This is a genomic window from Paenibacillus sp. FSL P4-0081 (assembly GCF_000758565.1).
GTDB lineage: Bacteria > Bacillota > Bacilli > Paenibacillales > Paenibacillaceae > Paenibacillus_AQ > Paenibacillus_AQ phytohabitans.
Window position 1 is genome coordinate 3171932 of sequence record NZ_CP009280.1, and the last position, 57671, is coordinate 3229602.

59 protein-coding genes and 1 other annotated feature (3 of these 60 only partly in view) are annotated in these 57671 nt (G+C 49.9%); of the genes, 42 read left to right on the forward strand and 17 right to left on the reverse strand.

Features of this window, described 5'->3' with window-relative positions; genetic code table 11:
* On the forward strand, positions 1–6 hold the 3' end of the coding sequence (locus P40081_RS13045; protein WP_042135956.1) for a sensor histidine kinase. 1746 nt of this gene lie to the left of the window's left edge; 6 of the gene's 1752 nt are visible here — the last part of the coding sequence; its start codon lies off the left edge, out of view; its stop codon occupies positions 4–6.
* On the forward strand, positions 1–688 hold the 3' portion of the coding sequence (locus tag P40081_RS13050) for a response regulator transcription factor (protein ID WP_042135958.1). 20 nt of this gene lie to the left of the window's left edge; 688 of the gene's 708 nt are visible here — the last part of the coding sequence; the start codon falls outside the window, past its left edge; it ends in the stop codon at positions 686–688. The genes P40081_RS13045 and P40081_RS13050 overlap by 26 nt, the downstream gene beginning before the upstream one ends.
* 46 nt (positions 689–734) lie before the next feature.
* On the opposite strand, the gene P40081_RS13055 is transcribed toward P40081_RS13050, so the two are convergent.
* Entirely contained in the window at positions 735–1574 is an 840-nt protein-coding gene (locus tag P40081_RS13055) for a YheC/YheD family protein (RefSeq protein WP_042135960.1), read from the reverse strand.
* Between the two features lie 73 nt (positions 1575–1647).
* On the opposite strand from P40081_RS13055, the gene sbnA reads away from it, so the two are divergent.
* The 7 genes from sbnA (at position 1648) to hflC (ending at position 10944) form a co-directional block, all read left to right on the forward strand.
* Entirely contained in the window at positions 1648–3954 is a 2307-nt protein-coding gene (sbnA, locus tag P40081_RS39915) for a 2,3-diaminopropionate biosynthesis protein SbnA (protein WP_331281718.1), read from the forward strand.
* 20 nt (positions 3955–3974) lie between these two features.
* Positions 3975–4940 (forward strand): ornithine cyclodeaminase, encoded by a 966-nt coding sequence (locus tag P40081_RS13070; RefSeq protein WP_042135962.1) that lies wholly within the window; start codon positions 3975–3977, stop codon positions 4938–4940.
* Between the two features lie 74 nt (positions 4941–5014).
* Positions 5015–6526: a spore germination protein gene (locus tag P40081_RS13075; RefSeq protein WP_042135963.1), complete on the forward strand. Its 1512-nt coding sequence runs from the start codon at positions 5015–5017 to the stop codon at positions 6524–6526.
* Between the two features lie 23 nt (positions 6527–6549).
* Positions 6550–7812 carry a Ger(x)C family spore germination protein gene (locus tag P40081_RS13080; RefSeq protein ID WP_042135965.1) on the forward strand — a complete coding sequence of 421 codons (1263 nt, stop codon included), beginning with the start codon at positions 6550–6552 and terminating at the stop codon, positions 7810–7812.
* Positions 7809–8915 carry a GerAB/ArcD/ProY family transporter gene (locus P40081_RS13085; RefSeq protein ID WP_042135966.1) on the forward strand — a complete coding sequence of 369 codons (1107 nt, stop codon included), beginning with the start codon at positions 7809–7811 and terminating at the stop codon, positions 8913–8915. The genes P40081_RS13080 and P40081_RS13085 overlap by 4 nt, the downstream gene beginning before the upstream one ends.
* A gap of 143 nt (positions 8916–9058) precedes the next feature.
* Positions 9059–10081, forward strand: coding sequence for an FtsH protease activity modulator HflK (gene hflK, locus P40081_RS13090; RefSeq protein ID WP_081970485.1), 1023 nt, complete (start codon positions 9059–9061; stop codon positions 10079–10081).
* Positions 10078–10944, forward strand: a complete 867-nt coding sequence (hflC, locus tag P40081_RS13095) for a protease modulator HflC (RefSeq protein WP_042135968.1) — start codon at positions 10078–10080, stop codon at positions 10942–10944. The genes hflK and hflC overlap by 4 nt, the downstream gene beginning before the upstream one ends.
* Positions 10945–11039: 95 nt before the next feature.
* Here the strand turns inward: hflC and P40081_RS40030 are convergent, their stop codons facing one another.
* On the reverse strand, positions 11040–11714 hold the full coding sequence (locus P40081_RS40030; RefSeq protein WP_052421807.1) for an excalibur calcium-binding domain-containing protein: 675 nt from the start codon (positions 11712–11714) through the stop codon (positions 11040–11042).
* Positions 11715–11998: 284 nt separating this feature from the next.
* Between P40081_RS40030 and P40081_RS13105 the strand changes: the two genes are divergently transcribed.
* On the forward strand, positions 11999–13018 hold the full coding sequence (locus P40081_RS13105) for a GGDEF domain-containing protein (protein ID WP_197074354.1): 1020 nt from the start codon (positions 11999–12001) through the stop codon (positions 13016–13018).
* A 21-nt stretch (positions 13019–13039) separates the two neighbouring features.
* Here P40081_RS13105 and P40081_RS13110 read toward each other — a convergent pair whose 3' ends face one another.
* Entirely contained in the window at positions 13040–13591 is a 552-nt protein-coding gene (locus P40081_RS13110; protein WP_042135972.1) for a dihydrofolate reductase family protein, read from the reverse strand.
* Positions 13592–13805: 214 nt separating this feature from the next.
* Here P40081_RS13110 and P40081_RS13115 point away from each other — a divergent pair, with 214 nt between their 5' ends.
* From P40081_RS13115 to rhaM, 9 genes are all read left to right on the forward strand, one after another.
* On the forward strand, positions 13806–14114 hold the full coding sequence (locus P40081_RS13115; RefSeq protein ID WP_269323273.1) for a PadR family transcriptional regulator: 309 nt from the start codon (positions 13806–13808) through the stop codon (positions 14112–14114).
* Positions 14111–14458, forward strand: coding sequence for a DUF1048 domain-containing protein (locus P40081_RS13120; RefSeq protein WP_042135976.1), 348 nt, complete (start codon positions 14111–14113; stop codon positions 14456–14458). Before P40081_RS13115 ends, P40081_RS13120 begins: the two co-directional genes overlap by 4 nt.
* Positions 14459–14470: 12 nt before the next feature.
* Complete coding sequence (locus tag P40081_RS13125) at positions 14471–14812, forward strand: DUF1048 domain-containing protein (RefSeq protein WP_042135978.1); 342 nt, start codon at positions 14471–14473, stop codon at positions 14810–14812.
* A gap of 24 nt (positions 14813–14836) precedes the next feature.
* Positions 14837–15595 (forward strand): ABC transporter ATP-binding protein, encoded by a 759-nt coding sequence (locus tag P40081_RS13130; protein ID WP_042135980.1) that lies wholly within the window; start codon positions 14837–14839, stop codon positions 15593–15595.
* 1 nt (position 15596) lies between these two features.
* Positions 15597–16367: an ABC transporter permease gene (locus tag P40081_RS13135; RefSeq protein WP_042135981.1), complete on the forward strand. Its 771-nt coding sequence runs from the start codon at positions 15597–15599 to the stop codon at positions 16365–16367.
* A gap of 621 nt (positions 16368–16988) precedes the next feature.
* The gene (locus P40081_RS13140) at positions 16989–18215 is read left to right on the forward strand and encodes an MFS transporter (RefSeq protein WP_039308881.1); all 1227 of its coding nucleotides are present in this window, start codon (positions 16989–16991) and stop codon (positions 18213–18215) included.
* Position 18216: 1 nt separating this feature from the next.
* Complete coding sequence (locus tag P40081_RS13145; RefSeq protein ID WP_042135983.1) at positions 18217–19521, forward strand: alkaline phosphatase family protein; 1305 nt, start codon at positions 18217–18219, stop codon at positions 19519–19521.
* Between the two features lie 86 nt (positions 19522–19607).
* On the forward strand, positions 19608–20696 hold the full coding sequence (locus P40081_RS13150; protein ID WP_042135985.1) for a rhamnogalacturonan acetylesterase: 1089 nt from the start codon (positions 19608–19610) through the stop codon (positions 20694–20696).
* Positions 20697–20820: 124 nt separating this feature from the next.
* Complete coding sequence (gene rhaM, locus P40081_RS13155; RefSeq protein ID WP_039308886.1) at positions 20821–21135, forward strand: L-rhamnose mutarotase; 315 nt, start codon at positions 20821–20823, stop codon at positions 21133–21135.
* Positions 21136–21236: 101 nt separating this feature from the next.
* On the opposite strand, the gene P40081_RS13160 is transcribed toward rhaM, so the two are convergent.
* Complete coding sequence (locus tag P40081_RS13160) at positions 21237–21905, reverse strand: O-methyltransferase (RefSeq protein WP_042135987.1); 669 nt, start codon at positions 21903–21905, stop codon at positions 21237–21239.
* Between the two features lie 126 nt (positions 21906–22031).
* Between P40081_RS13160 and P40081_RS13165 the strand changes: the two genes are divergently transcribed.
* The 5 genes from P40081_RS13165 to P40081_RS13185 all read left to right on the forward strand — a co-directional run bounded on the left by P40081_RS13165 (position 22032) and on the right by P40081_RS13185 (position 25445).
* Positions 22032–22913 (forward strand): LysR family transcriptional regulator, encoded by an 882-nt coding sequence (locus P40081_RS13165; RefSeq protein ID WP_042135989.1) that lies wholly within the window; start codon positions 22032–22034, stop codon positions 22911–22913.
* A gap of 108 nt (positions 22914–23021) precedes the next feature.
* Entirely contained in the window at positions 23022–23510 is a 489-nt protein-coding gene (locus P40081_RS13170) for a DUF2975 domain-containing protein (protein WP_039308893.1), read from the forward strand.
* A 10-nt stretch (positions 23511–23520) separates the two neighbouring features.
* Positions 23521–23736 (forward strand): helix-turn-helix domain-containing protein, encoded by a 216-nt coding sequence (locus P40081_RS13175; RefSeq protein WP_042135991.1) that lies wholly within the window; start codon positions 23521–23523, stop codon positions 23734–23736.
* 30 nt (positions 23737–23766) lie between these two features.
* Complete coding sequence (locus P40081_RS13180; protein ID WP_076246759.1) at positions 23767–24531, forward strand: DUF817 domain-containing protein; 765 nt, start codon at positions 23767–23769, stop codon at positions 24529–24531.
* A gap of 92 nt (positions 24532–24623) precedes the next feature.
* Positions 24624–25445: a methyl-accepting chemotaxis protein gene (locus tag P40081_RS13185; RefSeq protein ID WP_042135993.1), complete on the forward strand. Its 822-nt coding sequence runs from the start codon at positions 24624–24626 to the stop codon at positions 25443–25445.
* Between the two features lie 59 nt (positions 25446–25504).
* Here P40081_RS13185 and P40081_RS13190 read toward each other — a convergent pair whose 3' ends face one another.
* On the reverse strand, positions 25505–25999 hold the full coding sequence (locus tag P40081_RS13190; RefSeq protein ID WP_042135995.1) for a MarR family winged helix-turn-helix transcriptional regulator: 495 nt from the start codon (positions 25997–25999) through the stop codon (positions 25505–25507).
* Between the two features lie 128 nt (positions 26000–26127).
* A complete protein-coding gene (locus P40081_RS13195; protein WP_042135997.1) occupies positions 26128–27255 on the reverse strand; it encodes a saccharopine dehydrogenase family protein in 1128 nt (375 codons plus the stop codon).
* Positions 27256–27383: 128 nt separating this feature from the next.
* On the opposite strand from P40081_RS13195, the gene P40081_RS13200 reads away from it, so the two are divergent.
* Positions 27384–28445 carry a helix-turn-helix transcriptional regulator gene (locus P40081_RS13200; RefSeq protein ID WP_052421808.1) on the forward strand — a complete coding sequence of 354 codons (1062 nt, stop codon included), beginning with the start codon at positions 27384–27386 and terminating at the stop codon, positions 28443–28445.
* A gap of 510 nt (positions 28446–28955) precedes the next feature.
* Here the strand turns inward: P40081_RS13200 and P40081_RS13205 are convergent.
* The gene (locus P40081_RS13205) at positions 28956–29498 is read right to left on the reverse strand and encodes an NADPH-dependent FMN reductase (RefSeq protein ID WP_042135999.1); all 543 of its coding nucleotides are present in this window, start codon (positions 29496–29498) and stop codon (positions 28956–28958) included.
* A 456-nt stretch (positions 29499–29954) separates the two neighbouring features.
* Here P40081_RS13205 and P40081_RS13210 point away from each other — a divergent pair, with 456 nt between their 5' ends.
* From P40081_RS13210 to P40081_RS13220, 3 genes are all read left to right on the forward strand, one after another.
* Complete coding sequence (locus P40081_RS13210; RefSeq protein WP_042136001.1) at positions 29955–31001, forward strand: aromatic ring-hydroxylating oxygenase subunit alpha; 1047 nt, start codon at positions 29955–29957, stop codon at positions 30999–31001.
* A 305-nt stretch (positions 31002–31306) separates the two neighbouring features.
* Positions 31307–32311, forward strand: coding sequence for a phosphotransferase enzyme family protein (locus tag P40081_RS13215; RefSeq protein WP_042141049.1), 1005 nt, complete (start codon positions 31307–31309; stop codon positions 32309–32311).
* A gap of 239 nt (positions 32312–32550) precedes the next feature.
* A complete protein-coding gene (locus P40081_RS13220) occupies positions 32551–34425 on the forward strand; it encodes an LTA synthase family protein (protein ID WP_042136002.1) in 1875 nt (624 codons plus the stop codon).
* A gap of 65 nt (positions 34426–34490) precedes the next feature.
* On the opposite strand, the gene P40081_RS13225 is transcribed toward P40081_RS13220, so the two are convergent.
* Both P40081_RS13225 and P40081_RS13230 read right to left on the reverse strand, forming a co-directional pair.
* Entirely contained in the window at positions 34491–35096 is a 606-nt protein-coding gene (locus P40081_RS13225; protein ID WP_042136004.1) for a histidine phosphatase family protein, read from the reverse strand.
* 175 nt (positions 35097–35271) lie between these two features.
* On the reverse strand, positions 35272–36237 hold the full coding sequence (locus P40081_RS13230) for a quinone oxidoreductase family protein (protein WP_042136006.1): 966 nt from the start codon (positions 36235–36237) through the stop codon (positions 35272–35274).
* A 138-nt stretch (positions 36238–36375) separates the two neighbouring features.
* Here P40081_RS13230 and P40081_RS13235 point away from each other — a divergent pair, with 138 nt between their 5' ends.
* Positions 36376–36855, forward strand: coding sequence for a MarR family winged helix-turn-helix transcriptional regulator (locus P40081_RS13235; protein ID WP_231575348.1), 480 nt, complete (start codon positions 36376–36378; stop codon positions 36853–36855).
* 135 nt (positions 36856–36990) lie between these two features.
* Here the strand turns inward: P40081_RS13235 and P40081_RS13240 are convergent, their stop codons facing one another.
* The 5 genes from P40081_RS13240 to P40081_RS37535 form a co-directional block, all read right to left on the reverse strand.
* On the reverse strand, positions 36991–37614 hold the full coding sequence (locus P40081_RS13240) for a lysophospholipid acyltransferase family protein (RefSeq protein ID WP_197074355.1): 624 nt from the start codon (positions 37612–37614) through the stop codon (positions 36991–36993).
* A 113-nt stretch (positions 37615–37727) separates the two neighbouring features.
* The gene (locus tag P40081_RS13245; RefSeq protein ID WP_042136007.1) at positions 37728–38522 is read right to left on the reverse strand and encodes an ABC transporter permease; all 795 of its coding nucleotides are present in this window, start codon (positions 38520–38522) and stop codon (positions 37728–37730) included.
* A gap of 1 nt (position 38523) precedes the next feature.
* Positions 38524–39321 carry an ABC transporter permease gene (locus P40081_RS13250; protein ID WP_042136009.1) on the reverse strand — a complete coding sequence of 266 codons (798 nt, stop codon included), beginning with the start codon at positions 39319–39321 and terminating at the stop codon, positions 38524–38526.
* Positions 39318–40304 (reverse strand): ABC transporter ATP-binding protein, encoded by a 987-nt coding sequence (locus P40081_RS13255; RefSeq protein WP_042136012.1) that lies wholly within the window; start codon positions 40302–40304, stop codon positions 39318–39320. Before P40081_RS13255 ends, P40081_RS13250 begins: the two co-directional genes overlap by 4 nt.
* Positions 40305–40441: 137 nt before the next feature.
* Positions 40442–41470, reverse strand: a complete 1029-nt coding sequence (locus tag P40081_RS37535; RefSeq protein WP_052421809.1) for an ArsR/SmtB family transcription factor — start codon at positions 41468–41470, stop codon at positions 40442–40444.
* A 205-nt stretch (positions 41471–41675) separates the two neighbouring features.
* Between P40081_RS37535 and P40081_RS13265 the strand changes: the two genes are divergently transcribed.
* The 3 genes from P40081_RS13265 (at position 41676) to P40081_RS13275 (ending at position 43823) form a co-directional block, all read left to right on the forward strand.
* Positions 41676–42446 (forward strand): hypothetical protein, encoded by a 771-nt coding sequence (locus P40081_RS13265; protein WP_042136014.1) that lies wholly within the window; start codon positions 41676–41678, stop codon positions 42444–42446.
* A 125-nt stretch (positions 42447–42571) separates the two neighbouring features.
* Complete coding sequence (locus P40081_RS13270) at positions 42572–42916, forward strand: ArsR/SmtB family transcription factor (RefSeq protein WP_042136016.1); 345 nt, start codon at positions 42572–42574, stop codon at positions 42914–42916.
* A gap of 43 nt (positions 42917–42959) precedes the next feature.
* Positions 42960–43823, forward strand: a complete 864-nt coding sequence (locus P40081_RS13275; RefSeq protein ID WP_042136018.1) for an aldo/keto reductase — start codon at positions 42960–42962, stop codon at positions 43821–43823.
* Between the two features lie 112 nt (positions 43824–43935).
* On the opposite strand, the gene P40081_RS13280 is transcribed toward P40081_RS13275, so the two are convergent.
* Positions 43936–44379: a MarR family winged helix-turn-helix transcriptional regulator gene (locus P40081_RS13280; protein ID WP_042136020.1), complete on the reverse strand. Its 444-nt coding sequence runs from the start codon at positions 44377–44379 to the stop codon at positions 43936–43938.
* 108 nt (positions 44380–44487) lie between these two features.
* Here P40081_RS13280 and P40081_RS13285 point away from each other — a divergent pair, with 108 nt between their 5' ends.
* The 7 genes from P40081_RS13285 (at position 44488) to P40081_RS13315 (ending at position 53045) form a co-directional block, all read left to right on the forward strand.
* On the forward strand, positions 44488–45459 hold the full coding sequence (locus tag P40081_RS13285) for an aldo/keto reductase (RefSeq protein WP_042136022.1): 972 nt from the start codon (positions 44488–44490) through the stop codon (positions 45457–45459).
* Positions 45460–45639: 180 nt separating this feature from the next.
* A complete protein-coding gene (locus P40081_RS13290) occupies positions 45640–46302 on the forward strand; it encodes a TetR/AcrR family transcriptional regulator (protein ID WP_042136024.1) in 663 nt (220 codons plus the stop codon).
* Positions 46286–47593, forward strand: a complete 1308-nt coding sequence (locus tag P40081_RS13295) for an MFS transporter (protein ID WP_042136026.1) — start codon at positions 46286–46288, stop codon at positions 47591–47593. The genes P40081_RS13290 and P40081_RS13295 overlap by 17 nt, the downstream gene beginning before the upstream one ends.
* On the forward strand, positions 47578–49896 hold the full coding sequence (locus P40081_RS13300; RefSeq protein ID WP_042136027.1) for an ABC transporter permease: 2319 nt from the start codon (positions 47578–47580) through the stop codon (positions 49894–49896). Before P40081_RS13295 ends, P40081_RS13300 begins: the two co-directional genes overlap by 16 nt.
* 9 nt (positions 49897–49905) lie before the next feature.
* Complete coding sequence (locus tag P40081_RS13305; protein WP_197074392.1) at positions 49906–50664, forward strand: ABC transporter ATP-binding protein; 759 nt, start codon at positions 49906–49908, stop codon at positions 50662–50664.
* A 76-nt stretch (positions 50665–50740) separates the two neighbouring features.
* Positions 50741–51454 carry an ABC transporter ATP-binding protein gene (locus P40081_RS13310; RefSeq protein ID WP_039308926.1) on the forward strand — a complete coding sequence of 238 codons (714 nt, stop codon included), beginning with the start codon at positions 50741–50743 and terminating at the stop codon, positions 51452–51454.
* The gene (locus P40081_RS13315) at positions 51447–53045 is read left to right on the forward strand and encodes a hypothetical protein (RefSeq protein ID WP_042136031.1); all 1599 of its coding nucleotides are present in this window, start codon (positions 51447–51449) and stop codon (positions 53043–53045) included. The genes P40081_RS13310 and P40081_RS13315 overlap by 8 nt, the downstream gene beginning before the upstream one ends.
* Positions 53046–53158: 113 nt before the next feature.
* On the opposite strand, the gene P40081_RS13320 is transcribed toward P40081_RS13315, so the two are convergent.
* Positions 53159–53980, reverse strand: coding sequence for a class I SAM-dependent methyltransferase (locus P40081_RS13320; RefSeq protein ID WP_042136033.1), 822 nt, complete (start codon positions 53978–53980; stop codon positions 53159–53161).
* A gap of 95 nt (positions 53981–54075) precedes the next feature.
* A complete protein-coding gene (locus tag P40081_RS13325; protein WP_042136036.1) occupies positions 54076–55074 on the reverse strand; it encodes a tryptophan--tRNA ligase in 999 nt (332 codons plus the stop codon).
* Between the two features lie 44 nt (positions 55075–55118).
* Positions 55119–55377: a binding site (T-box leader), on the reverse strand.
* Between the two features lie 85 nt (positions 55378–55462).
* Between P40081_RS13325 and P40081_RS13330 the strand changes: the two genes are divergently transcribed.
* The 3 genes from P40081_RS13330 to P40081_RS13340 all read left to right on the forward strand — a co-directional run.
* Positions 55463–56728: a serine hydrolase domain-containing protein gene (locus P40081_RS13330; protein ID WP_042136038.1), complete on the forward strand. Its 1266-nt coding sequence runs from the start codon at positions 55463–55465 to the stop codon at positions 56726–56728.
* A gap of 31 nt (positions 56729–56759) precedes the next feature.
* Positions 56760–57524: an effector binding domain-containing protein gene (locus P40081_RS13335; protein ID WP_081969939.1), complete on the forward strand. Its 765-nt coding sequence runs from the start codon at positions 56760–56762 to the stop codon at positions 57522–57524.
* A gap of 139 nt (positions 57525–57663) precedes the next feature.
* Positions 57664–57671: the beginning of a GNAT family N-acetyltransferase gene (locus P40081_RS13340; protein ID WP_042136040.1), read on the forward strand. The gene runs 478 nt beyond the window's last position; the window shows 8 of its 486 coding nt (coding positions 1–8); the start codon lies at positions 57664–57666; its stop codon lies beyond the right edge, outside the window.

The window sequence follows — 57671 nt, forward strand, 5'->3', positions numbered from 1 at the left end:
CGATGAGCCGATCATCCTTGGAGGACTGGTCAAGGTGATTGGCGCAGCCGCGCCGGTCGGAACTGAAATCCGGGAGGCCGGCGACGCCTTCGAGGCTCTTGGGATCATGAAGGAATACATGCCGGATGTTACGGTAACCGATCTGCATATGCCGGAGAAAAACGGGTTTGAAATGATGGAGGAGGCCAAGGAGAACGGTTTATGTGAGCGCTTCATTATTCTTACGGGATATGATGATTTTGAATACGCCCGCCGGGCGCTCCGTTACGGCGTGGTGGACTACCTGCTGAAGCCAGTGGACAAGGAGGAGGTGTCCCGTCTGCTGAGTCAAGTGAACCGGGATCTTCCCTCTATGGACAGCACGGACTGTCCTCCTCATGCCAAACGGATTCTTGCGTATACCCGAATGAATTATATGAACGACCTTTCCCTCGATCATCTGGCCGACCTGATGAAGCTTCATCCCAACTACATCAGCAACCTCTTCAAGAAGGTGACCGGCGATACGTTTGTGAATTATCTGAATGCCACCCGGATCAAAGAAGCGCAAAAGCTGCTTAGTGCCCACCGTGATCTGCCAGTTAGCGAGATCGGGCGCCGGGTCGGGTATGAGAATAAGCATTACTTCAATAAAGTATTCAAGAAATATACCGGCAGTACACCGGGTGCCTACCGGGAGGCGCATTGAAGCCTTAGCCCGGAGGGGCGGCGAGCAGAATGCGGGATTCATGCTATCATCTCATCCCGCGTTTTGCCTTCATGCACTTCAGATTATAGGTGCGGCCGTAGGCTTTGGCGTATCTGATCATTTGGTCAAGCATACGGGTGTCCTTCAGTTTGGTGAACGGGCAGGGATCGGGGGCGGTATTCACTTCCAGAATCCATGGGCTAAGCCGCCGGTCTAAGGCGAAATCTACGCCGATTTCATTCAGCGCCGGATAGGCAGAGCTTAACTGAATGGCAGACTTCACGCCAAGTTCGTTCATTTGCGTAATCAGAGCGCTGTGCTTCTTCAGGCTGGTGTGAACGCCAAGCAGTTCCTCGACCGGATATATGGTCCCGCCCTGACTTCCATTCGTAACCACCTTCTGCGGATGCGCGACGCGTCCTGCCGCTCCTGTAGCTTCCCACTTTCCCTGAGGATTGCGCTGCACCATTACGCGGATATCAAACGGCCGCCCGCCGTATGTCAGAAGACGGATACCCTTCTGTACTAAATAGGATTTCCCTCCGGTCTCCTCCATGATTGCTTGATATGCCTTGTCATAATCAGCGAATGTGCTCACCCGTGTACCTGCCTGATAGCGGTAGGTGCATTTTTGCGTCACGACAGAATCTCTCCCGCCAGAGCTGCCCCGGCTTGCAGGTGTCCTCTGTTCAACCCGGATAACCCCCTCGCCAAGTGAGCCGCAGCAGGGCTTAATATATACCATCTGGTATTTCTGCAGCATTGCATGCAGAACACTCCGGCTCATTCTTCGTGTGTCCGGGATATGCCTCTTTAATTCCGGCTTCTCCGCCAGTACTCTTGTCTTCGTCAGTTTACTGGAAATCCGGCTGATCTGCTTCTTCATCGCAACCCTCCGTCCGGTAGCTTCTTATAGGCCATAGTACGGCAGAGAGCGGGCTTTTGATTGGGCAGACGTGATGGGCAGAACACACCGGGAGATTGCTACATATGTTATTGAAGGTGTGAATCCAAGAGGCTGCGGCATGCAGCCGGAGCAGGAGGCATCCATGATGCTGATGGACAATTGGCGGGATAAAGTACTTGAAGTCATCGGGCAGTTTCCCTGGTACAAGGGGCTTATTAGCAGCAGTGAGACTATGAATTACAGTCTGCAGAACCTTCCCCTGATGACCTCGGACATTCTTGAAACCCATTATTATAGCAGCTCACCCGATGCTTCGCTCGCCGTATACCGGACATCGGGTACAAGTACAGGCCGGCGTAAGGCTATAGTCTACTCAGAAGAAGATGACGCCCATTATATCAATATCAAAACCAAGCTGTTCGGTGAGTTGATTGCAGGAAGCGGATGTACTAGGGCGCTGGCCGATATGGGAACCGGACATGCTGCGAATACGGCGCTGGCCATTTTCGAACGGCTGGGACTTGTCAACAGCTCAATCCCCTTCGAGCTGCCGATAGAGCAGCATATCGGGCGGATTCAGGCATTTAAGCCCGACCTGCTGTATACGATGCCCTCTATTCTGGACCATATCGTATATGCTGCTGAAGATCCGCGTTCGCTCGGAATCCGCAAGATCATTCTGGTTGGTGAGATCGCTACAGTGGAGTGGCAGCGGAATATGGCCCGGCTGTTCGGCCTTGAGCCGCAGGACATTACCGATACGTACGGGTCTATTGAAATCGGCACAATCGCGTACTATTCGCATGATCTGGGCCGGTATATCTTTGCTGACGGAATTGTTGCGGAAGTCATCGGAACTGAGGCATTAGGGGAAGGGCTGGACCCTCTGGGAGTTGGCGAAGGCATCCTGGTGCTTACCTCAGCTGTCCGCAGGCTGCTGCCCGCTATCCGTTTTGTTACCTATGATGTCGTAAGGGATTTCAGGACAGTGAAGATAGACGGGACGGAGAAGCAGAGCTTCGGATCTATCGTCAAACGGGTGGGCCGCGAGCTGAAGCACGGGGAGAAGATCAGTATCTACGATATTGAACAGGTGGTCTACCGTCATCTCCAGGATGCAATGATCCGGGTCCAGGTCAGCAATAATGCTTTAACTGTGTATATCCAGAGCAGATCTGCGGTTCCATCCGCAGTTCCGGCGATCAGGGAAGAAATCAGGGAATGCATTCCGGAAATCGGTCTGATGATCCGCAATCATCTGCTTGACGATATTGACGTCATTCTGGCAGCAGAGGACGGGAAGCTCCAGACCGGACAGGTGAAGAACAAGAAGCTGTATTATCAGAAGGATGGAGTCAATGACAGGGCAGAGCTGAACCTGGACACCGGTATCTTGTCGGCCATCGGCAAGACGCCATTGATCAGGCTGGACCATCTGTTTCCGCGAGGCGGGTTCAGCGTATACGCGAAGATGGAGCTGATGAACCCGGGAGGAAGCGCGAAAGACCGTCCGGCACTGTGGATGATCCGGGAGGCTTGGAAGGAAGGGCTCATCGGGCCGGGTACAGTCATCATTGAATCAAGTTCGGGAAATATGGCGATCAGCCTGGCTATGATCTGCAAATATCTGGGAATGAGCTTCATCAGTGTTGTGGATTCCAGGACGACAGAGATGAATCTTCAGATTCTGAGGGCCCTGGACGCAACCATCGATTATGTTGCCTGTCCCGATCCCGAAACAGGGGAATTTTTGCCGGCCAGACTGAAGCGAGTGCAGCAGCTGCTCGCGGAGGTGCCGGGCAGCTACTGGCCGAACCAGTATGCGAACCCCAATAATTATCTGTCCCATTATCATACAACCATGAAAGAGATCGTGACTGAGCTTGGACAGGTGGATTATCTGTTCTGTGCTGTCAGTACATGCGGGACGATCCGCGGGCTTGCAGAATACGTGAAGGACAACGGGCTGCAGACCCGGATTGTGGCTGTTGATGCGGCGGGCAGCGCAATTTTTGGCGGCAATCAGGAGAAACGGCGGTTCCCTGGACTTGGTGCCGGCATTGTGCCGCCTTTTTGCAGAACAGATCTGATTGACCATATTGTGCATGTTACCGATTCCGATATGGTTCAGGGCTGCCGCGCGCTTGCGCGGAAGGAATCGGTTCTGGCCGGAGCGTCCTCCGGGGCAGTTCTTGCGGCCATCCGGCAGATGAAGCAGCAGCTCACTCCCGGAGCTGTCTGCGCCGCTATTCTGCATGATAAGGGTGAACGTTATCTCGATACGGTATTCTCGGATTCCTGGGTTCAGAGCCAGTTCGGACAGCAGCTGCCGCCAGCAGATGAAGAGTTCCTAACTTGAACGCATAAGGAGGAGACAGGTTGCTGTACTTAAATGACCAGGATCTGCGGGCAGTGGGCCTGAATTGGGCTGCTCTTGCAGAATCAGCAGAAGCTGCGGTGCACCTCATCCATTCCGGTGATTATGTGCAGCCGGTAAAGCCCTACCTGAGGTACAAGAATCCCCGTAACCGGATCATTGCCATGCCGGCTTATGCCGGGGGGAATGTCAATACAGCCGGGATCAAATGGATTTCCAGCTTCCCTGACAATATCAGGTCGGGTCTCCCGCGTGCGCATAGTATCATCGTATTAAATGACCAGGGTACGGGCCAGCCCACAGCTATTCTGAACTCGCCGCTTCCCAGCATCGTCAGAACGGCTTCTGTCAGCGGGCTGATGATCCGTCATGTGCTGGAGTGCCGTTCAATGGAGCGGATTCAGCTTGGCATTATCGGCTGGGGGCCTATCGGGCAACATCATTGTCAGATGGCTATGGCTCTGTTCGGTGACCGGATTGAACGGGTCCGTATCTACGATATACGGGGAGCAGACTTGTCAGGAATTCCATCTCCATACATGGAGCGTATGGAAGTGGCAGAGACGTGGGCGGATGTCTACTTGTATTCTAATATTCTCATCACCTGTACAGTGTCCGATCAGCGGTATATTGATATTCCCCCCGCCAAAGGCATGCTGCTGCTGAATGTTTCACTGCGTGATTACAAGCCGGAGGCGCTGGCTTCACTGAAAGCGATCATCGTAGACGACTGGGAGGAAGTATGCCGGGAGAATACGGATATCGAGCAGCTTCACCTGGAACAGGGGCTGACCCGTTCCGGAACACAGACGCTTGCCGATGTCGTCTGCCGCCGCAGTCTCAGTACATTCGCCGCCGATGATCCAATCCTCTTCTGTCCGATGGGCATGGCTGTTTTTGATATCGCTGTGGCGGTGCATTATGTTAAAAAGGCGAGAGAAATGGGGATTGGGACTGAGCTGGCTTAAACGGTGAATGTCCTGGATCTATGCATAATTTCGTCCCCTCCAGCAAATACCAACAGGAGGGGGATGGATGCCGCATGGAACAACAACAAACAGCCAAAGAGCATAATGAGCCAGAGAGATTATATCCGGATCTTGCGTTCAACGTAGAACGGATGGAGCTGGAGTTTCTGGGCTGCTCCGATATTATGTACCGGAATTGCAGCATTGACGGGACCAACCGGGCAACACTGATCTATGTGGACGGGATGTGCGATACGCATGCCGTGGATGAATTTGTGCTGCAGCCGCTGCTGGAGCATTTCCGCAGAAGCACTAAGGTCAATGAAGGCAGAGAGGCAGAGCTGAAGGAGGTCTTTATTCCGACGCTGCAAATCCGCATAGTCTATGATACGAAGGAAGTCATCAAGGCCGTACTGCGCGGGGAGACGGTCATTTTCACAGAGGGCAACGCTTTTGCGATGGTGGCCAGTCTGATCAAGATGGAGAAACGTTCGATTGAGGAGGCTACCTCGGAGAAGGTCGTCCGTGGCCCGCGGGATGCATTCATGGAAACGCTGCGGACCAATACCTCGCTCCTCCGGCGGCGTATCCGCTCCTCCAAGCTGAAGCTGGAAAGTATGACACTCGGCAGTATCACGGAAACGGATATTGTAATCGGCTATATGGAGGGGATCGTCAAGGAGAGCCTGATCAAGGAAGTGAGAGCCCGTCTGCAAAAAATCCAAATTGACGGGGTCATTCATTCCAGCAATATCGAAGAATACATTGAGGATAACGTATTCTCGCCTTTTCCGCAGATTCAGAATACCGAGCGGCCCGACGTGGCGGTCTCCAGCCTGCTGGAAGGCAAGGTTATTATTATTACGGACAACACGCCGTTTGTGCTCATCGTTCCAATGACCTATTGGTCCGGGCTGCAGGCTGTAGATGATTATACCGACAGATTTATGTATGCCACCTTTGTGCGCTGGATCAGATATACCTTCGTCCATACTTCACTTTTATTGCCTTCCCTTTACGTGGCATTGACCACTTACCATCTGCAGGTTGTACCTACACCGCTCGTGGTCAGTATTGCCTTTGCCAGAGAAGGCGTTCCACTTCCGGCAGTGTTTGAGGCTCTGATTATGGAGTTTATCTTCGAGGGTCTGCGTGAAGCGGGAATCAGGCTGCCCCAGCAGGTAGGGCCTGCGGTGAGTATTGCCGGAGCCCTTGTTATTGGACAAGCGGTAGTAGCTGCGGGAATCATATCTACACCCATGGTAATCATTGTATCTCTGACGGGGATCGCTTCTTTTGCTTTTCCGCTGTATAACCTGGGAGCTGCCTACCGGATGCTCCGGTTTCCTCTGCTCATTGCCGCCGGAATTCTCGGCTTCTATGGAATTGTATTGTTTCTGATTATGCTTTCGGTGCATATGGTGACGCTGAAGCCGTTTGGGATACCTTATATGGCGCCTTATGCGCCGCTGTCCATGGAGAATCTGAATGATGTGCTTGTACGTGCACCCAAATATAAGATGCGCAGGCTGATGCCATGGCTGACCAATGGCAAGACTGAGCGGTTCCCCAAACGCACCAAATAACCGGCAGGAAGGGACGGGGGCATATGTTCAGGAAAATAAGCTCTGTATTCCTCGTCTTATCCCTGATTCTGACCGGCTGCTGGGACCGTCAGGAATTGAACGACCAGGCAATTGTCCTGGGCTGGGGCATGGACTTGATGGAGAACGGAGAATATCTGGCTACGGCCAATCTTGTGCTGCCGCTGGTATCCAAATCAGGCGGTCAGGAAAGCGGAGGACAGAGCAGCACATCCGGGTTCATGACCGAAAGTGCCTTCGGCAAGAACAACAGGGATGCCGAACAGAATATGCAGAGAAAGCTTTCGCGGGTACTGTTTCCGGGACACCGGCGGAATATCTTCATCGGGGAGAAGCTGGCGGAGAAGGGGGTCTTCTCCATCATGGACGAGTATGGCCGAAGCCCGATGGTCCGCCCGCGGTCGAATATTTTTGTTGTCAAGGGCGGGACTGCGCAGGAGGCGATGAGCATTGCTTATCAGCTTGAAGCCAATCCGGCAATTGCCGTGCAGAAGATTCAGGAGAAAAGCGGGGCACCCATCAGCCGCTCACTGCTGGACTTCTTCATCATGGCCAATGGCACCGGTTGCGGCGTCATGCCTGCACTCTCGATTGGAACTCCGGAAGTAAATACGGACAAGAAGACACCGGAGGACAGCCCGCCGCAGACGACCTTAAGTTTATACGGGGCGGCTGTTTTTAATGAGAAGCTGAAGCTGGCGGGATATCTGAATTATGATGAATTCTGGGTCAGACTCTGGATTACGAACCGGCTGGCCTTCCGGAATTTCACTACAATTATCAACTCTATTGATGCTGACAAGCCGGGGGGAGCGGCAGCGGATGCCCTCTCTGGAGCAACCAGAGGCAAGACCGTGAGCATTAATGTGGACACCTTCAAGAGTCAAATTACGCCGGTTATGACCGGAGCTCTGCCCAAATTCCGGATTCTGCTGGAGGGAAAAGGGTTCATTGAAGAGAATAATTCACCGCTGAATCTCTCGAGGCCGGACAATGTGCAAAAGGTCGAAGCCCGGATGAATCAATACCTTGAAGCGAGGATTAAGAAAGTCTTAACCAAAGTGCAGAAGGATTTCAAATGCGATATCTTCGGTTTCGGAGATACGATTCATCACCGCCATCCTTATCAGTGGAAGAAGCTTGCTGCGGATTGGGACACGATCTTTCCGGATATTGATATGGACGTTACCGTTAAGCTGAACCTCACCGGAACAGGCCTGACAGGACAATCGCTGCTTCCAACGAGAGACGGCGGTGAAGGGAAATGAAGATCAACAACCGGCAGCTGTTCTGGATGATTATGATGCTGGAAATCGGGATCAACCTGCTGATTTCGATGACAGCAACGATTCTTTATGCCAAGCAGGACGCCTGGATTTCCTACATTCTGGCTGGAGGCGCGGGTCTGGCCATTACCTATATTGCGTCCAAGCTCAGCTCCCGGTATCCCCGGCAGACCTTGATAGAGTACAGTGTGACTATTCTGGGAAAATGGGGCGGCAAGCTGATTGTCATTCCGTTCATTCTCCAATGGTTCTGGGTGATCAGTCTCATTCTGCGCGATGAATTCTTGTTCATACGCTTGAGTGTCCTCTATAAAACACCTGCCTGGGTAGTCATCGGAACGATGCTGGGCGTAGTTATATACACGGTCTATCATGGAGGCATTGAAGCCATCGGCAGAGTCAGTGAGCTGTGGGGGCCGATTCTGATGATTATTCTTGCGCTCACCTTTGCGCTCACCATCAATAATCTCAATGCGCCGATGCTGCTGCCCGTATATGCAGATACCGGACCGGGACCAATCCTGCAAGGGGCCCTGGCACCGGTCTCGCTGCTGGGCGAATCCGTTCTGCTCATGATGCTGTTTCCCTTTGTGGAGCATCCCGGCAAAGGAACCCGAAAAGCGGTGCTGCTGGGAGTGGCCTTATCCTCGGTAATGCTGCTGTTTGGCGTATTGTGGGTCATTATGACCTTCGGTCCGGCTGTAAGCGGAAGGCTGCAATTTCCTTTTTTTGAGATGGTCAAGCTGGTCTATCTGATGGAGTTTATTCAGAATATGGATATATTTGTGATGGCGGTGTGGCTGGTCTGCATATTTGTCAAGCTGTCCATCTATATGTTCATTACCAGCTATGGCGTGGCCCAGTGGACCGGCAAGACCGGCAGCTGGAAAAAAATATCCCTGATCGTAGCCGCAGTCTCGTTTATCCTCACCATGCTGGTGATCATTCTGAATCCTCCGGCCGGGCTGCTGCTGAAAGGGGTATGGATCCGTTATGTGCTGCCTGTGAATATGATCGGAATTCCGCTATTCCTGTGGCTGGTTTCTGCTGTAAAAGCAAACTTTCATACAGATATCCGGCGCTAGTCTTACTGCGAAGAAGAGAAACGCAGTAAAATCCAATAAGATTGAACAAAGTCGCGAAATTTGCGACTTTTTTGTTTTATTTACGTATATGTATCTCTATATAGACTTAAATATGTAAAAAGGAGCGATGCATCTTGAATTTCATGAATGGGGATGGGAATAATCCGATCCCGGGACGCAAGCTTCCCGAGCTGAAACCGGGAATGTACAAGAAGATTGGACTAGGGGTAGCCGCTGCCGCTGTGTTGATTTATATTGGCGCAACTTCATTCTATACCGTGCAGGAGCAGGAACGTGCAGCTATCCTGACCTTCGGCAAATACACCAACGAGTCCTCGGCAGGACTTCATTTCAAATGGCCTTATCCAATACAGGAAGTGATAACGGTGCCTGCGGAGCTGACCCAGCGGATACATATCGGGTACCGCCAGGAGGCAGATGGAGCTGTAGCCGTTGAAGATGAGGCGATGATGATTACAGGCGATGAGAACATCGTATCTGCCGATGCTGTAGTACAGTGGAAGATCAGCAATGTCCGCAATTATCTGTATAACATTGATGACCCGGACAAATTTCTGCGTAACTCGGCCAGCTCCTCCATCCGTGCGGTCATTGGTTCCGAGAAGCTGGATTATGCCATTACAGACGGAAAGACGGTTATTCAGGATAAGGTGCGGGTGCTGCTCGTCGATCTGCAGAAGAAATACAACACCGGTATTCAGATCATTGACATCAAATTCCAGGATATTGAGCCGCCGAGCGGTCAGGTAGAAGAAGCCTTCCGCGAGGTTACCAATGCCCGTGAAGAGAAGAACACGAAGATTAACAACGCCAAGAAATATGAGAACGATATCATCCCTAAGGCACGCGGTGAAGCGCAGGCGCTGATTGAGAGAGCCGAGGGCGAGAAGAAATCACGTATCCTGAATGCGCAAGGCGATGTAGCCCAGTTTAACGCCATATTTGCCGAATACAGCAACAATAAGAGCGTAACCGAAAGCCGGTTGATTCTGGAGACACTGGAGACTATATTACCTAGCGCCAAAATCTTCATTACCAACTCGGATAGCGATACTGTGAATTATCTGCCGCTGAATGAGCTGATGCGCAGCACTCCGGTTAGCCCGGCAGCTTCGGCCACGCCGCAAGGAGGAGATGCAGAGTGACAAGAAACCAGATTATCGGACTGATATCAACTATTGTTCTAGCTATTCTGCTTGCAGGCTCTATGTATGTAGTGAAGGAGGGTGAATACAAGGTAGTCCTGCGCTTCGGTGAAGCGATGCGTACCGTTGAGGAGCCTGGACTGAGGCTGAAAATCCCTTTTATCGAGAATGTCTCAGCTCTCCCCAAGTATCAGATGACGTACGAAAGCTCACCCACCAGCATTCTGACGAAGGACCAGAAGCCGATTGTGGTTGATAACTATACCGTCTGGAGAATTACCAATGCCTCGCAATTCCTGAGAACCGTACAATCGGTAGGCGGCGGGATTCAGCGTATTGATGAAGCGGTATATAACTCCGTGCGGCGCAAGCTGTCGGAAGTCAATTATGAGAATATTATCAGTGAAGACACCGGACGGGGCAATATTAACGATGAGATCACCAATGATGTCATTGCCGCCTTAACCCGTGATAATTACGGGATTGAAGTGATTGACGTACGGATCAAACGTACGGATCTGCCGGAGGAGAACAAACAAAGTGTGTACAACCGGATGATATCGGACCGCCAGTCCATTGCCGCGCGTTATCTGTCCGAAGGTGACGAGGAATCCAAGAAAATAACCTCCAAGGCCGACCGCTCCTCAAGAGAGCTGATGGCCCAGGCCGAAGCCGATTCTAAGAAAATCATTGCTGAAGGAGAAGGGGAAGCCGCCAGAATCTATAACCAGGCCTATGGAAAGTCTCCCGAGTTCTATAGCTTCTATCGTACGCTGGAGAGTTATGTGACCACGCTGAAGAATGAGCCGGTTATTATGATACCGATTGACTCGCCATATGCCAAAATATTGATGGGGCAATAACCTCATCTGATCTATTGGCGGGATGTAAATATGAGAGACCCATGCGGTTTGCGCATGGGCCTCTTTGATATGCTGCTGAGTGTATTCACCTATTTTTATTCACAGCCTACGCCGTCACCATCCCGATCCAGTTTGCGCGAGTACCCTGGTTCTCCGGCACGGATGGGGTCAGCTCCTGCCGCCCGAACAGAATCACAATTCTTGTAATATACATCCTGGACAGGTGCTTTAGTGGCCGCAGGTTTGTTGGTAGCCTTGGGCTTGGTTGTGGTGACGGGTTTGTTGGTGGCCTTGGGCTTGGTTGTGGTGACGGGTTTGTTGGTGGCTTTGGGTTTGGTTGTGGTAACGGGTTTCTTAGTTGGAACAGGTTTCTGTGTGGGAATGGAGGCAAGTGTATTTCTTGAGACACCCGGCTCCTCTGTTACAACAGACTTCGTAGTGGCCGCAGGAGCTGGTGAAGGTGAGGGGGCTGCGGCGCTTAAAGTCTGATCTTCGGTTTTGGGAATAATAACGATTGCAATAATGAAACAAAGGAGCAGCTGAATACCTGCGTACTTTGAAACCTTCTTCCGGTTACGGTTATCCTCATTCCCCCACCAGATCACTTTTTGAGGGAAGATCATTCCGAATAACCAGACAGGGATGGCGGCGAGGGCAAGGAAAAGGAAATTGAAGGCGATTACTACAAGAAAAGGGAAGGATAATAGCAGGAGGATTTCAAACAAAATAACAATTGCACTAATGATGAGAGCTTTTTTTGAACGTGACATAATAAACCCCTTTAATGTATTAGTTGACTCCAATTAGTTTAACAATTAAAGGAAGTTTTTTCTATATAAAACGACCCCATCTTTCGACAAAAATGCAAACGATTTTGGGGGTTATTTTGATAGAGAATTACACGAATGTACATGCTATACTGATGGGGTGTCTTCAACTATCCCTATAGAATCAAAGGGGATATCACTTATTTTGTAAGGGGTATGTTATGCTTGTTAATTTGCTCATCAATTTTTCATTGCTTACTACGTTTATCTTTTTCGGGGATATGATATTGGCCCTCTTAAAAGGAAAGCGGGCGTTCTCCAAGCTTCAATTACATGCTTTATACGGAATCGGGTTTGGACTGTTTGGCATTGTTCAGCTGTATTTTGCTTTTCCTTTAGGCGATGGCACCATTATAGACTTCCGGCAAGTCTCAATCCTGGCATCCACATATCTTGGCGGGCCTGTTACCGGGATGATTTCGACAAGTTTAATTGCTTTGTTCCGGCTTTTTTTCCTTGGTCAAATTAATGAAGCGACCCTGTTGGGTGTTGTAAATATCGTGATTACTTTTCTGGTGGGCGTTTTTGCTTTTTCGCTTAAAATCCCCGCATTTTACCGGTGGCTGGCTGCAGCTTGCGGTATGGTCATACTCTCCACCTGTATACTGCTTCCGCTGGTAGGCTGGACTAACATAGGCACGATTCTTTTATTTGACATGATCTGTTTCATGGCATGCCTGTTTAATTATCTGCTCATTAACCACCTGGAGAAATCCCATGACGCATTAGAAATGTTTAAAGAGGCGGCAGAGCGGGATTTTCTTACGGGACTCCATAATCCCCGGTCCTTTAATCTGATTTTCAAAAAAACGGCGGAAATAAGCGCGCTCCAGAATGAACCGTTCTCTCTGCTGTTAATAGATATCGATCATTTCAAGGTTGTTAATGATACATACGGGCATGCGGCCGGAGATGTGGTCCTGTCCAAACTCGCTGATATTCTCCAGTCCGGTATCCGTATACGCGATTATTGTGCGCGCAAAGGAGGGGAAGAGTTCGCGGTTCTGCTTCTGCGGTGTACGGCGGATAAGGGCATGACGGTTGCCGAGAAGCTGCGTTCCTCGGTTCAAGACAGCATCTTTGTACTCCCTGACCAGTCCCAGCTAAGGATAACGATTTCTGTAGGGGTTTCTTCTTTTCCGGAATCTGCCCCGGCAGAAATGCTGGAGAAAGCCGACGAAGCTCTATATGAGGCTAAAGGAAAAGGCAGAAACCAGGTATGCTATGCTGAAGCGCGTCTTACATAAACTCGGTGATCAGTCAGGCGGTTAACGGACGGGCGTATAGTGGAGCACCACGACGCCGGAGCCGAAGGTTGTGGTTCCGCTCAGCTTCAGATCCAGCCGGTCACGGATTTCCCCCAATAACTTAGGACCGTGTCCGGCAACAATTGGCTGTACCAGGAAGTGATATTCATCCACCAAGTCTAGCCCTGCCAGAGTGGAGCCCAGGCCGGGACCGCCGTTAACGATCAGGCTCTTTCCTTCTGCCGTAAGCTGCTGCACTTCCTCTAATACGGTCCCCGTTAGCAAAAAAGAGTTCTGCCACGACAAGTGATCCAGCGTCCGCGAGAAGACATACTTGGGTTTCCGGTCGAGCTTATGTGCAAAGTCGACCATAAATTGGGGTCCTTCACCGCTAATAGCAATGGCTGGCCAAGCGCCTTCCATCAGCTGGTAGATTTTACGTCCCATAAGCAGGCCATCGGCCTGGTCCATCAAATCCGCCGTATACTGGTGGAGCTCCTCATCCGCTATCACCTGCGTGTGGTCGCAGCAACCGTCCAGTGTCACATTCATCTGCAGAATTACACGTCCCATATGCAGCCTCCTTATGTTACATTTTAGCCCGCTAAATACAGCTTTAGTTTAACGGACGAGGGGGGATTAAACAAATCCGCCCTTTAGCATAATTATCAGATTAACAGCTATTGACAATCTGCTACTATGTGTTACTATGTAGTGGTAGTAAGTAATACTGAATACCAGTCATACAGAGTAGTGAGGAGGAATTGTGCTGGATAATCTGACAGAAATGCTCAAGGGCGTACTTGAGGGCTGTGTCCTTGAAATTATAAGCCGCAACGAAACCTACGGTTACGAAATCACAAGGCAGCTGAATGCCCTCGGCTTCACCGATGTTGTAGAGGGAACGGTGTACACCATCCTGATCCGGCTTGAGAAAAGCCAGCTGGTCGATACCACTAAGAAACCTTCGGATATGGGGCCGCCGCGAAAGTTCTTCGCGCTGAATGATGCGGGGCGTGAGGAGCTGCAGAAGTTTTGGGGGAAATGGGAGTTTGTATCATCCAAAATGAACGAGTTAAAGGAGAGAAATCAATGAATTTTTGGGATAAGATCACCGGCAGAGATATGACCAAAGAATTCCAGGCTTTTGAGTTGCGGGTAAAAAAGCTCCCGCCTGATTATCAGACGGCCTGGGAAAAAATTAAAGCCGAGCTTTGGCCGCATTCTGATTTCACCGGCCGTAACCTCATGCCCATTCTTGACGGTGTGCTTGGCCTGCTGGAAGAAACGGCGGCGGACGGCCAGAATGCCCGGGAGGTATTAGGTGATGATATCCGGGGCTTCTGTTCAGCGCTGGCGGGTGAAGAAGGGGCAAAGTCTTACCGCGACAAGTGGCGCCAGCAGCTTAATGATAATATTGCCCGGAAATTAGGGAAGTAGGAGGAGGATACAATGAAAATACGGGATATGATCGAGGGGAAAAAAGAGTGGCGGGCGCATGTTGCGCGTGTCAAAGCACTGCCGCAGGATTACCAGATTGTCTATAAAGAGCTGCAAAAATATCTGTTTAAGGTCGGTCCTGTGGAGCTGACGGAGGGGAATGGCTTGCTCTCGGGGATTGTCGATCTTTTTGAGGAGGGCGCTGCACTGGGGAAAGGGGTGCTCGAAGTGACGGGCAATGACGTAGCGGCGTTCTGCGACGACCTCATCAAAGATTCCAAAACCTACGCTGATCTCTATCAGGAATCTGTGGACCAGGAAGTAGCCAAGGCCATGAAAAAGGCAACGGACTAAACAAAGTGAACGGGGGAAGCAGAAATGGGCAATGCCATTGAAGTGAAAGGTCTGCGAAAGTCCTTCAATAATATAGAAGTTCTGAAGGGCGTCGACTTTGAGGTGCGGAGCGGCGAAATTTACGCTCTGCTCGGTTCCAACGGTGCGGGGAAGACAACAATTGTCAGAACCCTAACTACGCTGCTGAAACAGGATGGGGGAAGTGCAACCGTAAACGGCTTTGATGTCGCATCGAAGCCTGATCATGTACGCCAGTCGATCAGCCTGACCGGACAATTTGCTGCCGTGGATGAGATATTGACCGGGCGGGAGAATCTGATCATGATCGCCAGGCTCCGGCACCTGAACCATCCGCTTCAGCTAGCAGACGATCTATTGAAGCGGTTCGGCCTGACTGAAGCCGGGAGCCGCAGAGTATCAACCTATTCAGGCGGGATGCGCCGGAGGCTCGACATCGCCATGAGCCTTGTGGGAGAACCGCAGCTTATCTTCCTCGACGAGCCGACCACCGGACTTGACCCCGAAGGGCGGATCGAAGTCTGGAAGACAGTCAAAGAGCTTGCCGCTAAGGGCACGACTGTATTTCTGACCACGCAGTATTTGGAGGAGGCCGAACAGCTGGCCGATCAAATCGCTATTCTGCATGAGGGCAGGATTATTGCGAGCGGCACACTCACGGAGCTGAAGAAGCTGTTTCCGCCTGACAAGGTGGAGTACGTGGAGAAACAACCCACATTAGAAGAGATATTCCTTGCCATCACCGGTAATATGGAGGGAAAGTAAAATGGAAATGACAGCGAGACACTTCTTCAGTGATATGAGCGTTATGCTTGGACGTTCCATGCGCCATATTATCCGCAGCCTGGATACCATCATCACAGTCACCATCACTCCGATTGCCATGCTGCTGCTGTTCGTTTATGTGTTCGGCGGGGCCATTCAGACCGGCACGGACAACTATGTGAATTACCTGCTGCCCGGCATCCTGCTGATTGCAATTGCCAGCGGCATCTCCTATACGGCCTACCGGCTGTTCATGGATATGCAGAGCGGCATCTTCGAACGGTTCCACTCGATGCCGATTGCGCGCTCGGCGGCGCTCTGGGGGCATGTGCTGACCTCACTCGTGTCCAATGCGATTTCGGTTGCCGTCATCATTCTTGTAGCGCTCCTTATGGGCTTCCGCTCTCCGGCTGGCGTATTATCATGGCTTGCCGTGGCCGGTATACTCGCACTGTTCACGCTGGCCCTGACTTGGATCGCGGCGATTGCCGGACTGTCCGCCAAATCGGTAGACGGCGCAGGCGCCTTTTCCTACCCGCTAATCTTCCTTCCCTTCATCAGCTCCGCATTTGTGCCTACTGAAACTATGCCGCGGGCTGTCCGCGCCTTTGCCGAGAACCAGCCGGTGACCTCCATAGTGGAGACTATCCGCGCCCTGCTGGCGGGGCAGCCTGCCGGACATGACATCTGGACTGCACTTGCCTGGTGCCTGGGGATACTGGTTGCCGCATATCTGTTTGCGATGCGCGTATACAAACGGAAGGCGGCGTGAACGGCTGCCCGGTTTCTGATATTAAAAGCATGGCGCCTTCCCGGACCTTCCGGGACAGGTGCCATTTTTATGTGCGGGCTAGGTATTGTCCCGGCGTTTCAATTGCTGGTGTTCTTCGGCGCCTTAGCTGCGGTTTTACCAATTCATCTGCTTTCTGTGGCTGATTTCTGATGACTTGTCATGAAATCCTGCACAGAATACAACATTTCCCCTCACATATCGCCCCAAATCCGGAATTGTTGTATGAAATGCAGGATTTTACCTTTTTCAAGCGGCTTAGCCGAATTATTCTTGTATTTTATACAACAATCCTCCCGGACACCTAACTATCAATGATCCAAAGTTGTAAAACGTACAACATTTATCTCTACAGTGTTTACTGAAAAGTCTCCATCCTGCTGCAGCGCCCTCTGCCCGTATATTCCGTGAATCTAGTGAGCTTAATCTATATTTTTCACCCTATCCATTGGTAATTCAGGTTATAATGACCATGTATATTGCAGGATATTGGGAAGGCTATAGCCACTAAGCCAGAGATTCTGTGATTTTACATCCCATTAACATGCTTCATATGTTCGCGTGATATAACTGAAACAATCGGTTATTGGAGGAGAAGATTAGATGAAGCTGAGTAAAGAGGAGAAATCATGGATTCTGTATGACTGCGGTAATTCTGCCTACTCGATGGCGGTGACTACGGCGCTTTTGCCCATTATCTTCGGCATGTTCACAACTGTGGGCAGCAGTATGGATTTGGGCTATTTCAATTCCATTGCCAGTATTCTGGTGGCGGTGCTCAGTCCGATCCTGGGGACGATTGCCGATTACAAGGACAGGAAGAAGCGCTTCTTTATCTTCTTCGCAGCGGTAGGCGTGCTTGCTACGGCTTCCCTGGCCTTCGTGTCACCGGATAGCGGACAATGGCAGCTGCTGATTGCTTTTTACATTCTGTCAGCGGTCGGGTTTGCCGGGGCTAATATCTTCTATGATTCCTTCCTGGTTGATATTACAGATGATGAGCGGATGGATAAGGTATCCACAAGAGGGTTTGCCTTCGGTTACATCTTCAGCTGTATTCCGTTCGGAATCAGTCTGCTGCTGATCTTCATGATGGGGATGGATAAGGCCATCGGCTATCAGATTGGATTCATCATCACTGCACTATGGTGGGGGCTGCTCACTGTGCCTATGATCAGAGATGTGAAGCAGCGCTACTATATTGAGCCTGAACCTAATCCGGTTGCAAACAGCTTCAAAAGAATGGCGAACACCTTCATGAATATCCGCCAGCACAAAATTGTATTTGTATTCCTGATTGCTTATTTCTTCTATATCGACGGGGTAGATACCATTATTAAAATGGTGGTGCCGTATGCGACGTCGGTGCTGGGCGGGGATTCGCTGGACACTTTCACACTGCTGGGCATTCTGCTCATCATCCAGATCATTGCCTTTCCGTGTGCGATTCTCTACGGTAATCTGGCCAAAACCCACTCTGCCCGCAAGCTGATTATCTTCGGGATTTTCACTTATATCATTTCCTGTATTGCGGCTTTCTTCATCACCTCAGTGTGGCATATCTTTATTCTCGGCGCGCTCATCGGTTCGGCCCAGGGCGGCATCCAGGCGCTCAGCCGCTCGTATTTCGCCAAAATCATTCCGAAGGAGAATTCCAATGAATTCTTCGGCTTCTATAATATCTTCGGCAAGTTCGCGGCAATTCTCGGCCCGGCGCTGATGTCACTGACTACGACGTTAACGGGCGAGGCCCGCTTTAGCATTTTATCCATCATTCCGCTGTTTCTGATCGGATTCTTCATCTTCATCACACTACCTAAGGGGAACTGACATGGAACCGACAACGCCTCGCACGCCATTAGCTAAACATCTCATCGTCATTTCCTACGATGCCTTCTCGGAGGACAACTGGGAACTGGCCAGCCGGCTGCCCAATTTATCCAGACTGATTAAGCAAGGTGCCCACAGCAACCGCTTGCGGAGCGTATATCCCACACTCACCTATGTGGTTCATACCACCATCGCTACCGGTGTTCATCCGGACAAGCACGGTATTCACCACAACAATCCGCTGCAGCCGTTCGTGAAGGAGGAGGATCAGCGCTGGTTCTGGTTCCGTGAGGCGGTCAAGGTACCGACAATTTATGATGCTGCACGTAAGGCAGGGCTCAGTACCGCCGGACTCCTCTGGCCGGTTTCGGGCAAGTCCTCGATCCGGTATAATATCCCGGAAATCAGGGCGCTGAAAGGTGAGAATCAGGCACTTAAGGTGCTGAGAAGCGGCAGTCCCGCCTACTGCATCCGGATGGAGCTGAAATATGGCCGGATCAGGCAAGGGATTACCCAGCCTTATCTGGATGACTTTACAACGAAGTGTGCGATAGACACGATTAAGCGCAACAAGCCTAATCTGCTCATGATGCATCTGATTGACCTGGATGATGCCAAACATCTGTATGGGACAGACAGCGATGAGGTGAAAGAAGTCATCCTGCGCATGGATAACCGGCTGGGTGAGATCCTGCAGGCTGTGGAAGATACCGGGATCAGGCAGGATACGTTAATTATGGTGCTCGGAGACCACGGCCAGTTCAATGTGCGCTACAAAGTGCATTTGAACAAGCTTTTGCAGGCAAAGGGTCTGATCTATGAAGAGGGCGGCGTAATGAAATGGCGGGCATACTTCCAGTGCGGCGGAGGTTCAGCGTACCTGCATGTCCGGCCGGGAGACGAAGAAGCAGAGCGGCTCGCGCTCACGGCTATTGAAGAATGTAGGCAGAATGACATGTCAGGGGTTGAAAGCGTATACCACAGAGAGACATTAGACCGTCTTCATGCAAGCCATTCCACAAGAGTAATGCTTGAAGCGCGGCGCGGCTATTCCTTTGATGAGAGTCTGGAGGAGCAGCTGGTTGTCGATTTGCAGGCACATGGAATTCGTTATGCTACGCATGGTTATTCTCCTGACAAAAGCGGCTACCGGTGCAATTTTGTCGTCTCCGGCGGTACGATTAAACAGGGCTATTCTATCGGCGACATCGAAATGGTCGATATTGCGCCAACACTGGGAAGAATTCTGGGGATCGATTTCGGGCACGGGGACGGGAGAGTGCTGGAGGAGATTGTCCGGGAATAAAAAAGTGCAAAACCGGCAAAAGAGTCCGATTGTCTTCTATACCCGGATGAATTAGTGTAGACGGGAAAAGAAAGGTGGATGCCCGTATGATATTTAACTATTCGTTTGTACCCGCATTGGATAGCCTGTATGACATGGAACAGGGTTATGGCTTTGCCGCTGCGCCGGCAGGCTCGAAGAATGAGGAGCTCAAGGATTCATGGCCCGGAGATTATTTCTCTCCTGCGGTGCCGACACTGCTGATGGATGTGCCGAATGGCAATTACACCGTAACGCTGGAGATCGGTTCACCGGACACCTCCGCCGTTACTACCGTAAGAGAAGGACTCGGCCGGCTCAGACTGCTTGAGCTGAAGACCGGGCCCGGTGAGATCACCACCCGCAGCTTTGCTGTGCATGTCGAGGATGGTGTGCTCAAGCTGGCTTTCGGCGGTGCTGCACCAAGTGTGAGGCAGGTGACGGTTAACCGGGTAAGCTCCATCCCTACTCTATTTCTTGCAGGAGATTCTACCGTAACGGATCAGGCCTCGGGGCAATTCCCTTATACAGGCTGGGGCCAAATGATCGGATTGTACCTGGATGAAGACATTGCTGTGGCGAATCATGCACGTTCCGGCAGAAGCGCCAGAACCTTTATTGAGGAGAGCCGTCTGCTGCGGATAGCCAAAAGACTGCGCAAGGGCGACTTCCTGCTTGTACAATTTGCCCACAACGATGAGAAGGAAACAGAAGAAGGTGCGGGTCCGTTCACAACCTATCAGCACTATCTGAAGCAATATATTGATCTTACGCGCTCAGCCGGCGCGTATCCTGTGCTTGTAGCGCCCATGCACCGGCGGTTCTTCGAGGAGGATGGGGCCATCCGGAATACCCACGGGGATTATATTGAAGCTATGAGGCAGCTGGCCGTCCGGGAAGCTGTACCCTTTGTGGATCTCGCTTCACTCAGCAAAGTATATTTTGAGGAGCTTGGTGAGGCTCGTTCCAAGCAAGTATTTCTGTGGGCGGAACCGGGCCAATATGCTAACCTTCCTGAGGGAGCAAAGGATAACACGCATTTCTCGGAAGCCGGGGCCATAGAAATGGCCAGACTGGTAGCGAAGGGGCTACAGCAGACAGAGGCGGACAAGCTCAAGCGGCATCTGATCAGCGATATAGGGGATTCCTTGATTTAAGTCAGATATTCGAGTTTATTTGTGTTTATTTATATTCAATAAAGTTCACTTGTGCTTTATAATGTTCAATATAATAGTTCATTTAAGTTATAACTACACCCCTATATGTCTGGAGAGCTGAACAGTGATTAGAAAAGCGAGTGTTATGCATGTTTATCCCGATGCTTATGAGGAGTACAAACGCCGTCATGATGAGCTTTGGCCGGAGATGGCTGAAGAGCTGAAGAACCATGGCGCACATAATTATTCTATTTTTCTGGATGAAGAAACGGGCAGCCTGTTTGCTTACGTAGAGATTGAAGACGAAGAGCGGTGGGATCAGATGTCGCAGACGGAGATTTGCCGGAAGTGGTGGGTGTATATGGAGCCGTTAATGGAGACTAACCCTGACCACAGCCCGGTGTCCAAGAATTTGAAAGATGTATTCTACTTAAAATAACCGATAGCCAAGAGTGCCCTGTGATATTGCGGGGCACTTTTATATTGTATAGCTAGCAAAGGGGTCATGAAGTGCACCGCCGTTCGATCCGGGGAGGACATTCAAATAACAATGCCAAGCACGAAGCCGTCGTATCCCTTGCTGCCTACCGTCTGCAGTGCAGTAGCCTCGATTCGCGGCTCGGCGGAGAGCAGATCCATAAACTGACGGACGCCCTGTACGCGGTCATCTGGACTGTCTGCCTGAATGACTTCACCATCACGCACCACGTTATCGGCCACAATGACTGCTCCCGGCCGGGCCAGCTTCAATGCCCATTTCAGATAATGGGGATTGTTCGGTTTATCGGCGTCAATAAAGATGAAGTCAAAAGGGCCATGACCCCGGGCTTCAAGTGTCGCCAGCGTCTCAAGTGCCGGCCCCTCAATCACCTCCGTTTTATCCGCTAACCCTGCCATTCTCAGATTATCCTCAGCGACGACTACATGTTCATGCTCGAACTCGAGCGAAACCAGTCTTCCTGCTTCCGGCAACGCCCTGGCCAGCCAAATGGTGCTGTAGCCGCCCAGCGTGCCGATCTCCAGAATATTAACGGCACCTTTCATTTTAGCCAGAAGATACAGCAGCTTCCCCTGGTTCGGAGCAACATCAATCGCCGGTAATCCTGCACCTTCATTAGCGCCCAGAACGGCGTCCAGCACCGGATCTGCCGCCAGCAGCTTGTCATTGAAATACGCGTCAACCTTACTCCATTTGTTCTGTTCTTTCATGTGAATCCCTCCGTTTGGTTAAGTGTTGTATTGGATCTGTTTTAAATATAAGGTAAAATAATTCATAAAACTAATATATGTTTTTGTAGTTTGCATATAATTTGATTATGAATCGAGGCGATCTGCATGAACCTGCATGCACTAAGACTATTTTATTATGTTGCCGAGACGGGCAGCGTCACGAAAGCGGCTGCACGGCTCAATATCAGCCAGCCGGCGGTTACCAGCCAAATCAAGAAGTTCGAGAAGGATTTGGGGTTGCCTTTGTTTAACCCCAGCGGCCGCGGTATTTCACTTACTTCCTTTGGAACAGAACTGGCGAAGCAGGCAGGGAATCTCTTCACCTATGAGGAACAAATGGATGAATTTGTAGAAGACTACCGCCAGGGCAAAAAAGGGAAGCTGCGTATCGCCGCTACTTATCTGCCGGCTAATTTCCTGGTTCCCGGCTGGGCTGCCAGATTCAAAGCGGGACATCCAGGGATTGAGATCGAGATTACAACAATGAACTCCCAGCAGGCCTTTGAGCAATTGCAGCGGCATGAAGCAGACGTTGCCTTCTATGGGGGGGGAGCCAAGGAGAAACCGGAGGATGTCGAATGGCTGGAGCTTTTCGAGGATGAGCTGTGGTTCGTGGTAGCCCCTTCCCATCCCTATGCAGACCGTACGGTTTCACTGCCGGAGATGATGCGGGAGCCGTTCATTATGCGGGAGGAGGGCAGCTCAACAAGAGAGCGCCTTGTCTCGTTATGTACGACTTATGGCCTGAAGCCGCCAGAGGTCGCACTGCAATTCAGCGGACTGGGTGAAGCCATCCGTTCAGTAATCGCGGGGTATGGTGCAAACTTCATCTCCTCTCTCGCAGTGCACGAATATGTGGAGTGGAAGCAGCTCTCCCGTGTGCATGTGGAGGGGATTCACCTAAGCAACCATATTGCTGTCTGCACGCGTAAGAATGAATCCCTGCCTGCCGCGCTGCAGCAGTTTATTGATATCTGCCGCCAATGAGTAACAGATAAACAATAATTAAATATCATTTTTCGATCTAAATATATTGATAAACGATAAATTATGTGGTAAATTAAACTCACAATTCTGAAGTGAGGTGCTTTTACAATGAAACGCAAACCAGGGTCGACCACTTTTTTGAAGGCAGTGATTGTGCTGTTTGGATTGGCTGCACTTGCTCTATGTGTATTTGTAGTGCCGGAGATCGCGGGGTTTGCAGCAGAGCTGTATCCGGATATGGCTTACATACAGGCTCTCGTGATGATCGATCTGTACGGGGCGGCACTGCCTTTTTACATCGCACTCTATCAGGCCTTTAAGCTATTAGGTTACATCGACCAGAACAAGGCATTCTCGGATACCTCTGTACAGGTGCTGAAGAATATCAAGAACTGTGCAGTCGCCATCAGCGGTATGTTTGTTATAGGCATGCCCCTGTTCTATCTGATGGCGGAGAGGGATGATGCCCCGGGGATTATCGTCATCGGAATGATCATTATCCTGGCTTCCATGGTGATCGCTGTATTCGCTGCAGTGCTCCAGAAGCTGTTGAACGAAGCTATTGAACTAAAATCTGAAAATGATTTGACAGTCTGAGGTGATGACCATGGGGATTATAATCAATATTGACGTGATGCTGGCGAAACGGAAAATGAGTGTAACTGAGCTTACGGAGAAGGTGGGCATAACGATGGCTAACCTGTCTATACTCAAGAACGGCAAGGCGAAGGCGATCCGGTTCTCAACGCTCGAGGCAATCTGCAAGGCATTGGATTGTCAGCCGGGAGATATATTAGAATACACTCCGGAAGCTACAGAATAAAAGGGAGCGGGGAACGAGGAGAGGACGATATTGAAATCATTGGTACGGCTGCTGCATTTCGGCTATCATCACGCGATGAGCTGCATTTTTCCCGTTGCGATCTTTGGAACCCTGATACTTACCAGTAAAGTAGAAGTGCCCTTCATCCACCGGTATGATGCCATTCTGCTGATCCTGCTGACCGTGCAGTACCTTATGTACCGCAGCGGGCTGGAGACCCTCGATGAGATCAAGGTAATCTGCGTATTTCATGTGATTGGTCTGGTGCTGGAGATTTATAAAATAAGAATGGGCTCATGGGCATACCCTGATCCGGGATACACGAAGCTGCTCGGGGTACCGCTGTACAGCGGATTTATGTATGCCAGCGTGGCAAGCTATATGTGCCAGATCTGGCGCAGGCTGAAGATGGATATGACCGGCTGGCCGGGGCTGGCCTCTGCGGGATTGCTGGGCGGAGCGATCTACCTGAACTTTTTCACGCACCACTTTATTCCGGATTTCCGCTGGTGGCTGACGGCGCTCGTGGTAATTGTTTTTTGGAGGACATGGATCATCTACCGGGTGCAGGAGCGGACGTACCGGATGCCGCTGACGCTGGCTTTTTTCATTGTAGGCTTCTTCATCTGGATCGCTGAGAATATCGCTACCTTCTTGGGTGCCTGGAAATATCCGGACCAGCATGAAGCCTGGCATCTGGTGGGCTTCAGCAAGATCAGCTCATGGTTTCTGCTAATTATCATCAGCGTCATTATTGTGGCTCAGCTTAAGCATGTTAAGGCAGGGCGTTCATAATTCAGGACGTTCATAATTCATAATCAGCACTCTTCACTAATCGGCTAAATGTGTCGATAATAATTCTAAACATTCACATTTAGGAGATGCTTATGGATAACTTGGCAGCATTGGTCGCAGCAGCACCTTTCTTCAAACAGATTCACGCACAGGATATAATGATCGGCATTACGGACCGGGAAATATTCCATTATTATGCACCCAGTAAAGTGCTGGATTTCGGCTTAACCAAAGGAAGTCCAGTTTCGCCGGATGATCCGTCCCTCGGCAATGCCCTGGCCGGACGCGCCACGACAAACCGTCTGTCACCTGAGCTGTATGGAGCAACTGTAATTTCTTCGGCAGTCCCGATTTACGGTACGGAGGGTGAAGTGATCGGGGCTTTCGCAATTGCCTATACGCTGGAAAATGAAGATAAAATGGAACAGCTGACGGAAAGCATTAATCAGATCAGCGGCCAGCTTGTGGATATGGTTCAGAATGTGGCGGCCCAGTCTCAGGAGCTGTCGGCGACAACCGCGCAGATTCTGGATAATTCCCGCAAGACGGTGGAAGAGTCCAAGCAGGTGAATAAGGTTGCCGGATTCATCCGGGAGATCTCCGAGCAGACGAATCTGTTGGGCCTGAATGCGGCGATTGAGGCTGCGCGGGTCGGAGAGCAGGGGGCAGGCTTCGGTGTGGTGGCGACAGAGGTCCGCAAGCTGTCGGTACATACGAAGGAAGCTACGAAGTCGATTGAGGATTCTCTTAGCACGGTACAGCGCTCGATCCGGGAGATGGAACAGGAGATTGAGGCAATCGCCAAGTCTTCCTCGGCGCAGGCTGAGCTCGTTACCCAGTTCAGCGATGTCATTGAGAAGCTGAATGAGACCAGCGGTGAGATGGCCAGATTCATTTCATCCGTAATCCAATAAAATATCATAAACAAGGCGGCCGTTAGGTTAACGGCCGCCTTGTTGTATTCAGGAAGGCGTCAGGAATTAGAACTGCACGGAGGATTGGCATTCAGGTGATCGATCTGCTGCTCCAGCACTGCGCCAGCTTTGCCCAGAAACTGAGTAATCAGCAGGAGCTCTTCTTCCGTATATGAAGCAGCCAAGGCAATCATAGCCGAATGAAGTGTGGAATATGTCTCTATGACATCCGCTTTATGCTCATACAGCGGAACGATAATCACCTTGCGGCGGTCACCCGGGTCATTTTCTCTGCGGACATAGCCGGTTTTCTCCAGCCGGTCGATTAATGCGGTGACGCTGCCGGTAGTCAGTCCGGTTAGCTTCGACAGTTCTCCGGCGGTAATCGGACCTTTTTCACGCAGGATATCTACGGATATGAAGTCATTATTGTATAGTCCGAGGGCGGAGGCCACATTCTGCTGGTATTGTACTGTCCGGGTTCCCAGTCCGCGCATCAGCAGGGTGAATTGTTCCTGGAGCTCTGTCGGCTGAACGGGTTCTTGGCTGGACATGAGTAGTCCTCCTTAGGGAGAGATAGATAGCTTGGACGCACCAAAATTGCATATTTAAGATGTTTGGCGGACGGGTTAATGATTCATTTTATTGTAGCGAATCGCATCATTATTTGCAAAAAGAGAATCTATCGGACAGTACTCCGCGTCCAGAAAGTGACGCCGTTCAGAGGGGAGGACATACTTACGCCGGTTCCGGCCTTCCCTGCGGATACCAGTGACAGACGGTTCCCGTCCGGCTGAAGTGTGAATAACTGCTCAATATGATAGACACCTGGCGGAGGTGCAGATTCGTAGAGGTTAAGGATTACACCAGCGGCAGTTATTGCAGTAATGTCTGCTTCATGTACACCTTCTACTCCATATTCTATTTGCATGGGCTTGCCGTTTTTCAACCCATAGGCATCCACTTTAACCGCGAAGCGTGCCGAGCCGAACCTGAATTTGCCGAAAGCCCGGACAGCAAAGTTACGGCAGGTTCTGTTCCGCAGCAGCGCAGGCAGACCTAATCTGCGCAGCACAGCAACAGCGGAGGTAGAGATGCGGGAATCGAAGCAGAGCCGGGTGGAAACAGATGGAACGCCTAAAGTTACAGGCAGAGTCTGCTGATCAGAGAAGGGAAAGCGGTAGGCTGTCCGGGTCCGCAGATCAAAGCCGAAGTCGGTGGACTTGCTCCCGGTGAAGCTTGAAGCCGTGCGCGCTTTGCCGTGTTCAGTAATCTCAAAGGCTGCACCCAGATTATCCACTGTCCACTCCAGTGCAGCTTGTCCGTGACTGTCTCCAAGCCCGAGCATTATGGAGATGTCAACGGACTCGGTATGCTCCAGTTCCTGCATGGCCCGTGCCGCGAGCAGGTTGGTCAGCCCTGGAGCCAGGCCGACACTCAGCAGGGCTGCAGCCTGGAGGCCATTCTTCACCGGGTCCAGCTTCTGCAGCTTGCTGAGGAACTCGCCGCTCGCCGAGACATCTACATAATGCGTGCCGCTCTGTAAGCAGGCTTCTGCCAGCCGGGTATCCTGCTGGTCCAGGCACATCACAACCAGCTTCACCCGTTCAAGCAGCCTCTGGTCCAGCGGCTCCTCTGCCGCCAGACGCAGCGGCTTCACATAACCGCCGGTACTCCGGGAGAATTCTTCGGCACGTTTCAGGTTTCTTCCCGCCGCATAGACCTTCCCGGGATGCTTCCCGCCAAGAAGCCGGCAAATCTGTGACCCGACATGACCATAACCGCCGATGACTATAATATCTGTTTTCATTGTATCTTCTCCGTCCTTGAATATTGAATGTAAGCTTACCTGCGATATAATAGGAATTATGTTTCATTATCGGGATTTCAAGGACGGGAGACCATCCCACATATGTGGGATTTAGAGAGGACACCAAGATGAACGAGGCGATGAAAAGCATTCTACAGCTGGACCCGGCCCGGGGCTGGAGAGTTATGAATTCACAGCAATACAGGGAAGCGGTTATTGCTAAACTCCGTTCTATTATCCCGTTTGCCGCGGCCTGCTGCACAACAGTAGATCCCCATACGCTTCTAACCACCGGGGCGGTCACGGAGCAGGGGCTCGCAGCTGTTCACTCTGTATTGTTCGAATATGAATATCTGCATGAGGATTATATGAAGTATGAGCACTTGGCTGAGGCGGAGCTTCCGGTAGCCTGCTTAAGCGGAGTTACCGGCGGAAGTCTTGAGAAGAGTGAGCGTTACCGCAAAGTACTGCAGCCTGCCGGGTTCGGAGATGAGCTGCGCGCAGCGCTCATGGCAGGCGGGGTCTGCTGGGGCTTCCTGACTCTGTTCCGTCCGCTGGATAGCCATCCGTTTCAAGCGCAGGAATGTGCCGGGATCGCATCCGTTGCTCCGCTGATTGCTGCCGGGCTGCGCAGTTACGCCACATCGCAGCCCGGCAAGGATTCGGACAGCGGGGCGCCGGAAGATAACGGAATTATGATGCTGAATGAGCAGCTTGTTCCGCTGAGTGCGAATGCAGCGGCGAATTATTGGCTGGAGCAGATGCGGCAGTTCGAACGTCTGGATGCGGGAGTATTGCCGGGGCCGGTCCGGGCCGTTTGCTTACGGGTCGTAGCGGAGGAGAGAGCTTCCGGTACTGTCCCTTCAAGCGCTAAAATATGCCTCCAAACCGGAGATGGGACCTATCTGACCGTTACAGCCAGCAGGCTGGACGGTCCGGAAGGCATGCTGGCCGTTTCATTTGTAAATGCCAGATCCTCCGATGTATTCCGCCTGCTGGCCGATGCCTTTACCTTAACCGCACGCGAGAAACAGCTTGCAGAGATGCTGCTGCTGGGGTTATCCACCAAGGAACTGGCGGAGTCGCTCCATATCTCTGCTTATACCGTTCAGGATCACCTGAAGTCAATCTTTGCCAAAGCAGGCGTGTCCAGCCGACGGGAGCTGATCAGCAGGCTGCTGTCACGATAAGAAGAGCGGGGGTCCTGATGAATCATCTTAAAGATAGGATTAGACTTGTGCGTATGGATGGAGGTATCGGCTGAACCTATAATTTCGGACCGGATACAAAATTGTTGTATAAAATACAGCATCTTCCTCATGATTACGGCTCCAATCCAATAATGTTGTACAAAATGCAGCAATTCTCCTCCACCATGCGGTTTAGCGGGACAATTGTTGTATTTCTTACAACAATCGGCCTGAACACCCGGGTATATACCAATACAAGTTGCAAAACGTGCAACATTTATGTCTACAAAGCTTTTTATGTCTACCAAGTAGTCTCCATTCTGCCGGCGCCATTCCCACAGTGCTTGGAGCAACAGTCTGTTCGCGCAGCATTCTCACATAGTTCCGCTATCAATCTATCAATCCATCCATCCATTTCAATGTAAAAAGGGGTCTCAATAGCCATTTCTGGCGGTTGAGACCCCTTTATTCCTTTATTAATGATAATGATGCGTTGCCATTACCCTTTATTTACTGACGCAAAGTCTTCAAGGCGCCGCTCCAGGCCAGAACCTGATCGAGCATGGCGTTAACGTTGGCGGTATGCAGATCAGCCGGTTTGAAGACGGAGCCGTTCTCGAAGTCAGTGAACAAGGAGAGCAGAGGGTGTACGCGGACATCCGCTACGGACAGCTCGCCGAGAATTCCGCGTAAATGCTCAGCGGCGCGGACGCCTCCGGCTGAACCATAGCTTACGATACCGGCTGCCTTGTTGTTCCATTCTTCACGGGCGGAGTCCAGGGCATTCTTGAGTGCTCCGGTAAGACTGTGGTTATATTCCTGTACGATAAACACGAAGCCGTCCAGTGTTGCCAGCTTGGCTGCCCACGCTTGGGCTTCCGCATAGCTGTCGGTTTCACCGAGAAGCGGCAGTTTGAAGTCGGCAATATCCACGATCTCGTAATTGGCATCTCCGCGTGCATCTGCAATACCTTTCACCCATTCGCCTACCTGTGGGCTAACGCGGCCTTGGCGGGTACTTCCCAGAATAATTCCGATGTTTAATGTTGTCATTGTAATTCCTCCTCGAATGTGTTGTAAGTTTTTTGAAGTATCTCTTATGTTTTTATTATAGCTTATAACTTAAATAAAGCAAGTTATTTTTAGAAACTATTATTAGGCGAATCTTACTAGACCGATATACTTGAAAAGACAGATATAATTGAAAGCACCCGTTCATCAGTGTGCAAAGCGGTACCATTCACAATGCTGTATGTATTGCAGCTTAAGGTAGCGCACCTGTTAACTTTTGCGGAGGATGGCCTGAATATACATCTATTAAGGTTTTGCCCCCATTATGTCATGATGCATAACATTGACAGGTGTATTTTAGGCGAAATTACAAAAGGAATGGATTTGTAATTGATTTTAGTAGCGAAATCAGTTTAAAATATACACAACAAGTTAGTTATTCTAACATATAATTAAATCATCTTATGCATTCATAGCGAATTGAGAGGTGGAGCGGTCATGATAGAGGAAAAGAAACGGCAGGAACAACTGGAGCTCCCGCGTGATTGCACCTTCTCGCCAGAAGACTGGCGCATACTGGCCCAGTATTGGTACCCGGTGGCGGCCGCAGATGAGGTTCAGGATAAACCTGTTCCGGTGAAGCTGCTGGATATGAAGCTGGTATTGTACCGCAGCGAAGGCAAGGTGGTCATTGCCCGGGACCTCTGCTTCCACCGTGGAGCGCCCTTAAGCAAGGGCTGGGTTGAGAACGGTGAGATTGTCTGCCCTTATCACGGTTTCCGGTATAACTGTGAAGGAAAGTGTACGGCGGTGCCGGCGCATCCAAGCAGCAAGATCTCACCCAAATTGAAATTGATTGTCTATCCCGCCGTGGAGCGTTATGGCCTGATCTGGACCTGCCTTGGTGGCGCGCCGGAGCAAATCCCATCTTTTCCGGCCTGGGATGATCCCGACTACATTAATATTCTAATTCCGAGCTTTGATATTGCCGGTTCCTCCGGGCGGCAGATGGAAGGCTTCCTGGATGTATCGCATTTCGCTTACGTGCATACGTCAACCTTCGGTGACCGCAACAATACAGAGGTCCCCCAGTATAAGGTATGGCGTGAAGGGGATACGGAGCTGGTAGCGGAGTATTGGAGCACGGTCAGCAACTACGGCAAAGGACAGGAGAACCCTGCACCCGAAGGGTTCATGTGGCTGCGTGAGTTCCGCGTCTTTGCCCCGTTCGCCGCTTCGCTGACTGTCTATTTCCCGGATGAGGGCAGGCTGAAGATTCTGAACTGTGCATCCCCGGTATCTGCCCGCTATACCCGGCTGTTCTGCCCGATCTCCCGTAACTTTGACAAGAGCGCCCCTGTAGAGGATACGATCAAGTTCAATCTGCAGGTGTTCCAGGAGGACGCGGAGATGGTGGAGTCGCAGACTCCGGAGGATCTGCCGCTCGATCTGCAGGCGGAAGCCCATATCCCGGCAGACCGGACATCGATTGCCTACAGACAGCTGCTGACCAGCCTGGGACTGGGCAAGAATTATACGTCTTAACCGCAGGTGTAATTCCTTCATAAGATTGTTTGTAAGTGTATACTTTCGCAAAATAAAAAAAGCAGCCCTACGGTCAGCGAATGACCGGGGCTGCTTTTGTTTGTGTCTAGAATGAAATAAATAACAGTAAAGTTTGAATATATAAAAACTATCCATGGAGCTTGAGTGGTTGCTTTAGGTAAAATATGGTGGTTGGGATTCCGGTACAGGAAATCGCCGCGCAAATTAGATTTGGAGGAGATATTATAAACTATATTGAGGTTGCCCAAAAAAGTACTGCACACTTACTTCCCCTGGTATCAGAGTTGTACGGGTTATACGGCTATGAGTTCGGGCAGATTGAGGCGCATGAGGGTGGGCGTAATATTGTATACACCTGTGAAAAAGCAGGCGCCAGCCCCAAAATACTCAGGTTCGCTTTCCTGCCTGACCGGAGCCGCGACGATTTCCTGGGTGAACTGGAGTATGTCCGCTACCTGTATGAGCATGGAGGCAGCGTCGCGAATGTGATCAGCTCCCGGAACGGGAATCTGCTGGAAGAGATTACTCACGATAATCACAGGTATTTTGTCAGCCTGTTCACTAAGGCCGCAGGAAAAATGCTGGTGGAGCATCATTACCGGTACAGGGAAGGTGTGCCCATTACCGAATATTATTATAACTGCGGTAAAGTACTGGGGAAACTGCATCAGTTATCCAAAGAGTACACGCCGGTCCATCGCCGGTATAGCTTTTTTGACAAATACAATCCCGCATATCTGGATGAGCTGATTCCTGAATCCCTGGCCTTGCTTAAGGGGAAGCTGATTGAGCTGCTTAGCACCCTGCGAGAAGTGGAAGCGAACGGGGAGACTTTCGGAATGCTTCATTTCGATTACAATGACGGGAATTATTCAATAGATTATGATACCGGACAAATTACCGTATACGATTTCGACAATTGCTGTTTCGGCTGGTATATGTTTGAGCTGGCAGCTCTCTGGACACATGGAGTGGGCTGGATACAATTTGAACCCGATCCCGGTAAACGTAAGGAATTCATGGCTGATTACTTTGCAACCGTTCTCGCAGGGTACAGGTCAGAGACCCGGATTGAACCAGCGGTGCTGGATCAGTTGCCTTTATTCATCCAAGTTACCCTGATGGAAAGTGTTGTGGATGCCTTCGAGGTCATGCGGAATAACGGCGGGGAACCGGAATGTGGCGGGCGGCTGTCTTTTCTCATTAAATGCCTGGAAGACGATATTCTATATAACGGATTTTTCGATGAGATTTACTCGTGCGACGATCCGTTCGAGTATGAAGGATGAAACAGATGCCGTCCCTTGGAGGACGGCATTGCCGTTTTTACCCGCCTAATTAAAATAGGTTGATAACCTACGTAATTTGTGCTTTAATTCAGTAGTACAATTTATGCCTACAACAAATGTGAGGAAGTGACCAATCGTTAGTCCTTCTATGGCAACAGCTGGAGCAAAGACCTCTTGTTATGCATATTATTGAAACGTGATGTAATTCTTTCTGAAATACAAGGAGCTAGAGACTACTTATGAAAAAATCATTTGATATCCGCAACAAGCCTATATTGCTGTTTACTTTTCTCTTGCTGCTCAAGAGTGGGGTGGCGTGGTATGTTGTTTTTAATGACGGGCCTAACTGGGGCACCATGTTTACGGAAATTCCATTTTTCCTCATTGTATTCAGTCTCATCGAGTGGCTGGCACGCAAGCGGAAGATTCTCTATTATATGGTGGCCAATCTTTTTATAACGGTCATTTATTTCGCTGTGCTGATGTACTACAAGTATTATGGCGTCATTGCGACATATCATGCGCTGCAGCAGGCCGACAAAGTTACGAAGGTTGGGGAGAGCACCTATTCCCTCATCACTCCTTATTATCTGTTTATCTTCGTGGACGTCGTGTTCTTCCTGTTCCTGATGTTCCGGCCGAAATATATTTCGCGCTGGAAAGAAAGAGGTACCGTGCGGATGAGCCGGCCGGTGCTGACAGTGATCACTGCTGTCTCCATCGGACTGTGTATCTTCAATATCTGGCCGAACCATGCGAGCATGAATGAGATCAAGAAAGCCGAGAGTATGGGCATCCTCAACTACGAGGTATATACCCTGTTCGCAGATTCTACGGAGAAGGAAGAAATCATCGACAGCAAAGAGATTACGCAGACGGCTGTGAATGAATTGAAAGGCATTACCGTGCCAGAGTCCCCCCAGTATTTTGCTGCCGACCAAGGCAAGAATCTGATCGTGGTCCAGATGGAATCCTTCCAGAACTTCCTGGTCGGCCTGACCATTGACGGACAGGAAGTTACGCCGAACATTAACAAGCTTGTGAAAGACAATACTTATTTTAATAATTTTTATACGGATGCGGGTCAAGGTACAACCTCGGACGCGGAGTTCGTGGTGAATACTTCTTTTTATGTGCCCAAGAATGAGCCGGCGACTTCTTCCAATTATATGAACAAAGCACTGCCGAGTCTGCCGGGTCTGCTGAAATCAAACGGCTATCATACGTATACCTTCCATACCAACAGCGTGGATTTCTGGAACCGCAAAGAACTCTATGCAGCCATCGGATTCGATAAGTATTATGATCAAAGCTTCTATGGGGACGATGACCATATTGCTTTTGGTTCTTCAGACGAAGTGCTGTTCGCCAAAACCGTACCCGAGCTGGCCGCTCTGGATGCGAAGGAAGAGCCGTTCTATGCCATGGTAATCTCCATGAGTGCTCATCATCCTTTCCGTCTGCCGGAGGATAAGCTTAAGATGACTCTGCCTGAGCAGTATCAGGGGACCTTGCTTGGCGACTATATCCAGTCCCAGAATTATGCGGATTATGCGATGGGGCAGTTCCTGGATGAACTTAAGGCCAGCGGAGTGTGGGACGACAGCCTGATTGTATTTTACGGGGATCACCAGGGTGTACCGCTCTATGCGCTTGGCGATAACGAGAAGGATTGGCTGAAAGAGCTGATCGGGTATGAGTACGGTTATACGGATATGTTCAATATCCCGTTCATTGTGCACTCTCCGTCCGGAACGCTGCCCGCTGTAATTGAGCATACCGGAGGACAGATTGATATTCTGCCGACTGTAGCCAATCTGCTGGGCGTCTCCGTGCAGAATCAGCTTCACTTCGGGGAGGATCTGCTGAATCAGGAGACCAATCTGTTACCGGTCCGGCACTTCCTGCCGACGGGCTCTTTTATCAATAATTCAAGTATTTATGTAACCGGAGAAGCCTACGCAGACGGAACCAACTTCAGCCAGAAGGATAATTCTGTGATTGCTGGCGGATCGACTGAAGCGCAGTTCAATAACGTGCAGAAGCTGCTGAATATGTCTAACAGTTACCTTGAGCAGCTGCCGGACCGTCCGGATGTTCAGTCAGAAGAATAGGTTTAGGTTTGAAAAAAGGCAGACCCAAAAGCCGTAATGGCTGGCGGGTCTGCCTTTTTTGTAAGCTACACAGTATAATTCTCCAGGGAAACGATCCATTTGCCGTCCTGATGCTCGATGGTGTGCAAGCCGGTATAGGAAGCCGGGAATTTACTGCCGCGGTTGTTCCAGTCTAATTCTTTTATAATATGATAGATAATATTAATGACTCCGCCGTGAGTAACAATCATGAGGTTACCTTCCGGATGGCGGTTGGCCTGTTCTTCGCATAAGCGGCCGAACGCTTCCTTGATACGTGTGAAGAACTCCAGCGGGCTTTCGCCGCCGGGATAGCGCTCGTCCATCCGTAAACCGGAGAAATACAAACCCGGAAACCGTTCATTTACGATTTCGTTCGGCATGCCGGCGATCACGCCATTATTCATTTCCCTCCAGTCCATACTGCGCTCGAGCGGCAATCCGAGCTCTCTTGCCAGCTCACCAGCCGTATCCAGAGCCCGCTGCAGATCGCTGCTGACAATACGCTTTATGTTAAATGAAGACTGGTTATCTTGAAGATAGCGGCCGAGCTTCTCGGATTGTCGGTAACCTTGCGTGATAAGTCCCCGCTGGCTCCATCCGCCACGGAATCCTTCATCATCTTTGCCGTGTCTTACCCAATAAATCGCCAATTTTCCTTCGGCCTCCTGTTCTGTAGAGAGTAAGCATGCTTCCTTATGCGGGATGCCCTGCTAAGTTTATCACTCACTTTCCAGATTTATCAAGAGGGGAAGTTACAACCGGGATAACAAAGCTTGACAAAAGCCGGACACGGGCCTGCTTATACAATTCAGGTCAGGGAATTACTTAATTCGCCGGCGTGAATACTACCCGCTGCTGACTGCCTGCCGGAGTATTCCACACTTCTTCAATCTTGGACAGCGGAAAAGCAATAGGGTTCGCAATGAGCTTGCCTCCAGCAATCGCATCGATGAGCGCCGGGAATTCGGCCAAGTATCCGGCTGGAGTCACAGACCCTTGACCGCTGCCGATGATCTGGAAGTTGGCCGAGCGGAGTGCGGCAGAAGGGATAGCGGCATCTGCTCCGGCAACGGAACCAATCTGGATCCAGGTCAGCAGCCGGCTGCGGTCAGACCGGCGGGTCAGCAGCGGAATCATAGCCAGTCCGGCAGGCTCGCCCCACAGATAGTCAAGAACGATATCCACTTCCGAAGCCGCCTCGCCGAGGCGCCGGGCAGCTGCTTGCGGATCACCCGCAAGTGACACCGTTACATCCGCGCCAAGCGGCGTAAGCGAACGGAGACGCTCCGGGTCCCGCCCGGCAGCGATAATCTGACTGGCCCCCATAAGCTTGGCGATCTGGACCGCCATCTGTCCGGAATTGCCGGTTGCTCCCAGAATGAGAACCTTGAACCCCGGCTGTGCCTGAACCCTGCGGCGCAGGGTCACCCAGGCTGACATGGCCGGATTCATAGCGGCAGCGATGAGCACAGGATCGGCATGAGCGGGAATTGGCACACTGCGCCGCAGGTCAATTACAGTTTTGTCGGCAAAAGAGCCTAGAGCAGTATCTGTTGTAACGAAATAGACCAACTGACCGTCCGGCAGCCTGCCTACCCCGTCAACACCAGGGATCAGGGGTAATTCATCCGTACTGGTGTAGTGAGAACCATTGGCTTGTGCCCGTACCCGGAGATGCAACCCGGCTGCAAGCACATCAACTAGAGCTTCATGTTCTCCAGAGGGAACCGGAGTATCGTGAATTTCATATTTCGGATCTGAATCGAAGGATCGTACAACAACAGCATACATAATATTGGCCTCCATTTGCCCCATGGGCGAATTTTGTTTGTGACACAAACTAAAAAGTTTGTAATACAAACAATATAGTTTGTTTCACGTACAAAGTCAACGGCGATTATGATACAATGTGGACAGCAGGTTAGATAAATGATGAATTCCGGAGGGGCGAATATGAGCAGTTACGATGATTCTTTTGATAAACTGGATGATCTGTCGATTGTGGACAGTCTGGTGCAGCTATCCTTCCTGATCCAGAACATTCTCGCCAGAATAGGGGCGGAGCATGATCTCTCGATCATTCAGATCCGTCTGCTGGGTATCCTGAGGGACCGGGAACCGGGTATGCTGCAGCTGGCCAAGCATCTGGGACTTGATAAATCCAGTATTACCGGACTCGTGGACCGTGCCCAGCGCCGCGGACTGGTGGAGCGGACCGTGTCACCGGCCGACAAGCGGGGATTCAACGTGAGGGCAACTGCGGCAGGGTGGCAGATCATTCATGAAGTCGGAGAGCAGATTGAACGTCAGATTACGGAGGTAACCGCAGGTCTTACTGAAGCGGAACGTGCACAGACTATTGCTCTTGCCAGTAAGATTCTGATTACTGCGCCTGGGGCGAGTCGCTGAACAGAAAGAAGGCCATCCGCAAAGGATGGCCTTAGAAATTTCAAAGGATAGCTCAGATTATTTATAGACTCCCCGATAGCCTTCGGGTAATAATTCTGCTATTTTTTTCATTATGTATGAGAGGGTGGACTCTTCTTATTCTTTTTTATCCTGCTCCTTCGCCCGCTGAAGCAATTCGAATTGTTGTCCGATCTGGATATGCACATCTGCCTTATTGAACGTTTCCGCCTTCATATCGCCATCTTGATGAATAGGTAAAAGCTTCTCTGTCCCATATAACCCGACAGGTACAATGGGAGCTCCGGTTAATCTTGCTATAAGAAGGATACCTTTCTTCGCTTCAATCAAACTGCTGGCTCTGCTTCGGGTTCCTTCCGGGAAGATCAGTAAGCTTTCCCCTTGTTTAACAAGCTTGATTATCTTTTCGAGACCCTCTTTGTCAGCGGTATTGGGCTTAATAGTTGTAGTCTTAATTACATTAACACCGATGCTGGTCACTGCATTATTTGACAGCTTTTCACCTGCTACAAAAGTCGGATCAATCGCTTTTAGAGCTTTGTCCAGCACTAATCCATCCGAATTGCTTAGATGATTACATACAAAAATAGTCGGTGTTTGTATTTCTTTTAAGTTTTCACTGCCGGTTATATGTATATTTGCATATTTGTTCAGGTAATTATTTATAATATTTCTCGATATGGATGTGACCCATTTATCCGGCAAAAAATTCATGATTCTTGCCGCTGTAGCGGTAATCATATACGTATCCCCCCAATATTCACCTGCATCAAGGATACCATATCCTGACATGAAGATTAATGTCTATTGGAAGAACGAATAAAGGCCGCCATCACTGGAAGCCTCTATGTATCCTACTCCATCTCCATAGTGCCTTTAACCCTTGCTAAATATTCAGCATAATAGAACAGCAGTATACCCAGGAGAAAAAATCCGCATCCAAGCAAACCCTCTTCGGCCATCCGGGTAAGGATGGTTGTAAATTCATTATCCCCGGTACGAATAAGCAGTTTTGTCGCTTCTACACCTCTTGTCAGCGGGAAGAATTCAGATAATGTGTACATCCAGTCCGGCATATAAGAACGCGGGAAGCTGGCTCCGCTGAACAGGAGCAACACGCTTGCAAGCAAATTGGACCAGATATGCATCGAAGGCGACCAGAGCGCAAAGCTTGAGATCACAAACCCAAGTCCGCAGGCGGCGGAAATGGATACGGTCCACACGAGGCCAAGCCATGCAAGCTGCTCTCCCGAGAAGGTAAGCCCAAAGATCAGCATTCCGAAAGCGAGTCCAAGTGCTGCCGTGAACAGGCCGCTGACAATATGAAAGATAGCCCGGGCAAAGAAGACGGCTATTTTGCTGGCAGGGCTTGCCACTACCAATTGCAGTGTACCCATCTGGCGGTCAGAGTTAATAACGGTCATCATGCCGAAGACAGCGTTCATCACGCATAACAGAAGCGCATTCGAAACCACATAACCGGCAAGATTGCTTCCCTGGAAAGCGTATTTGGCCAGCATTGCGAAGAAGAGCAATTGGCTTAACGGGTTAATGACCATAACCATCAGGTAGACACCGGGATTAAGCCAGCCGAACAGTGCTTTGAACGACAGGTGCGCATGCCGGTAAAACCGGGCAACAGATTCCATTTTAGAACACCCCTAAATTTCCATTTATTCTGGCTCGTTTCTCTACAAGCCGGTAGTAGGCAAGAGAAATAACGAGATAAAAGACGGTTAACAGCAGCAGTACTCCCCAAGCAACAACAAGCTCATCCTGTTTCATATCCTTCCTGCTAATGATTCTTAGTAATTCAATGGCCCAAGTAGGGGGCAGCACCCAGGATAAAGGCTTGACCCAGTCTGGAAGTACGGAGACCGGAAACATAAAACCGCATATGAGATACACCGGATATTCCAGCATGTTCATCAGGGCATAAGCCTGACGGGACAGCGTAAAAGACATGGCCAGAAAGAAGGAGAAGACCGACAGTGCGCATAGGACAAATAGGTAAGCAAGTATGAATTGCAACGGATGCCCGATAATCACTGGAACGCGGTAAATGACGATTAAATAAAAATAAGAAATCAGCATGGATAATATTCCCCATAGAGTGTTGGCAATAATTTTGCCGGCCAGCGTAAGCCCGAATGGGGTAGGGGCTGTGAACAACAGCTCTAAAGTTCCATAGTACTTCTCACGGTTAACATCACTGGCGGAAGAGAATACGATGGAGGACCAAAGGGTAATGAACCCGGAGCCCAGCACAACATACTGAAAAATTTGCTCCGCAGAGGAATTTCCATATACCAATATCGCTATGGTCGAGAACAGGAATGGCATCAGGAAGATAATAAACTGGAACATTGGACGGGCGAGCGAGAGCTTCATATGTACTTTAATCGTATGGAGTAAGGATCTCAGATCCGGTGTAAGGGTGTAACTCATGAGGCATCCCCGCCTAATATTTGAATATAGACATCCTCTAAAGTAGGCGTTGTAATCGACAAATTCGCCATTCTTACCGGGCCTGCAATATGATACAGCTCCATGATGAGCTCTTGGGGAAGTCGGGTTTGAATTCGCAATCGCAATCGCTGCAGCTGCTCCGGCTGATCAATTTGCAGATGGAGGGTTGCCGGATGCGCCGTGATTATCGCCTGTTCCTCCTCCGTAAATTCAGTGATGCTGCAGGTTACAACGGAAATTTGATCGATTCGCTTCTTAAGCTCCTCTGGAGTGTCCAGTACAGAAATCAGCCCTTTATCTATAAAAGCTATCCGGTCGCAGAGCTCATCCGCTTCAGGCATGTAATGCGTAGTGAGCAGAATCGTCGTACCTTGCCGCTTTAAATGATGCAGAATATCACGCAGCTGCCTTGCGCTCACCGGGTCAAGCCCGATCGTCGGTTCATCCAGGAACAGAATTCTCGGCTCATTCACCAGACCGCGGGCAATCTGCAGCTTTTGCTTCATGCCCTTGGAGAAGGTTTCGACTCTGCGGTGGGCAACTCCGGTCAAACCTACCAGCTCCAGCAATTGTGGAATCCGGCTCTTCTGCACCTGGCGGGGGACTTTATATAAATCTGCAAAATAAGCGAGATTATCATAGGCCGATAACCGCCAATACAGATTGCGCTCTCCACCGAGAATAAAGTTGATCTGTGAGCGCAGCTTCTTGAATTCCTTCACAGGGTCAAGCCCGAGAATACGGACCTCGCCGGATGTCGGCGTTAGCAGCGTGGTCAATATTTTTATCGTTGTTGTTTTACCAGCGCCGTTCGGACCTAATAACCCGAGAATCTCCCCTTCACGCACAGAAAAGCTGATACCCTGAAGAGCCTCGACAACCTTTCGCTTTCTTCTGAAAATGCCTTCCTCGGTTTGATAGGTCCGCTTCAAATTATGAACCTGGATGATCTCTATGCTCATGTAAGATAACCACCTTTATAATATAAGATAAACGTCTAATATTAAAATACCATCCCATTTCTATTTTAGGCAAGTACATTTTTTATGATGAAATGAAAAACGACCACCCGGTTAACGGGTGATCGTCTAATTTACAGCTATTCCATTTGCACAAATGAACTCAGCTCTTGCAGCAGCCTGTTGAACCTGGAATGATCAAGCTCGAAATATTTAATGTTGCCAACCTTCTCCTCAACGATCAGACCGGCTTGCTTCAATATTTCCAAATGATGCGAGATTGTCGCAGTCGTTAAATCGAGTGTGTTCGCAAGCCTTGCCCCGTACTCCTTATGCTGATGCAGAATTCGCAGAATCATAATGCGGTTACGGTCGGATAATGCCTTCAGCTGCTTCTCCAGCTCCAGGCTCCGCTCCAGGGTATTCAATGGAGTGTTATAACAGCCATAAATGACGATGCAGGTATGATTATCGAATATCCGGATATGACGGGGAGTCAGGAAATAGGAAGGGATGAAGTAGAACGTCTGATAGTTACTGACTCTGCGAAACGATTTTTCCATCAGCTTTTGCGCCAAGTGAAGCGGCTCCAGCCCGAAAGCCTGGGCTTCTTGGATGGCAGCTTCATATAAACCTTGCTTAGTGTTCAGGTGCTCCTGAAAGACAGCCGAGGTTGTTATCTCCTGCAGCAAGAGATTGATGGATACACGAATCGGCTTTATATCAGTGAACATGACCTTTATAAATTCCGGCTTATCGCCAAACATGGAGGCCGGATTAAGGCCAAAATCAGCAGTTGTATCCGGATGGAGCAAAGCTTCAGCAATCTGCTGCTGTGGCACTTCCCCGCCAAAAATATAGAATAGATAAGACTCGTCAGACAGCCCGGAAATTTCATCCAGGAATAAAGCCATATCATTGAAATGGGGAAACGGAATAAAAAACTCATACAGGTACATGAAATCCCAACGGCTGCTTATTCTCCAGTTAGTAATAAAGGCAATGGCCTCAGCAGATAACGCTTGATGCAACAGCTCATGCTCATGCTGTGCATAGGAATGCTGGTCAGCCTCGGTATAACTTGATAATAATGCAATAGCTTCCGCTACAGAAGAGATTGTATGTATAACTGTCTTAGTAATGCTGTTCTCACTCTGTTCGAGCGCCAATGGACATCCCCCTTTACTCTCATTTCAACATAAGAGATGAAACTTCTTTTGTCAAATTGCTGGTGCGCGCTTATATCTTGACAGCAACAATTCAAACATGATAACTTTACGGTAGATTAATAAAGGCAATGTAACCTAAGGGTTCAACCTCGCTGAGAAGTGGGGTTGGGCCCTTTTTGCATTGGCGGACCAGAGGAGGATTCATATGCGGAGAACAGAATTGCTGCTGCAGCGGCTGGACGAAATCGGCAAGTCACTGGAGCGTACGGGCGATGCTCTATTATTATTAGGTGTTGGTTCCGTTGGGGTCGAGACGGCACGGATGGATGAGTACTCAGATTTGGATTTCTTCGTTATTGTGAAGCCGGGAGTGACCCGGAGATATATCGACCGGTTGGATTGGCTCGAAGCCATACAGCCTCTTGCCTATGCTTTCAAGAATTCGGACCTTGGATATAAGGTGTTGTTCGAGGATGGGATTTTCGCGGAATATGCTGTATTCGAGGAATCGGAGCTGGCGGACGCCGCTTACACGGAGGGCCGGGTGATATGGAAGAACCCCCTGTATGCCAATACGGCAATCGCCAGACCTTTAAGACCCCTCCCTTCTCCGAAGGAGGATTCCCTGGACTTTCCTTTGAACGAAGCCTTAACCAATCTATACGTAGGCCTCGGACGTTATGCAAGAGGTGAGCGTCTATCCGCTACGCGGTTTATTCAGGGATATGCTATTGACAGGATTCTGTCTGTACTCCATCTGCTGGAGGACGAGGTTGATTATTATCCCGACCCGTTTGGAAATGAAAGACGGCTGGAGAAGAGATACCCCCGTTTTGCAGAGATTATCGGCGGGATGATTCAGGGATACGATCATGTGCCCGAATCGGCACTATGCATTCTGGATTTCTTGGAAGAGGTGTATCCGGTCAATCCAAGGTTAAGTGATGAGATCAGGCGGTTGGCCAAGCTAATGTAAAGTAACGGACTTGCTTCCTGTTATGGGAAAGAAAGGTTCTTGAATTTCTTTCCCGAAATGCAGCCGGGGTGGAATTTGTGGTATCTTATTTCCGTCCAAAGAAATAAACGATTAAATGAAAAGGGATGATTTCCGTAGACCAGGAACTTGTGGCGGCTCTTGCCACCGAATTTAGGAACTCGCTCAAGGTGCTTAACGCGGTCGGAGATGAGACCCGGCAGGCCATCCTGATGGCCTTGCTTCAAGGGCCGCAGAATCCCGGTATGCGTGTAGGTGAGATAAGGGTGGAAACCCACTTATCCCGTCCGGCCGTTTCGCATCATCTGAAAATCCTGAAAGAGGCACAGATTATTAGCGTCCGGAAAGTAGGAACACGTAACTATTATCGTCTGGACACCGGAAGCAAGCTGATGTTGTTGAAAAGCTTAGTAAGCGAATTGGAGAAGGCCCTTGCACAATGTGACAGGTAATCATCGGAGCCGTAATCCGGAAGAGGAAGGGAGGGGACCGTCAATGAATCAGACAGTTCAAGCGGTGAACGGAGTAAACATTCCCCAACTGGGGTTTGGCCTGTATAAGATCAAGAATGGGGAAGCCTTTGAGCAGACGGTAGAGAATGCTATCCGGAGCGGGTACCGCCATTTCGATACAGCGAAAATATACGGTAATGAAGCGGCACTGGGCCGGGTCATCCTGCACAGCGGCATTGACCGTGAGGAGTTCTTCATTACCTCCAAAGCCTGGACGACGGATCTTGGGTATCATGCGACGAGAAAGGCGTTCGAGCAGACTTGCCGGAAGCTGAACGTAACGTATCTCGATATGTATCTGATACATTTCGCAGGCCCTCATTATGTTGAGGCCTGGAAGGCGATGGAGGAGCTGTACGATGAAGGCAGGATCAAAGTCATAGGTGTTGCCAATTTCGGTATCCGGCATCTGGAGCAGCTCAAGAAGAACGCCCGGATCCTGCCGATGGTGAATCAGATCGAAACTCATCCGGAGTTCCAACAGAACGAATTGTATGACTATATGGTTCAGAACCGGATTCTTCATGAGGCGTGGGGGCCGCTCGGGCAGGGAAGCAAGGTGCTGCTGGAGCATCCGGAGCTGACAGCCATCGCTCATGCTCACCGCAAGTCGGTTGCGCAGGTCATTTTGCGCTGGCATCTGGAGCGGGGGAGTATTGTTATACCTAAGTCGTCCAATCCGCAGAGGATCCAAGAGAATAGCGAAATTTATGACTTTGCACTGAATCGGGAGGAAATGGAACGAATCCGGAGGTTGGACACGGGGAAGAGATATTCCGTAAACCCGGCAGGTCTTATGGTTAATCCGGTGTACGTGACATTCATGAAGCTATTCATTCCAAGGTGACTCCGCATATAGACAATGCGCATAGAGAAGAGGCCAGCCCGCGAGGGGGTGGGCCTGGAATTTCCCGTGAATTACCCGTAATGATGTATTGCGGCAGCCGTATCTTAAGCAGTCAAGGTGCTTTCGTTCTCTCCGCCAGTGAAGCAATCGACTCCATGTCCTGATCGGTTAACTGACTCAGGAAATGCCTGCGTATTGCCTTGGAGACTACAGGAAGGGCTGCCTCCAGGGCGGATCGGCCGGCAGAAGTAATGATGATTTGTACACCCCGGTCTGTGTCCAGCGGTTTTCTTAGTACGAGACCCCGTTTCTCCATCCGCGTCAGATGATGGGATAACCGGCTTTTATCCCAGTCCATAGAGTCAGCCAGCTCCTGTTGGCGAAGCTTGCCCTCCCCGAATTGTACTAACCGGTCTAATACTCCGAAATCGCCCTCGGATAGCCCGGTATGCTCAGACATCTCTTTCACAACCCGGCCGAAGATACGTTTGAAGGAGCCTTTCCACATATTCCATAATTGCATTTCATCTTCGTTTAATTCGCTCATTTTGTCCATAGAAGGATCATAGCACGGTTGACGTATCAACCACAAGATGCTATTGTATGTTTGTTGGTTGATACGTCAACCTAAAGATTCATAAACATATAGGAGTGTGACTATTCAATGGAATATGTGAAGCTTGGACGAAGCGGCTTGGATGTATCGAAGTTAAGTCTTGGAACCATGAGCTTCGGGGTACCTGAACGCGGCAATACCCCGTGGTCGTTGAATGAAGAGAACAGCAGACCGATTATTAAAAGAGCAATCGAATTAGGCATTAATTTTTTCAGTACTGCTAATATGTATTCCGATGGTACCAGTGAAGAGATTCTCGGAAGGGCCATAAAGGATTTTGTCCGCCGGGACGAAGCTGTGATTGCCACGAAGGTCTTCGTCCCAATGCGTAAGGGTCCGAATGCTATGGGGCTTTCCCGTAAAACCATAATGACCGAAATTGATAACAGTCTACGACGGCTTGGAACAGACTACATTGACCTGTATCAGATTCATCGCTATGATCCGAATACGCCGATTGAGGAGACGATGGAGGCTCTCCATGACTTAGTAAAGGCTGGCAAGGTTAGGTACCTTGGAGCATCCTCCATGCTGGCATGGCAGTTTGCGAAGGCGCAGTCCACCGCAGAGCGAAACGGCTGGACAAGGTTTATTGCTATGGAGAACAGACTTAACCTGCTCTACCGGGAAGAAGAAAGGGAAATGCTCCCGCTATGTAAAGATCAGGGGGTAGGGATCACACCTTATCTGCCTCTGGCTGCGGGCCGGTTAACCCGGGATTGGGATCAGCTCACTGAACGATCAGAGAAAGACCAGATAGCCAAGGCGATGTTCACCGGAACGGAGGAAGCGGACCGCAAGGTTGCCCAGAGAGTTGCTGAGGTTGCTGCGAACCGTGGGCTTCCGCGCGCACAGATTGCGCTTGCCTGGCTGCTGCATAAGGAGGAGGTTACAGCTCCGGTCATCGGGTCTACCAGGATCGGCCAGCTTGAAGATTCGGTTTCGGCATTGTCTGTTCAATTGACACCTGAAGAAATCACAAGCCTGGAAGAACTTTATATCCCTCATCCATTCATCTAAACAGCCTGAAGTTTTAATTAAAATGTGATTCCCGCTATATTTGCAAGAAGAAGGGCGCCGGAGCTGCGCCCTTTTTTCCTGTTTGTAACATTTTTAACGCGACAGCTCTGCAAAAGCATGTTATTCTATAATCAATTACCGACAGACAGTCGGTCGGTACAACTTAAGGAGAACTAAACTATGAGAATTGTAAAAGAAGCCGAAATACGCAGAAATGAAATTCTTGACGCAGCGGAAGAGCTTTTCGGCCAGAAGGGCTTTGACGGAACCAGCACGGGCGATATTCTGGGCAAGGTCGGGATTGCACGGGGGACGCTATATTATCACTTCAAGTCCAAGGAGGATATTATGGATGCGCTGATTGAACGGACGAATGCCAATATTCTGGGGGCTGCGCAGCACATTGCCGCTGACAAGAGCATACCTGTCATTGACCGGATTCTCCGCGTGGTTATGGCATTGAACATTAGCGGCGGAAACGGAAGCAGCACGGAAATCATGGAGCATATTCACAAGCCGCAGAACGCGCTTATGCATCAGAAGATTCAAAAAGCGATCATCAGCGGTGTTCCGCCGATCCTGACACCGATTATCTGCGAAGGCATTGAGCAGGGAATATTCAACACCCAGTACCCCTATGAATGTATGGAAATGGTTGTGATCTATGCGAACACGATTTTTGATGATGACATGGTTGAAATGACGGATGAGGTACGCATGTCACGGGTACTGGCGTTTATTTCGAATGTAGAAAGGCTGCTCGGGGCCGAAAGCGGAAGTCTGATGAGCGTAATGCAGATGTTCGGTAACGGAGAGGAAGCCAGAGATGAAGACGGCGAATAGATCCGGCAAAGGGTTCAGTAAATTTCTGCTGCTCTGGTCAGGGCAGCTGATTTCAGCAATAGGAAGCGGGCTTACCTCGTTCGGGCTGGGGATTTATATTTTTCAGCAGACCGGTCAGGCATCCGCCATGGCACTGGTAACTTTGCTGGCGTTTATGCCTTCGCTGCTGTTGAGTCCGCTAGCGGGGGTGCTGGCGGACCGCTATGACCGCAGGCTGCTGATGGTACTGGGCGACAGTCTTTCCGCAACAGGACTTATTTTCATTCTAATCTGTTTACTGAACGGAGAAGCGCAGCTGTGGCAGATTTGTATAGGAGTGACTATTAGCTCGGCGTTCTCCTCGCTGCTTGATCCGGCTTACAAGGCTACGGTTACGGATCTGCTCAGCGAGGAGCAATACACGAAGGCTAGCGGTTTTGTTCAGGTGGCCGGTTCGGCCAAATATCTGATTTCGCCTGTCATCGCCGGATTTCTGCTCGTTGTTTCAGATGTGAAGCTGCTGCTGGTCATCGACATCTGCACATTTTTCGTAACTGTTGCTGTAACACTTGCTGTACGCAGCGGTCTTTCCCCGAAGAGCTCCGGGCAGGCACAACCCTTTATCCGTGAATTCAAAGACGGCTGGAGAGCTGTTTCCGGTAACCGGGGCGTGCTCGTGCTTGTGGTTATGACCTCTGTAATGACATTTTTTATTGGTTTCATTGAGACCCTGTCCATGCCGATGATCCTGACTTTTTCGGACAGTGCGGTATTAGGGACGCTTGAGACTATTATTGCTTCGGGGATGCTTGTGTCGAGTGTGATCATAGGAATGCTGCCGATGAAGAAGGGTTTTGTCAAAATCCTGTCAGTGTCGCTCTTTTGCTCGGGAATAAGTATGGCGGCTTTCGGACTCCGTGAGAATATTGTGCTGCTTGGCATTTCAGGATTTCTCTTTTTTGCCATGCTGCCATTCACGAACACAGCCCTGGATTATCTGGTTCGCACCAACATCGATAATTCCGTTCAGGGAAGAGCCTGGTCACTGATTGGACTGGTGTCACAACTGGGGTTTGTCGCCGCTTATACGCTATCCGGTGTGCTGGCTGATTATGTGTTCACTCCATTGCTGGTTACAGGCGGAGTGCTTGCAGGCAGTGTGGGGAAGGTCATCGGCACAGGCAGCGGACGGGGCATGGGACTGCTTATTATTATCGCAGGGCTGCTGTTAAGCTTAGCCTCGCTCATCATTTATCATTTGAAATCAATTAGAAGCCTTGAGAACAGAGGTGACATATGTACTACCGAATAATCCGGAATGATATTCTCAAAAGCAAGGGGATTACCCTGACCACGATGATATTTGTGGCTGCCGCAGCAATGCTGGTTTCTCTGTCAGCAATTCTGGTCGTCAATCTGTCCGGGGCCATTGATACGCTCATGAAGCAGGCCGGTACACCGCATTTCATGCAGATGCATTCCGGTGAACTGGATAAGCCGCGGTTTACCGCCTTTGCCGAGCAGAACAGCAAGGTTGACGAATTTCAGGTGCTCGATTTCCTCAATGTTGAAGGTACGAGGATTGTGATTGACGGCCAATCGCTTGCGGACAGCGTTCAGGATAACGGCTTCAGCACGCAAAGCGGGAAATTTGATTATCTGCTGGACCTGGACGGGAACGTGATAACGGCAGCCGACGGTGAGGTCTATGTTCCGGTTACCTATATGAAGGACGGCTCAGCAAAGGTTGGGAGTTCGCTCGCAGTGGCCGGCAAGACTCTCACTGTAGCAGGTTTTTTGCGTGATTCACAGATGAATTCGCTGCTTGCCTCGTCCAAGAGATTCCTCGTCAGCGAGCATGATTATGCAGAAATTAAGGATTCAGGAAGCACAGAATATCTGATTGAGTTCAGACTCAAGGACTTGTCCATGCTTGGCGCATTTGAATCAGATTACACTGCAGCTGGTCTTGAAGCCAACGGACCGACCCTAACCTATCCGCTATTCAAAATGCTTAATGCCATATCCGACGGACTCATGATTGCGGTCATCCTCCTGGCAAGCGTGCTGGTGGTTGTTATTGCATTTATGTGTATACGCTTTACGCTCCTAGCAACCATAGAAAGTGATTACCGCGAGATCGGTGTGATGAAAGCCATCGGATTACGTGTATCTGACCTGAAGAAAATCTATCTTGCGAAATACGCAGGTGTGGCGGCGCTGGGCAGTATTCTCGGATTCGCGCTTTCGTTCGTATTCAGAGGTCTGCTGCTTGAGAATATCAGGTTATACATGGGGGAGAGTGAGAACTCTGCGCTTGCCTTAGGCTGCGGGGGCATTGGTGTTCTGCTTGTATTCCTTGCGGTTACCGCTTATGTGAATAGGGTGCTTACACGCTTCCGGAAGATTTCCCCCGCAGAAGCCATCCGCTTCGGTACTTCCCAGGAACAACCGGCGGGCTCGAAGCGTTTCAATCTGAGCGGGAACCGGCTGCTGAATACGAATGTTTTTCTAGGCGTCAAGGATGTCCTGTCGAGGAAAAGTCTATACGGCACAATGCTCGCTGTACTCGTGATCTCTGCATTTATTATGATTGTTCCCCAGAACCTCTACAACACGATTGCCTCCAAAAGCTTCATCACCTACATGGGAATCGGGGACAGTGATCTGCGCCTGGATATTCAGCAGACCGGTAATATTGCCGGGAAGGCGGCAGAGATTGCACAGGCTATGGAGCAGGATGCAGCCATCTCCCGCTATGCAGTGCTGACAACGCAGGCTCTCAAGGTAAAGCTGGAGGATGGATCGGAGGAACGGTTAAAGGTTGAGCTTGGCGATCATTCGATCTTCCCGGTGGCTTATTCCCAGGGAAACAGACCGGCTGCGGAGCATGAAATTGCCCTCTCCGCTGTGAATGCGGATGAACTGGGTAAAAAGACCGGAGATGCTCTTAGCTTGATGATCGACGGGGAGGCCAGGGAGCTCACGGTAAGCGGCATTTATTCGGATGTGACCAATGGCGGGAAAACAGCCAAAGCGGTGTTCACTACGAGATCGGCTGAGGTTATGTGGTCCGTTATTTATGCGGAGCTTGCAGATCCGTCGCTAACCGGCAGCAAGGTAACCGAATATGCGGACCGCTTCAATTATGCGAAGGTGTCGGGCATTGATGAATATGTTACACAGACCTTCGGCGCTACCATCAGCTCAGTCGGTAAGGCCTCCCGGGTAGCCATTGCCGTGATGCTGTTCATCAATGTACTGATAACGCTGTTGTTTATGCGGATGCTTGTGGCCAAGGACCGGCATTCCATTGCCGTCATGAAGTCACTCGGGTTTACAAATTCGGATCTGACTGTACAGTATTTCTCACGTTCGGTATTCGTGCTGCTTATCGGGATGGTTCTCGGCACACTGCTGGCAAACACGCTCGGGCAGGTACTTGCGGGGGTGCTGATTTCCTCGTTTGGAGCTTCATCGTTCAAGTTCGTAATCAATCCGCTTTCGGCGTATGTGTTATGCCCGCTGATGATGGCAGGCTCAGTGCTGATCGCCACGATTACCGGTACAGCAGGAACAGGGCGAATTCAAATATCCGGGAATATTAAGGAGTAGGTTATGGAGATGAAGAAGATGATTACCGGTATAAATATAACCAAACATTACGGCACCGGTGATGACAAGCGTAATGTTCTGGGCGGAGTGTCTATCGAAATTAAAGAAGGGGAGTTCGTGTCGGTTATGGGACCTTCGGGCTCAGGCAAGTCTACTCTGATGTTTGCGCTGAGCGGAATGGAGCGGATTGACGGCGGACGGGTTACTTTTGACGGCAGGGATCTGGGGACACTTGCGGAGAATGAGCTTGCTGACCTGCGCAGAACGGGAATGGGCTTTGTGTTTCAGCAGCCGACATTAATGAAGAACTTGAACATCCTGGATAATATTATCCTTCCGTCCATGCGTGACAACAGGCGCAACGCAGCAGGGATTACAGAGAAAGCAAGACAGCTTATGCAGAAGGTGGGAATCGCGGAGCTGGCGAAGCGGGATATTACGCAGGCCTCGGGAGGGCAGCTTCAGCGTGCAGGGATATGCCGCGCATTGATGAGCAGCCCGGGCATTATTTTTGCTGACGAGCCGACCGGTGCGCTTAACCAGGCAGCGGCTCAGGGCATAATGAACCTGCTGTCAGAAATTAACGCGGAAGGTACTGCGGTCATGCTGGTCACTCATGATGCAACGATTGCTGCGAGGACGGAGCGGATTATGTTCATGTGTGACGGCAGAATCGTCAGCGAGATGCGTCTGCCGAAATATAGCGGCAAGGACATAGAGGGCCGGGTGGAGATGATTACGGTGAAAATGCGGGAGATCGGGATTTAGTGATCGCAAATGAACGATTAGGGAGGGCTGTACGTATTATATTTATTTGCAGACACCAATGAAGAGGTGAGAGAACATGCTGACGATTAAACATTTTACGAAGAGCTATAAGGGCGGGAAGAAGGCGGTAGATGACTTAAGCTTAGTGGTCGAACGGGGCGATATCTATGGCTTCATCGGACACAACGGGGCGGGCAAAACAACGACCATCCGCGCTGTAGTAGGTGTTCTTGATTTTGAAGAAGGGGAAATAGAAATTGATGGAATCTCCATTAAAAAAGATCCGGTAGCCTGCAAGGCGAATATTGCCTATATTCCGGATAACCCCGATCTGTACGATCATCTTACGGGCATCCAGTATTTGAATTTCATCGGCGATCTATTTCGAGTATCCAAGGCCAACCGTGAACGGCTTATTCAAAAATATAGCGATGCCTTTCAGCTTACGGCCAATCTGGGTGATATGATCTCCTCGTATTCTCACGGGATGAAGCAGAAGCTTGCAATTATCTCTGCGCTTATTCATGAGCCGAAGCTGTTGGTGCTGGATGAACCTTTTGTAGGCCTGGATCCCAAAGCTGCGCATACGCTGAAAACCATCATGGCTGAGCTATGCAGCAGCGGCGGGGCGATCTTCTTCTCGACGCATGTGCTGGATACGGCAGAGAAGATTTGTAATAAGATCGCGATCATTAAGGCAGGCCAGCTCATTGCTCATGGCAGCACTGAAGAGGTGAAGGGCAAGAACAGCCTTGAGGAAGTATTCATGGAGCTGATCGACAATGATTAATATCTGGAGATTGACGAAGCTGCAGCTGATGTCCACCTTCGGCCTGAATAAAGCGCTGCATACGAAAGACCCTGCAGAGAGACGCAAGGCGCTGCTGCTCAGCATAACGATTATGGCCGGTGTGCTTATGATTGGGGCGTTCTCCTTCAGCTACAGCTTCATGATGGCGATGGCATTTGAAGAGCTGGGGCGGATGGATCTGCTGCTGGCGATTATGATGGCCGTTACCTCGATTGTCGGGTTCTTCACCACGGTCTATAAGGCAAGCGGGGTATTATTCAGCTATAAGGATTATGATATGATCATGTCGCTGCCAGTGAAGACGAGTCATGTGGTGGCGAGCCGTGTGCTTCAGCTGTATGTGATGAATCTGTTTTTTACACTGCTGGTTATGCTGCCTGCGGGTGCGGTGTATGCGATACAAGTGAATCCGGGAGTGCTGTTTTATCTGTTCTTTCTAATAACGCTCTTGTTCATCACCTTGCTGCCGATTATAGCGGCAACGATCATTGGCGCACTCATCAGCTGGGTGTCTTCGAGATTTAGAGCAAGCAAGATGATTAGTGTAGTGTTCACTTTCGCCGTCCTTATTCTCTTCATGCTGGGTTCATTTAATCTGGATGGAGACCAGCAGGAGCTTGCTGATATGGGGGCAGGGCTGGGTGATGCGATCTTTAAGCTGTATCCCCTGGCGTCCGTGTATGTCGATGCGGTCTGCTCGTACCAAGTAAGTTCACTGATCTTCTTCATTGCCCTGTCTGTCCTTGCATTTGTACTCTTCTCCGCCGTGCTGGCAACCCGGTACAAAGCCATTCATACAGGCCTTATGACCAGCCGCTCAGGCAGCAAATATACCATGAAGCCGCTGCAGGCGAATTCTGCTTTTAAGGCGTTGTATCTCAAAGAGCTGCGCCGCTATTTCAGCTCAGCCAATTATGTGCTGAACACAGGCATCGGTATGGTTCTATTGCTGGTTATGTCGGTTTCCTTATTGTTCGTCAGCTCAGAGAAGCTTGGGGTCGTGCTCGACATTCCGCAACTATCGGAGTATTTGAGCACGCTGAGTCCGCTTGTGGTTTCTTTATTTGTGGTTCTGAGCTGCACTACGGCGAGTTCGATTTCGCTTGAAGGGAATCATTTGTGGATTTTACAAAGCTCGCCCGTCTCTAAACCCGCCATTATACTCAGCAAAGTAGCTGTGAATCTCACCATTACGCTACCGGTCATTGCCGTGAGCTGGGTGCTGCTTATCTATACACTGCGGACCGGATGGATGGAAAGTATATTAATGCTTGTGATCCCGGTGATCTACGCTTGTTATTCTGCCATGCTGGGCGTTATTGTGAACCTGAAGCTGCCTAAGCTGGACTGGACAAGTGAGGTAACAGCGATCAAGCAGAGCGCAGCGGTGCTGGTATCGATGATTCTGGGGTTCATCAGTCTGGTTGTTCCGGCCGCGCTGTTCATGCTGCTTCGTTCGGTGAATGGAAATCTCATCTTGCTGGGCTACGGTGTTATTATGGCAGCGGTCTGCGCCGGGATGTACAGATATATACAGGTTAGCGGGGAACGGTTGTTTCTGAGGTTGTAGCACACACAAAGAAACCACTCTTAAAATAGGATTAAACCTTTTAAAGAAGTGGTTTCTTTGTGCTGTCTATGACAATAGCTCACCAAGACTAAACGGAATGCTATAGTACTCTATTAAGGTTTGGTGCCGCAGGCCATAAAAAATAGCATCATCGCATGCGCATCCGGGGAACGGTCGAATTGTTCATAGGCTCTGTTCAATTCCTCATATTCGTATTCCGTAATGATCCCTTTCTTATAGAACCCGGTGAACCGGTTAATATCAAATTGACGTTTGAAGCCTTCTATACCATGCAGATCGCTATGCTGGAGGATGGCATCCATATCTACGTCTGTATAGCCGGAGCCGGATAACAGGCGTGGCAGGCTTCGGCCGATATTGCGGTTTCCGCCTCTTGAAGCTTGCTGCTGGACCAGCTTTTGGATAATAGCAGGCATAATCCCGATTTCAGGCTCGATTGCCCCGAACACCCCGTCGTCCACATCAATAATGACCAATTTGCCGCCTGGCTTGAGGACACGTCTAAGCTCTGCTGCTGCCTGCTGCGGGTTATATAGATGAAGGAAAATTAAACGGGCAATAACAAAATCGTATTGATTGCCGGGCAGTCCAGTCTCATACACCGAAGCATGGGCGAAGGTAAGCCGTGATTCGGGGACGTGGCTTAACCTGAGCTTGGCCTCTTCAAGTAAAGCATCATCGATATCAAGGGCTGTGATTTCACTGTGCGGGAAGTGCTCCAGCAATTGGGCGGTAACGAATCCCGGACCTGCACCGGCCTCCAGAACCTTCATCCCGTCTGCCAATCCGAATTGCTGCAAGGTGCGGTACTCTTTGTTCCAGCCCATCGAAGCCTGTTCCTGCAGGCGCAGCAGTTCTGATTCTGCCCCGTTACTGACATTCTGGAAATTATACGTGGAGTTACGTACGTTCATAGCTATTGCCTCCCAACCGGCTATTTGTAAAAGTTTGAATTTGATAATTTTACCATACCGTCCGTTTGAGTTAAACTCCGCTCCAGGGAGCTTATTTAAAAACGCCCGATCTTCGCTTTGACCTGCGCAAGCAGAGGTGCAGCTAGGGCTCTTGCCTTCCGGGCACCTTCACTCAAGATCGCGTCGATCTGTTCTGGCGCTGCCATGAACTCATTGTATTTCTTCCGGGGTTCCTCCAGAGCAGCATTAATCACCTGGAACAGCTCCTGTTTGGCCTCACCCCAGCTAATGCCGCTTAGATATTGCTCTCTGAAATCCTGTACTTGAGAGGGAGCCGCAAACTCTTTGTACAGCAAGAAAATATTTGACGTATCCGGGTCTTTCGGCTCCTGGGGAGGCGTAGAGTCCGTTTTGATTTTGCTGATCAGCTTCTTCAGGTTTTCTGGTGTTTCGAACAGCGGAATCGTATTATTGTAGCTTTTGCTCATCTTCCGCCCGTCCAGCCCTGGAATCACGGATGTGTTCTCATCGACCCTATAATCAGGGAGCTTGAAGGTATCTCCATAAATCCGGTTAAAGCCCTCGGCAATATCTCTGGCGATCTCCACATGCTGAATCTGGTCCTTACCGACAGGGACCTTGTCAGACTGGAACAGCAGAATGTCCGCAGCCATCAGCACCGGATAAGTGAACAGGCCCATATTGACTCCTGCATCTGCATCCACGCCTAATTGAATATTTTGTTCATGAATGGCTTTGTACGCATGGGCACGGTTCATTAGACCTTTGGACGTCAGACAAGATAGAATCCAGTGAAGCTCGAAGATCTCCGGCACATCAGATTGCCGATAAAAGACTACCCGCTCCGGGTCCAGTCCCAGTGCCAGCCATGTAGCTGCGATACCGTAAGACAGATCACGAAACTCGTCTCTGTCCTGAATGAAAGTTAATCCATGATAGTCAGCGATAAAATAAAGTGCAGTACAATCACCGGCCCCGGCGAGTTGCAGGGCAGGCTTGATTGCTCCGATGTAGTTTCCCAGATGGACTTTGCCCGTAGGCTTAATTCCGGTTAATACAATTTCCTTACTCATGTTATCCCTCCGTTTATGTAATCAAAAAGGGGTCCTCTCATCCTGAAAAGGACGAGAGAACCCCGTGGTACCACCTTAATTAGCCCGGATTATGATCCGGACCCGCTTAAACGTATCGCGACATCGCTATATGCCCTGAATACGCGTCTCTTGTAACGATGAGACCTTCGCCAAAGCCTACTTCCTGAAGGTTCGGTTTGGATGCTCAGAAGCCCACTTCGGCATAATCCCTACACTGATTCGCAGCAATCATCAGCTCTCTGGAGTATTCGTTATGCGTACTCTCTTCGTCATTGCAAAGTTGTATACTATTGTATTACTGTATTTTTACAACATCTTAGGGTGAATGTCAATTGGTAGTTAAACAGGTTAGGGAGTGAGTGAGTCAGTGCAGTCAATAAGTGTAAAGCTGGAGAATTATATTAACAAGTACCTGGAGCTGTGGGATTTCTACGGCGTTATTCAAGTTACCCGGAAGGGCGAAGTACTCTTTGAGAAGGCCTGCGGCTATGCGAGTATTGAGTTTGGAATTAAAAATGATATACACTCCCGATTCTCCCTCGCCTCCATGTCCAAGCAGTTTACGGCCTTTGCGGTTATGCTGCTGCATGACAGGAAGATGTTGGATGTTGATGCATCCGCACAGCTATATCTCCCTGCGGATCTGAGAATTGATGAGTCTATTACCGTACATCATTTATTGTCACACACATCCGGTTTATATAATTTTTATAATTTTGAGAATGATTTTTTCGGCGGATATAACAGAATGAATTACTCACAGACGGAGTACTTCCAGCAGTATATCAACAAGAATCCCACAAAGCCGGCGGGTACAGAATATGATTATAATAACTCCAACTATAATTTGTTGGCCTGGATTATTGAGCATGTTACTGGAGAGAGGTACGGGGATTTCATTCAAAAGCATCTCTTTCTGCCCTTAAATATGCTTAATACTACTGTCGATGACGACTCTGTAACGATTGCGAACAGATCCAATAATTATGCAAAGGATTTCGCCGAAACGGTCAAAAGTCCATATTACAACGAGAAGTTCAGCATAGGTGCAGGCGGGATTGTTTCGAACTGCGAAGATCTGCATAAATGGTATACCTGTCTGCGGGACCGGAAGCTTCTGACGCCGGAGGCATATACCCGGTTTTTGAGCGAGAATGATAACAACTACTGCTATGGACTGGAGCATCACCATCTGTACGGCCAAGACAGATATGCCCATGGCGGCGATCACCTCGGGGTCAGCACCTATATGCAGAATTTTTTTGCTGAAGACATTTGTATTATTATTCTATCGAACAACGAAGCTATCAATCAGTACCGGCTGGGCAATACAATCTCAGATATTGTGCATAATGTTGAGGTGGAGGCTCCGGTTCGGCATACTGAGCTTCACCTCAGTGAGCGTAGCCTTCGCATGTATTGCGGAACGTACCTGGAAGACAAAATCCAGATTGAATTCATTAACGGAAAATTATATTTCACGAGATTCTCCGGCAATTTTCATATTGAGCTCTATCCAGTAGGTGAGGGAGAATTTGTCCAAAGATATTATGACCAGAACCATCCCTACAGGATCGCAGAGAACGACCTGGGTGAGATGACTTTTTTCGGGCACACCAGGATTACCTCTTGATATTGCCGCGGCGTCAAGTGATACGATAGTTATGAGATCTCAGAGAGGAGAGCGAAATGAACAGATCTATATTCGGATCACGGCAGTGCTGCGGAAGATGGACATACCGATCAAAGAAATAAAGTCAGTGATTATTGCGAATTCAGTAGCCGGGCTTAGCAAAGTCATAGTGAATAAACTGAATTCTATCAGGAAGCAAAGGGAAGTGATAGGGGTTGTTGAACGGCAGTTAAACCGGGTCCTGGAATACCTTGAGCGGCAGAACGAAGGCAAGCTGGACTTGGATAATATTCTTACCGAGACGGAGGCTGTATTTATGAGCAGTTTAACGGAACCGTATGTATTCAAAATTATCGATTTACCTCCCATGAGAGTGGCTTTTCATATTGTTGTGGACGCAGCTCCCGAAGACAAAGCGATGGGCCCTTTAATGGACTGGCTGAAGTCAGCGAACCTGCTGGGTACGGCGCGGCTCTTCGGTGGTAATATGAAGCCCATGCCAAGCAGTGCGGGCAAACCCTATGGTTACAAGATGTGTGCGTCAATTCCAGCGGCCGTCGTTGTTCCAGAGCCTTTCAAGGAAATGCAGCTGCCGGGAGGATTGTATGCCATGCTTGGTAGCAGTGACGACATCGGCGGTTCCTGGAAAAGTCTGATGAATCAATTATCGCAAAGCAAGAAGTACCGTTCAGATCGCGGAAGGCTCTGCCTCGAAGAGCATATCCGTAACGATCATCCGGAGGGCAGCGGCAACCTGTATGATCTGAACCTTCTGGAGCCGGTAAAGGCGAAATAAGTGTAAACAGGCGGGCTTCCTTAGTGAAGTTCTGTCTGTTCGCGTCCAATCACTTACATGCAATATGTCATGGTAGAATGATGTAATTCAATGTAATGTTTGGAAGTGAATTAAAGAGGAGCTGGCGAGGAGGCGAGGCATGGGTAT

What these genes read in the sequence shown, in the direction of transcription:
- P40081_RS13055 (WP_042135960.1), bottom strand. Translation starts at nt 1,574, where the DNA reads ATGAAGAAGCAGATCAGCCGGATTTCCAGTAAACTGACGAAGACAAGA.
- sbnA (WP_331281718.1), top strand. Translation starts at nt 1,648, where the DNA reads ATGGGCAGAACACACCGGGAGATTGCTACATATGTTATTGAAGGTGTG.
- P40081_RS13075 (WP_042135963.1), top strand. Translation starts at nt 5,015, where the DNA reads ATGGAACAACAACAAACAGCCAAAGAGCATAATGAGCCAGAGAGATTA.
- P40081_RS13080 (WP_042135965.1), top strand. Translation starts at nt 6,550, where the DNA reads ATGTTCAGGAAAATAAGCTCTGTATTCCTCGTCTTATCCCTGATTCTG.
- P40081_RS13085 (WP_042135966.1), top strand. Translation starts at nt 7,809, where the DNA reads ATGAAGATCAACAACCGGCAGCTGTTCTGGATGATTATGATGCTGGAA.
- hflK (WP_081970485.1), top strand. Translation starts at nt 9,059, where the DNA reads ATGAATGGGGATGGGAATAATCCGATCCCGGGACGCAAGCTTCCCGAG.
- P40081_RS40030 (WP_052421807.1), bottom strand. Translation starts at nt 11,714, where the DNA reads ATGTCACGTTCAAAAAAAGCTCTCATCATTAGTGCAATTGTTATTTTG.
- P40081_RS13110 (WP_042135972.1), bottom strand. Translation starts at nt 13,591, where the DNA reads ATGGGACGTGTAATTCTGCAGATGAATGTGACACTGGACGGTTGCTGC.
- P40081_RS13115 (WP_269323273.1), top strand. Translation starts at nt 13,806, where the DNA reads ATGCTCAAGGGCGTACTTGAGGGCTGTGTCCTTGAAATTATAAGCCGC.
- P40081_RS13120 (WP_042135976.1), top strand. Translation starts at nt 14,111, where the DNA reads ATGAATTTTTGGGATAAGATCACCGGCAGAGATATGACCAAAGAATTC.
- P40081_RS13125 (WP_042135978.1), top strand. Translation starts at nt 14,471, where the DNA reads ATGAAAATACGGGATATGATCGAGGGGAAAAAAGAGTGGCGGGCGCAT.
- P40081_RS13130 (WP_042135980.1), top strand. Translation starts at nt 14,837, where the DNA reads ATGGGCAATGCCATTGAAGTGAAAGGTCTGCGAAAGTCCTTCAATAAT.
- P40081_RS13135 (WP_042135981.1), top strand. Translation starts at nt 15,597, where the DNA reads ATGGAAATGACAGCGAGACACTTCTTCAGTGATATGAGCGTTATGCTT.
- P40081_RS13140 (WP_039308881.1), top strand. Translation starts at nt 16,989, where the DNA reads ATGAAGCTGAGTAAAGAGGAGAAATCATGGATTCTGTATGACTGCGGT.
- P40081_RS13145 (WP_042135983.1), top strand. Translation starts at nt 18,217, where the DNA reads ATGGAACCGACAACGCCTCGCACGCCATTAGCTAAACATCTCATCGTC.
- P40081_RS13150 (WP_042135985.1), top strand. Translation starts at nt 19,608, where the DNA reads ATGATATTTAACTATTCGTTTGTACCCGCATTGGATAGCCTGTATGAC.
- P40081_RS13160 (WP_042135987.1), bottom strand. Translation starts at nt 21,905, where the DNA reads ATGAAAGAACAGAACAAATGGAGTAAGGTTGACGCGTATTTCAATGAC.
- P40081_RS13165 (WP_042135989.1), top strand. Translation starts at nt 22,032, where the DNA reads ATGAACCTGCATGCACTAAGACTATTTTATTATGTTGCCGAGACGGGC.
- P40081_RS13170 (WP_039308893.1), top strand. Translation starts at nt 23,022, where the DNA reads ATGAAACGCAAACCAGGGTCGACCACTTTTTTGAAGGCAGTGATTGTG.
- P40081_RS13175 (WP_042135991.1), top strand. Translation starts at nt 23,521, where the DNA reads ATGGGGATTATAATCAATATTGACGTGATGCTGGCGAAACGGAAAATG.
- P40081_RS13185 (WP_042135993.1), top strand. Translation starts at nt 24,624, where the DNA reads ATGGATAACTTGGCAGCATTGGTCGCAGCAGCACCTTTCTTCAAACAG.
- P40081_RS13190 (WP_042135995.1), bottom strand. Translation starts at nt 25,999, where the DNA reads ATGTCCAGCCAAGAACCCGTTCAGCCGACAGAGCTCCAGGAACAATTC.
- P40081_RS13195 (WP_042135997.1), bottom strand. Translation starts at nt 27,255, where the DNA reads ATGAAAACAGATATTATAGTCATCGGCGGTTATGGTCATGTCGGGTCA.
- P40081_RS13200 (WP_052421808.1), top strand. Translation starts at nt 27,384, where the DNA reads ATGAACGAGGCGATGAAAAGCATTCTACAGCTGGACCCGGCCCGGGGC.
- P40081_RS13205 (WP_042135999.1), bottom strand. Translation starts at nt 29,498, where the DNA reads ATGACAACATTAAACATCGGAATTATTCTGGGAAGTACCCGCCAAGGC.
- P40081_RS13210 (WP_042136001.1), top strand. Translation starts at nt 29,955, where the DNA reads ATGATAGAGGAAAAGAAACGGCAGGAACAACTGGAGCTCCCGCGTGAT.
- P40081_RS13220 (WP_042136002.1), top strand. Translation starts at nt 32,551, where the DNA reads ATGAAAAAATCATTTGATATCCGCAACAAGCCTATATTGCTGTTTACT.
- P40081_RS13230 (WP_042136006.1), bottom strand. Translation starts at nt 36,237, where the DNA reads ATGTATGCTGTTGTTGTACGATCCTTCGATTCAGATCCGAAATATGAA.
- P40081_RS13235 (WP_231575348.1), top strand. Translation starts at nt 36,376, where the DNA reads ATGATGAATTCCGGAGGGGCGAATATGAGCAGTTACGATGATTCTTTT.
- P40081_RS13240 (WP_197074355.1), bottom strand. Translation starts at nt 37,614, where the DNA reads ATGATTACCGCTACAGCGGCAAGAATCATGAATTTTTTGCCGGATAAA.
- P40081_RS13245 (WP_042136007.1), bottom strand. Translation starts at nt 38,522, where the DNA reads ATGGAATCTGTTGCCCGGTTTTACCGGCATGCGCACCTGTCGTTCAAA.
- P40081_RS13250 (WP_042136009.1), bottom strand. Translation starts at nt 39,321, where the DNA reads ATGAGTTACACCCTTACACCGGATCTGAGATCCTTACTCCATACGATT.
- P40081_RS13255 (WP_042136012.1), bottom strand. Translation starts at nt 40,304, where the DNA reads ATGAGCATAGAGATCATCCAGGTTCATAATTTGAAGCGGACCTATCAA.
- P40081_RS13265 (WP_042136014.1), top strand. Translation starts at nt 41,676, where the DNA reads ATGCGGAGAACAGAATTGCTGCTGCAGCGGCTGGACGAAATCGGCAAG.
- P40081_RS13270 (WP_042136016.1), top strand. Translation starts at nt 42,572, where the DNA reads ATGATTTCCGTAGACCAGGAACTTGTGGCGGCTCTTGCCACCGAATTT.
- P40081_RS13275 (WP_042136018.1), top strand. Translation starts at nt 42,960, where the DNA reads ATGAATCAGACAGTTCAAGCGGTGAACGGAGTAAACATTCCCCAACTG.
- P40081_RS13280 (WP_042136020.1), bottom strand. Translation starts at nt 44,379, where the DNA reads ATGGACAAAATGAGCGAATTAAACGAAGATGAAATGCAATTATGGAAT.
- P40081_RS13285 (WP_042136022.1), top strand. Translation starts at nt 44,488, where the DNA reads ATGGAATATGTGAAGCTTGGACGAAGCGGCTTGGATGTATCGAAGTTA.
- P40081_RS13290 (WP_042136024.1), top strand. Translation starts at nt 45,640, where the DNA reads ATGAGAATTGTAAAAGAAGCCGAAATACGCAGAAATGAAATTCTTGAC.
- P40081_RS13295 (WP_042136026.1), top strand. Translation starts at nt 46,286, where the DNA reads ATGAAGACGGCGAATAGATCCGGCAAAGGGTTCAGTAAATTTCTGCTG.
- P40081_RS13300 (WP_042136027.1), top strand. Translation starts at nt 47,578, where the DNA reads ATGTACTACCGAATAATCCGGAATGATATTCTCAAAAGCAAGGGGATT.
- P40081_RS13305 (WP_197074392.1), top strand. Translation starts at nt 49,906, where the DNA reads ATGAAGAAGATGATTACCGGTATAAATATAACCAAACATTACGGCACC.
- P40081_RS13310 (WP_039308926.1), top strand. Translation starts at nt 50,741, where the DNA reads ATGCTGACGATTAAACATTTTACGAAGAGCTATAAGGGCGGGAAGAAG.
- P40081_RS13315 (WP_042136031.1), top strand. Translation starts at nt 51,447, where the DNA reads ATGATTAATATCTGGAGATTGACGAAGCTGCAGCTGATGTCCACCTTC.
- P40081_RS13320 (WP_042136033.1), bottom strand. Translation starts at nt 53,980, where the DNA reads ATGAACGTACGTAACTCCACGTATAATTTCCAGAATGTCAGTAACGGG.
- P40081_RS13325 (WP_042136036.1), bottom strand. Translation starts at nt 55,074, where the DNA reads ATGAGTAAGGAAATTGTATTAACCGGAATTAAGCCTACGGGCAAAGTC.
- P40081_RS13335 (WP_081969939.1), top strand. Translation starts at nt 56,760, where the DNA reads ATGAGATCTCAGAGAGGAGAGCGAAATGAACAGATCTATATTCGGATC.